This window comes from Pikeienuella piscinae (assembly GCF_011044155.1).
GTDB classification, from domain to species: domain Bacteria; phylum Pseudomonadota; class Alphaproteobacteria; order Rhodobacterales; family Rhodobacteraceae; genus Pikeienuella; species Pikeienuella piscinae.
Window position 1 is genome coordinate 2596880 of the sequence record NZ_CP049056.1, and the last position, 57671, is coordinate 2654550.

Annotated in this window: 46 protein-coding genes and 1 tRNA gene (2 of these 47 running past the window's edge); 30 read left to right on the forward strand and 17 right to left on the reverse strand. The window is 63.9% G+C overall.

Going from position 1 to position 57671, the window contains the following annotated elements; translation table 11 throughout:
- The 6 genes from G5B40_RS12340 to G5B40_RS12370 all read right to left on the reverse strand — a co-directional run.
- On the reverse strand, positions 1-406 hold the beginning of the coding sequence (locus tag G5B40_RS12340; RefSeq protein ID WP_165099070.1) for a class I SAM-dependent methyltransferase. It extends 689 nt beyond the left edge of the window; the window shows 406 of its 1095 coding nt (coding positions 1-406); it begins with the start codon at positions 404-406; the stop codon falls past the left edge of the window.
- 65 nt (positions 407-471) lie between these two features.
- Complete coding sequence (locus tag G5B40_RS12345; protein WP_246209492.1) at positions 472-1659, reverse strand: class I SAM-dependent methyltransferase; 1188 nt, start codon at positions 1657-1659, stop codon at positions 472-474.
- 1 nt (position 1660) lies between these two features.
- On the reverse strand, positions 1661-3982 hold the full coding sequence (locus tag G5B40_RS21010) for an NAD-dependent epimerase/dehydratase family protein (RefSeq protein WP_211907324.1): 2322 nt from the start codon (positions 3980-3982) through the stop codon (positions 1661-1663).
- A gap of 5 nt (positions 3983-3987) precedes the next feature.
- Positions 3988-4761 (reverse strand): glucose-1-phosphate cytidylyltransferase, encoded by a 774-nt coding sequence (rfbF, locus tag G5B40_RS12360; protein WP_165099072.1) that lies wholly within the window; start codon positions 4759-4761, stop codon positions 3988-3990.
- Positions 4762-4852: 91 nt separating this feature from the next.
- A complete protein-coding gene (locus G5B40_RS12365) occupies positions 4853-5968 on the reverse strand; it encodes a glycosyltransferase family 4 protein (protein WP_165099075.1) in 1116 nt (371 codons plus the stop codon).
- A 21-nt stretch (positions 5969-5989) separates the two neighbouring features.
- Positions 5990-8335 (reverse strand): GumC family protein, encoded by a 2346-nt coding sequence (locus G5B40_RS12370; protein ID WP_246209850.1) that lies wholly within the window; start codon positions 8333-8335, stop codon positions 5990-5992.
- 507 nt (positions 8336-8842) lie between these two features.
- On the opposite strand from G5B40_RS12370, the gene G5B40_RS21410 reads away from it, so the two are divergent.
- Genes G5B40_RS21410 through G5B40_RS12400 form a run of 6 tightly spaced genes read left to right on the forward strand, consistent with a single transcriptional unit; the run spans position 8843 to position 19077 of the window.
- On the forward strand, positions 8843-11557 hold the full coding sequence (locus G5B40_RS21410; protein WP_179961576.1) for a nitrate/nitrite transporter: 2715 nt from the start codon (positions 8843-8845) through the stop codon (positions 11555-11557).
- 16 nt (positions 11558-11573) lie between these two features.
- Complete coding sequence (locus G5B40_RS12380) at positions 11574-15320, forward strand: nitrate reductase subunit alpha (RefSeq protein ID WP_165099081.1); 3747 nt, start codon at positions 11574-11576, stop codon at positions 15318-15320.
- Positions 15317-16849 (forward strand): nitrate reductase subunit beta, encoded by a 1533-nt coding sequence (gene narH, locus G5B40_RS12385; RefSeq protein WP_165099083.1) that lies wholly within the window; start codon positions 15317-15319, stop codon positions 16847-16849. The genes G5B40_RS12380 and narH overlap by 4 nt, the downstream gene beginning before the upstream one ends.
- Entirely contained in the window at positions 16846-17550 is a 705-nt protein-coding gene (gene narJ, locus G5B40_RS12390; protein ID WP_165099085.1) for a nitrate reductase molybdenum cofactor assembly chaperone, read from the forward strand. Before narH ends, narJ begins: the two co-directional genes overlap by 4 nt.
- A gap of 16 nt (positions 17551-17566) precedes the next feature.
- On the forward strand, positions 17567-18256 hold the full coding sequence (gene narI, locus G5B40_RS12395) for a respiratory nitrate reductase subunit gamma (RefSeq protein ID WP_165099088.1): 690 nt from the start codon (positions 17567-17569) through the stop codon (positions 18254-18256).
- Complete coding sequence (locus G5B40_RS12400; protein WP_246209493.1) at positions 18253-19077, forward strand: peptidylprolyl isomerase; 825 nt, start codon at positions 18253-18255, stop codon at positions 19075-19077. The genes narI and G5B40_RS12400 overlap by 4 nt, the downstream gene beginning before the upstream one ends.
- 98 nt (positions 19078-19175) lie before the next feature.
- Here the strand turns inward: G5B40_RS12400 and G5B40_RS12405 are convergent, their stop codons facing one another.
- Positions 19176-19835: a 2-hydroxychromene-2-carboxylate isomerase gene (locus tag G5B40_RS12405; RefSeq protein ID WP_165099091.1), complete on the reverse strand. Its 660-nt coding sequence runs from the start codon at positions 19833-19835 to the stop codon at positions 19176-19178.
- 279 nt (positions 19836-20114) lie between these two features.
- Here G5B40_RS12405 and G5B40_RS12410 point away from each other — a divergent pair, with 279 nt between their 5' ends.
- The 13 genes from G5B40_RS12410 (at position 20115) to G5B40_RS12470 (ending at position 33361) form a co-directional block, all read left to right on the forward strand.
- The gene (locus G5B40_RS12410) at positions 20115-20453 is read left to right on the forward strand and encodes a hypothetical protein (protein ID WP_165099093.1); all 339 of its coding nucleotides are present in this window, start codon (positions 20115-20117) and stop codon (positions 20451-20453) included.
- Between the two features lie 4 nt (positions 20454-20457).
- Complete coding sequence (locus G5B40_RS12415) at positions 20458-20877, forward strand: DUF2231 domain-containing protein (RefSeq protein WP_165099095.1); 420 nt, start codon at positions 20458-20460, stop codon at positions 20875-20877.
- A gap of 79 nt (positions 20878-20956) precedes the next feature.
- A complete protein-coding gene (folE, locus tag G5B40_RS12420; RefSeq protein ID WP_246209494.1) occupies positions 20957-21676 on the forward strand; it encodes a GTP cyclohydrolase I in 720 nt (239 codons plus the stop codon).
- Between the two features lie 1129 nt (positions 21677-22805).
- On the forward strand, positions 22806-23507 hold the full coding sequence (locus G5B40_RS12425) for a GntR family transcriptional regulator (RefSeq protein WP_165099099.1): 702 nt from the start codon (positions 22806-22808) through the stop codon (positions 23505-23507).
- 68 nt (positions 23508-23575) lie between these two features.
- Positions 23576-24589: an Ldh family oxidoreductase gene (locus tag G5B40_RS12430; protein ID WP_165099103.1), complete on the forward strand. Its 1014-nt coding sequence runs from the start codon at positions 23576-23578 to the stop codon at positions 24587-24589.
- A gap of 13 nt (positions 24590-24602) precedes the next feature.
- Complete coding sequence (locus tag G5B40_RS12435; RefSeq protein ID WP_165099105.1) at positions 24603-24884, forward strand: UxaA family hydrolase; 282 nt, start codon at positions 24603-24605, stop codon at positions 24882-24884.
- Positions 24885-24894: 10 nt separating this feature from the next.
- Positions 24895-26046 carry a UxaA family hydrolase gene (locus tag G5B40_RS12440; protein WP_211907325.1) on the forward strand — a complete coding sequence of 384 codons (1152 nt, stop codon included), beginning with the start codon at positions 24895-24897 and terminating at the stop codon, positions 26044-26046.
- An 82-nt stretch (positions 26047-26128) separates the two neighbouring features.
- The gene (locus G5B40_RS12445; protein WP_165099109.1) at positions 26129-27160 is read left to right on the forward strand and encodes a TAXI family TRAP transporter solute-binding subunit; all 1032 of its coding nucleotides are present in this window, start codon (positions 26129-26131) and stop codon (positions 27158-27160) included.
- Positions 27161-27213: 53 nt separating this feature from the next.
- Positions 27214-29103, forward strand: a complete 1890-nt coding sequence (locus tag G5B40_RS12450) for a TRAP transporter permease (protein WP_165099112.1) — start codon at positions 27214-27216, stop codon at positions 29101-29103.
- Positions 29104-29224: 121 nt separating this feature from the next.
- Positions 29225-30379, forward strand: coding sequence for a UxaA family hydrolase (locus G5B40_RS12455; RefSeq protein ID WP_165099115.1), 1155 nt, complete (start codon positions 29225-29227; stop codon positions 30377-30379).
- 44 nt (positions 30380-30423) lie between these two features.
- Positions 30424-31374 carry a Bug family tripartite tricarboxylate transporter substrate binding protein gene (locus G5B40_RS12460; protein WP_165099118.1) on the forward strand — a complete coding sequence of 317 codons (951 nt, stop codon included), beginning with the start codon at positions 30424-30426 and terminating at the stop codon, positions 31372-31374.
- Positions 31375-31395: 21 nt separating this feature from the next.
- A complete protein-coding gene (locus tag G5B40_RS12465) occupies positions 31396-32910 on the forward strand; it encodes a tripartite tricarboxylate transporter permease (RefSeq protein WP_165099121.1) in 1515 nt (504 codons plus the stop codon).
- A gap of 4 nt (positions 32911-32914) precedes the next feature.
- Complete coding sequence (locus G5B40_RS12470; RefSeq protein ID WP_165099124.1) at positions 32915-33361, forward strand: tripartite tricarboxylate transporter TctB family protein; 447 nt, start codon at positions 32915-32917, stop codon at positions 33359-33361.
- 618 nt (positions 33362-33979) lie between these two features.
- On the opposite strand, the gene G5B40_RS12475 is transcribed toward G5B40_RS12470, so the two are convergent.
- Positions 33980-34054: transfer RNA gene (locus tag G5B40_RS12475), tRNA-Asn, on the reverse strand.
- A 214-nt stretch (positions 34055-34268) separates the two neighbouring features.
- On the opposite strand from G5B40_RS12475, the gene G5B40_RS12480 reads away from it, so the two are divergent.
- The 6 genes from G5B40_RS12480 to G5B40_RS12505 all read left to right on the forward strand — a co-directional run bounded on the left by G5B40_RS12480 (position 34269) and on the right by G5B40_RS12505 (position 40437).
- Positions 34269-35816, forward strand: coding sequence for an ABC transporter ATP-binding protein (locus G5B40_RS12480; RefSeq protein ID WP_165103580.1), 1548 nt, complete (start codon positions 34269-34271; stop codon positions 35814-35816).
- Entirely contained in the window at positions 35809-36870 is a 1062-nt protein-coding gene (locus G5B40_RS12485) for an ABC transporter permease (RefSeq protein WP_165099126.1), read from the forward strand. Before G5B40_RS12480 ends, G5B40_RS12485 begins: the two co-directional genes overlap by 8 nt.
- Complete coding sequence (locus G5B40_RS12490; protein WP_165099128.1) at positions 36870-37802, forward strand: ABC transporter permease; 933 nt, start codon at positions 36870-36872, stop codon at positions 37800-37802. Before G5B40_RS12485 ends, G5B40_RS12490 begins: the two co-directional genes overlap by 1 nt.
- A 57-nt stretch (positions 37803-37859) precedes the next feature.
- Positions 37860-38942, forward strand: coding sequence for a BMP family ABC transporter substrate-binding protein (locus G5B40_RS12495; protein ID WP_165099131.1), 1083 nt, complete (start codon positions 37860-37862; stop codon positions 38940-38942).
- Positions 38943-39049: 107 nt separating this feature from the next.
- Entirely contained in the window at positions 39050-39901 is an 852-nt protein-coding gene (gene sseA / locus G5B40_RS12500) for a 3-mercaptopyruvate sulfurtransferase (RefSeq protein ID WP_165099134.1), read from the forward strand.
- Positions 39898-40437, forward strand: coding sequence for a GNAT family N-acetyltransferase (locus tag G5B40_RS12505; protein WP_165099136.1), 540 nt, complete (start codon positions 39898-39900; stop codon positions 40435-40437). The genes sseA and G5B40_RS12505 overlap by 4 nt, the downstream gene beginning before the upstream one ends.
- 351 nt (positions 40438-40788) lie before the next feature.
- Here G5B40_RS12505 and G5B40_RS12510 read toward each other — a convergent pair whose 3' ends face one another.
- Positions 40789-41712, reverse strand: a complete 924-nt coding sequence (locus tag G5B40_RS12510) for a PRC-barrel domain-containing protein (RefSeq protein WP_165099139.1) — start codon at positions 41710-41712, stop codon at positions 40789-40791.
- A gap of 287 nt (positions 41713-41999) precedes the next feature.
- Here G5B40_RS12510 and G5B40_RS12515 point away from each other — a divergent pair, with 287 nt between their 5' ends.
- Complete coding sequence (locus G5B40_RS12515; RefSeq protein WP_165099141.1) at positions 42000-43169, forward strand: benzoate/H(+) symporter BenE family transporter; 1170 nt, start codon at positions 42000-42002, stop codon at positions 43167-43169.
- Positions 43166-43633 (forward strand): GNAT family N-acetyltransferase, encoded by a 468-nt coding sequence (locus tag G5B40_RS12520; RefSeq protein ID WP_165099143.1) that lies wholly within the window; start codon positions 43166-43168, stop codon positions 43631-43633. The genes G5B40_RS12515 and G5B40_RS12520 overlap by 4 nt, the downstream gene beginning before the upstream one ends.
- Positions 43634-43636: 3 nt before the next feature.
- Here G5B40_RS12520 and G5B40_RS12525 read toward each other — a convergent pair whose 3' ends face one another.
- From G5B40_RS12525 to G5B40_RS12560, 8 genes are all read right to left on the reverse strand, one after another.
- Positions 43637-45295 carry an electron transfer flavoprotein-ubiquinone oxidoreductase gene (locus G5B40_RS12525; protein WP_165099145.1) on the reverse strand — a complete coding sequence of 553 codons (1659 nt, stop codon included), beginning with the start codon at positions 45293-45295 and terminating at the stop codon, positions 43637-43639.
- Between the two features lie 107 nt (positions 45296-45402).
- A complete protein-coding gene (locus tag G5B40_RS12530) occupies positions 45403-47562 on the reverse strand; it encodes a glycosyltransferase family 2 protein (protein WP_165099147.1) in 2160 nt (719 codons plus the stop codon).
- Positions 47563-47607: 45 nt separating this feature from the next.
- Positions 47608-49818, reverse strand: a complete 2211-nt coding sequence (locus tag G5B40_RS12535; RefSeq protein WP_165099149.1) for a 3-hydroxyacyl-CoA dehydrogenase NAD-binding domain-containing protein — start codon at positions 49816-49818, stop codon at positions 47608-47610.
- A gap of 10 nt (positions 49819-49828) precedes the next feature.
- Entirely contained in the window at positions 49829-51040 is a 1212-nt protein-coding gene (locus G5B40_RS12540; RefSeq protein WP_165099151.1) for an acetyl-CoA C-acetyltransferase, read from the reverse strand.
- 28 nt (positions 51041-51068) lie between these two features.
- The gene (locus tag G5B40_RS12545) at positions 51069-51692 is read right to left on the reverse strand and encodes a glutathione S-transferase family protein (protein WP_165099153.1); all 624 of its coding nucleotides are present in this window, start codon (positions 51690-51692) and stop codon (positions 51069-51071) included.
- Between the two features lie 96 nt (positions 51693-51788).
- Positions 51789-52913 (reverse strand): acyl-CoA dehydrogenase family protein, encoded by a 1125-nt coding sequence (locus G5B40_RS12550; protein ID WP_165103582.1) that lies wholly within the window; start codon positions 52911-52913, stop codon positions 51789-51791.
- A gap of 125 nt (positions 52914-53038) precedes the next feature.
- The gene (locus tag G5B40_RS12555) at positions 53039-54829 is read right to left on the reverse strand and encodes an acyl-CoA dehydrogenase C-terminal domain-containing protein (RefSeq protein WP_165099155.1); all 1791 of its coding nucleotides are present in this window, start codon (positions 54827-54829) and stop codon (positions 53039-53041) included.
- Between the two features lie 60 nt (positions 54830-54889).
- The gene (locus G5B40_RS12560; protein WP_165099157.1) at positions 54890-55288 is read right to left on the reverse strand and encodes a MerR family transcriptional regulator; all 399 of its coding nucleotides are present in this window, start codon (positions 55286-55288) and stop codon (positions 54890-54892) included.
- 150 nt (positions 55289-55438) lie between these two features.
- On the opposite strand from G5B40_RS12560, the gene G5B40_RS12565 reads away from it, so the two are divergent.
- The 3 genes in view from G5B40_RS12565 to G5B40_RS12575 are tightly spaced (each overlapping or abutting the next) and all read left to right on the forward strand, a layout consistent with a single transcriptional unit that may run on beyond the window.
- Entirely contained in the window at positions 55439-55882 is a 444-nt protein-coding gene (locus tag G5B40_RS12565; protein WP_165099159.1) for a PaaI family thioesterase, read from the forward strand.
- Positions 55879-56376 carry a PaaI family thioesterase gene (locus G5B40_RS12570; RefSeq protein ID WP_165099161.1) on the forward strand — a complete coding sequence of 166 codons (498 nt, stop codon included), beginning with the start codon at positions 55879-55881 and terminating at the stop codon, positions 56374-56376. Before G5B40_RS12565 ends, G5B40_RS12570 begins: the two co-directional genes overlap by 4 nt.
- On the forward strand, positions 56366-57671 hold the 5' portion of the coding sequence (locus G5B40_RS12575; protein WP_165099163.1) for an MATE family efflux transporter. It continues 20 nt past the right edge of the window; the window shows 1306 of its 1326 coding nt (coding positions 1-1306); the start codon lies at positions 56366-56368; the stop codon falls past the right edge of the window. The genes G5B40_RS12570 and G5B40_RS12575 overlap by 11 nt, the downstream gene beginning before the upstream one ends.

Below are 57671 nucleotides of genomic sequence, written 5' to 3' on the forward strand. Positions count from 1 at the left end.
GGCGAAGTTGCCTCGAATCGAAATACTCTGGTACGATCTCGACGCCGGGGCGCGCCGCGAAAGGGCTCTCGCGCCCTTCCATCGACGGGTCGAAGCCGGTCGCCGTAGCCACGCCGCCCTGCATCAGCAGATCGAGCATATGGCCATCCCCGCAGCCGATCTCGATCACATGTTTCCCCACCAGATCGTAGCTGTCGATCAGATGGCGGGACAGATCCTTTGCAAAGGCCTGAAACGTTGTCGAATGGTGCAGTGCGTTCTCGTATCCGGTGGCGTAAACGACGCGCTCAGGCTCGAACGCCCGGTTCCAGATAAAGGCGCAAGTTTCACATCTGACCAGATCAATATCACCGACAGGCGCTGCGCGCGCGCTCTCACGGTCGGGCCAGAGCTGATTACAGATCACCGGCATATCCGCGATCGAAAGGACATCCTTCGGCGATCCGCATCCGCATATCGGGCATCTCTCCATCAGACCGCCACCAATTCGGGCGTCAGCCCCATTTCTTCCAGGCGCGCGCCGATCTCGTTCAGATAAATCCGGTTCATCACGATGACGATGTCCGGCGGACTATCCCGCAATTCTTCCGGCGCGCAGACCCTGTGTCCGGTTCCGGGCAGAAATTTCCCCTGCTTGAAGGGATTGATGTCGATCACGCGCGACACCTCCTCATTCAGGCCATTGGTCGTCAGGAACGACACACCCTTGGAGCCGCCGCCCCAGATGGCGACGGATTTACCCGCCGCATGCCTCTTGGTGACAAATTCCGTCCAGCGAGCGCGGATAGCGGAAACCCGTTCAGGAAAAGCCGCCGCCAGGCGCCGAATGTCATCGAGATCGCGCTCGTTCTCGAGCGGCGCCACGCCCGGCGCGGCCTTGGCGTACTGGATGATGTATTGTCCGTCATAGGCCAGGTACAGTTTCGTCACGTCCATGCCGGCCGCGCGAAACAGGCGCGCATGACTACCCAGAGTGAAATACGAGCAATGCTCGTAGTAGATGTCCCAGAATGCGCCTTCATCCAGCACCCGGCGAACATCCGGGGTTTCGAAAAACAACCCCACACCCTCATTTTGCCCGATAGCGCGTGCGATATCAGCCATGAACGTTTTCACGTCCGGAATATGCTCCAGCGTGTGACGGCAAACCACGAAATCCGGGCTGAAGGGCACGGTGGCGGGGTCGAAATATTCCCGCTGGAACGCAATGTCGTGGCCGCTCTCGACCGCCAGCCGTTCTGGAATGAAGCCGGGGTCGACGCCAAGCCCGATCGTGCCGGTCTGTTCGGCCAACTCCTTCAGAAATTCACCCTTGCCGCAGCCGATCTCCAGCGTGCGCTTGCCTTCAAGCCGGCAGAGCGACGCGATCTCGGCCGCAAGGTCCTTGGCGAACTGGTTGAACGTGCCCGAAAAATGTTGGCTTTCTTCTGTGGTCGAGGCGTAGTCGACAAGCTCCCGAACAAAAACCGTGTTGAAGATGAAACCGCAAGCGTCGCAAAAGCAAAGAACAAGCGGAGCCGTGCGAAACCCGCGGGCTTCCGCTGCGGTATCCAGCAAAACGCAGCTTTGGACGGGGATCGCGTCGAGCCGGTAGATTTCACTCAGGGCCATGCCTCCGCAGGCGGGGCAGGCGTCGCGCGGTATCGGCTTGTCCGCCACTTCACCGGCTCACGATCTCAAGGTCGGGAATCGGCACGATGAAACGCCCCCCGGAGGCGAGGTAGTCCTGTTGTTGGCGGACAATCTCATCGCGGAAGTTCCACGGCAGAATGAGCACGTAATCGGGCCGGTCGCTTTCGAGCTTCGAGGGTTCGTGAATGCGAAGTCTGACGCCGGGCATGTACTTGCCCTGCTTATGCGTGTTGCGATCGACGACATACTCGATGGCCCGCGTGTTCAGATCAAGAAAGTTGAGCATGATCGTGCCCTTGGCCGCAGCGCCATAGGCCGCGATCCGCTTGCCGTCAGCCTTGAGCCTGCCGATCAGTTCCCTCGCTTTCAGCCGAAACTCGCGAACCTTCGCGCCAAAATCGGCGTAGTAGCTTTCGCTATCCAGGTTGAGCGCCCGCTCTTCAGCCAGAAGCTCGCCAACGGCGTCGCTGGGCGACGCGTCCTTTCCGAAGAAGAGTCGCAGCGATCCGCCATGGATCGGCAGACGGCGCGCGTCGTTCAGATGCAGGCCATGCCGTTCGAACAGACGTTTCGCGCTGGTGACCGAAAAGTAGCAGAGATGCTCGTGATAGATGGTGTCGAACTCGACCTGTTCGATCAGATCGCGAACATAGGGGAACTCGACCACGACAACGCCGTCATCCTTCAGAAGCGTCGCCAGTCCGGCGACCAGATCGTTCTGATCCGCGACATGCGCGACGACATTGTTTGCGATGATGACGTCGGCCTGAACCCCGTCCTCGCGCAGTTTTTCGGCCACGCGGCGGCCGAAGAAATCGACGACGGTGGGAATGCCCTTTTCAATCGCCGCGTTGGCCGGCTGTTTCGCGGGATCGACGCCCAGAACACCGACGCCGCGCTCCTTGAAGTTCCGCAACATATAGCCGTCATTCGAGGCGATCTCGATCACGAGACTGTCCGGGCCCAGGCCCCGGGTCTCGATCAACTCCATCGCGTTTTCGCGGCTGTGCTTCAGAAGATCCTCCGAGAAGGACGAAAAATAGAGGTAGTCGTCTCCGAACATCTCTTCAGGTGGCCGGGTTTCGAGAAGCTGAACCAGGCTGCATCCCGGGCAATACGCCAGGCGGAGCGGCGCGAGTTTCTCGTCGGATTCCAGTCGGGATTCCTCCAGCAGTCCGTCCGAACGCGGCATCAGCCCGAGATCAAGGATCGGCCGCAACCCCGCATGCCCGCATGAAGTGCAAGAGACCTTGCCCGCATCATCAGCAAACTCGGCCGGGATGGTCTCCGCGCCGCAACCGGAATTGTCGGCGCCGCCTGTCGCCGTATGGATCAGCCGTTCGTCGATGATCCCGTCGTCGATCAGTTTCTTGATGTGCCCGATCCGCTGGTAGCGAGGGCCCTCGAATTCTTCCAGCGTCAGGTTCGCCCGCCTGTAGCTATCGAAGAGCGACTGCGCCCCCTTGCGCGCATCCCATGTCGGCTTGAAATGCGGCATGACGCGTTGGATCTTGTCGCAGTTCACCCGATAGGATCGCTTGTCGGGACCGGCGTCGTCGGCGAAGGTGACCTTGCAGCCCGGAACGACCTCCGCCACGATCTCGGCCAGTTCGCGGATCTGATAATTGTGCTCCGTCAGGCCGACATTGAACGCCTCGTTCCGAATGGCGGCGACCGGGGCTTCCAGCGTCGCCAGCATCGCCCTCGAGATGTCTTCGATATGCGTGATCGGCCGCCATGGCGTGCCATCCGACTTCATGTGGATATTGCCCGTGGTGACGGCCCAGGCCACGAGGTTGTTCAGCACGAGGTCGAACCTGATCCGCGGGCTGACCCCGTAGGCGGTCGCCGAACGCAGGAACGTCGGGGTGAAGCTGTCATCGGCGAGTTCGGCCAGCGCCTGTTCCGACCGGACCTTGCTTTCGCCATAGGGCGTCACCGGATTGAAGGCCCCGTTTTCGTCAATGAAGTCAGCGCCCGATGCGCCGTAATTCGAACAGGATGACGAGAAGACGAAACGCAGGACGCCCGCGGCTTTCGCAGCCCTCGCCACAGCCATCGTTCCATCGAAGTTGATGTCATAGGTCGTCGCGGGGCGGAAATCCCCGAGCGGATCGTTCGAGAGCGCCGCCAGATGGATGACCGCGTCGAAGCCGAGAAAGTCGCCCGGCGTCACATCGCGAATGTCCTTGACCAGCGTGGGGACAGAGGGAACCTCCCCGCCCTGAGCGAAAGTGCAGCGCCGATAAAGGTCGCTGTCGAGCCCCGCGACATCGTGGCCCGCGGATTTCAGCATCGGCGTCAGGACCGTCCCGATATAACCCTGATTTCCGGTGACAAGCACGCGCATTGAATCTACTCCCAGACCGCCCAGGGGCGGCCCCCCGAATCCCAGAGTTTCTGCAGGTTGTGCTTGTCGCGCAGGGTGTCCATCGCCGCCCAGAAACCCTCGTGACGATAGGCCATCAACTGACCGTCCCGGGCGAGATTCTCAAGCGGGGCGTGCTCGAACATCATCATGTCGCCCTCGATATAATCGAAGACCTGCGGCTCCAGCACAAAAAACGCACCGTTGATCCAGCCCTCGGTCGTCTGTGGTTTTTCCTCGAACGCGACAACCTTGTCGTCCTGGAACCGCATATGGCCGTAACGGGCTGGCGGACGGACGGCGGTGATGGTGGCCAGTTTTCCATGACTCTTGTGGAAGGCGATCAATTTCCTGATGTCGATGTCCGAGACTCCATCGCCCCAGGTCAACATGAAGGTCGAATCGCCCAGATAAGGCTTCAAACGCTTGACCCGCCCGCCCGTCAGGGTTTCGTCGCCGGTCTCGATCAGGTCGACCTTCCAGGGCGCATGGTCCTTTTCATGCCGGCGCACGGGTTCGACGTTCTCCATGTCGACCGTCAGGTTTCCCGAGAGCGTCCCATACTCGACGAAATAGCGTTTGATGTAATCGCCCTTGTATCCCAGAGCGACTGCAAATTCGTTAAATCCATAATACGAATAGATATTCATTATATGCCAAAGAATCGGCTTCCCGCCAATTTCAACCATTGGCTTAGGTCTAATTGTCGTTTCTTCCGCAAGGCGAGTACCCTTGCCGCCAGCCAGGATTGCGGTTTTCATAAACGGTTTTCCTTCAATAGACACCTGTTGTTGGTTATATTCACTGTATGACCTTGAGTCGTATTTAGCATCATCTCCACCTCATCAATCGTCAAGGGATCGAAGCGCAGCGCTTGTAGAACGCGTGATACGCGTCACGCATCGCGCCAAGGGAAAAGCGCCGCATCGCCTGATCCCGGGCTTCGTCGCCCATCGTTTTGCGCAGCGCGGCGTCGTCAATCAGCCGCCGGACCGCCCGGGCCATGCCAAACGGCTCGTCCGGGCGCACGACGATGCCGGACACCCCGTCTTCAACGATCTCGGCCGGCCCCTTGCCGTCGAAGACGATCGCGGGCAGGCCCGCGGCCATCCCTTCGGCGACGGCGAGGCCGAAAGCCTCATCCAGCGCGGCGTGCAGATAAATGTCCGATGCGCCGAGAAGAGCGGCGACCTCGTCGCTCAGCCCGAGCAACATGACCCGCCCGTCCAATCTCAGCTCCGCAGCGGCAGCTTCGAGCCTGCGCCGCTGACTGCCCTCGCCCACGATGACGAGCATGACATCCGGACACGCCTTCGCAACTTCGGCGAATTCCACGATCATCGTCTCGTGACGCTTGCGCGCGACAAGCGCGCCGACCGAAATCAGAACGATCCAGTCGTCATCCCACCCGAAACGTCTTCGTAGCGCTAGAACCCGAGACTTCGAGAGCGGCGTGTAGCAGGACAGATCGATCCCGTTTCGGATCAGGGAAATGCGCTCTTCGGGAATGTTCCACCTCACACGCAGATAGGCCCGGGAGGTTTCGCTGATCGCAACCCAGCGATTGATCCACCAGCTTCGGAGCGTCAGAAGGTTTCTCGCCGCCCTCAGCTTGCTACGCACGCCATGGGGGGCGGGCCCTATCGCGGTTCCGAAATGCTGCGTGCGAACCACCGAGTAACCGATAAGCCGAGCGACTATGCAGACCGCGACGGCCTTTCTGCTGTGCACATGCAGGATGTTGTATCCATCGGACTTCATGCGGAAGAGCGCGCTGATGGCCGCCGCCCGCGAACCGGCTTCAACGATGACGCCCTGGTCGACCATGCGCCGGAAGCGCGCGTCAATTTCGCGCGTATCCATGCAAACGCCCCTGCATTCCAGACGCCCGTCCGTCATGAGATCGTGGATCACCTGCGTCACCCCGACGCCCGGGCGGACGTTGTCGAGCAGGTGGCAAATCTTCAACGCGATTCCCGCCCGGATCGCCTAGCTGAAATATCCAGCATAGCTTTGCTTGTAGATGAATTCGTTATCCGAGTATTTCTTCGCTTTCGACTGCGACACCAGCGTGAAGACGCAGCCCGCGAGATGAGCGTCCATGGACTGAAGTTCGCGCAGCCCTTCTCTCACGGCGTTCTTGCTCGTGCCGTTCCAGCGCACCAGATAGATGATCGTGTCAGCCATGGACGCAAGCAGGCGGGCGTCGGTGACGGCCAGCGCCGGGGGCGTGTCCAGGATGACCAGGTCGTACTTGTCCCGAAGAATTCCCATAACTTCCTTGAACCGTTGCGACGAAAGTATGTCGGCCGGGCTTTCGTGAAACGACTCCTGTTCACTCAGGGCGAGGACGTGAAGGCCGGATTTCGGCTCTATCGCCAGAGCCTCCTCCAGCGCGCATTCACGGCGCATATACGCGGCCAGGCCCGCGCGGCGCTCCGATCCGCTCACGCTTGGAAACTTGGAATAGATGCGCGCATTCCTCTCGTCGCGCAGATCGCAACTGACAAGAATCGTGCTTCGGCCGGTTCTCTGGCTCGCCAGACTGATCAGGAACGATGTGGCGCTCTTACTTTCGCCGGGCACAGACGAGGTGAACATCACCACCTTCGGCTGCCGCGCGGGATCGCTGTAGAGGATGCCCGTCCGGAGATTGCGTATGCTCTCGGCCAGGAGGCTCTTGGGCTGCGACAGGAACTCCTGTGCGAGTTTCGGCAGATTGCGGCGTTTTCCGACCATCGGGATCGACGCGAGAATGGGCAGCCGGGTGATCTCCGCCAGTTCGCGCGGATCACGGACGGAATTATCGAGACGCTCTCTCAGCAGCAAAACCAGGGCGCCCAGAAACAAGCCCGCGCCACCGGACGCGAGCAACAACCGCGTGCTCGCCTCCCGATCCGGACTCGACGGCGGGTCGGCCCGCGAAAGGATCCGCGCGTCCGCGGACTGCATGTTGGCTTGTTCGGTGATCTCCTTCTGTCTGGCGACGAAAGTCTGCAGGAGCGTTTGATTGGCCTGAACTTCGCGCTCGAGGCGGGAGGTTGAGAGTTCGTCGGCCGTCCTCTCGATCGACATCACCTCCAACTCGCGAATCATTTCCTCGAGTTGAGCCTCACGTTTCTTGAGCGAGGTGACTTCAAAGTCGAGCGCGGCCACGATGTATTCAGCTTCTTCGCGAATACTTGCATTGATCTGCTTTCGAAGAGCGATATTGCGGGCCCTTGATGGCGAGATGTTATCGCCGCTGATGGCGCGGTCCTGCGCGATCTCATCTCGAATCTCGATGTCATGTATCCGAAAACCGGTGATGAGATCCGAGTCTCGAAACTCGGTCACGCTCCAGAGATCGTCGCCCGCTTCCAGGGCGGCCGCGGCGCGCTCGTACCGCGCCTGGGAATCGGCCAGCCGGAGCCGGATGTCGGCCAACGCCTGATTCGATGCGCTCAGCTGAATGGTCAGCATCTCGGAACTCTGAGCATGCCGCGCAGCCAGATCGAGCCGCGCGGCTTCCAGCGCCTCTTCGGAACGGGCGACTCTGCGCCTCTGATCCTCGATGCTCCGATTGACCATCTCGATCACCGCGACGACATCCTGGTTCTTCGTCATCTGCTGAAACGAGATGTATTCATCGCTTATCGTGTTGGCGACCAGCGCGGCCTGCTGCGGGTCAGGCGCTCCGTAGACGACTTCGATCACTCGCGATCCGCCGATGTGGCTGATCTGGAGATTCGCGCGCAGTTTGCTGATCGCGGCCCGAACTGCGTTGGACTTCCGGTCTTCGTCGGAAAGTGAGTCTGTCTCCGAGGGGCTCTCCCTCAGGCCCAGCCGCACCACGAGACCGTCAATCAGCTCTGCGCTGGCCGGCAGACCCCATTGGGCCAGCAGATCGTCCGTGTAGCGGGACAGGGAGAATTCGTCGGCGGGCGCGCTGTCGTCATCGGGGGCCGGGGCCTCCAACTCCGCCGACTCGACTTCGGCCAGCCCAAGACGCTCCACCACTTTCCCGAGCAGCGTCGTGGAGTTGAGAATCTCGATCTGGTTGCCGAGTCCCCTTCCGGCGTCCGGCTCAGCCAGAACATTCGAAATGGCGACGATCTGAAGACGTTCGGGTTCGAACAGGATGCTGGTCTTCGCCAGATAGACCGGCTCCTGCCTGCTCACATGATAGGCGCCGACACCCAAGCCGAAGATGATGAAAAGCAGTATCAATAGCCTGCCGCGCCAGATAATCAGCGCGATCTTCCTTAAATCCAGAATGCTTTCCGTAGTGTTCTCATAGGGGAGTTCATACGCATCCACATCAAACCGCCCCTCCTGATTTGCCGCACGATTCATCGGCACCACCTGTCTCGAGTGCACATTCAGTTCCTCGATACCTATACTTCTCCCACAACAAGGCGCGGGCAGACCGAAAGAGTCTTTAGCCTCTCCTATGAGGAACCATATCAGGGCACAAAACCGCCCGGTTGTCGATAATACCTCGCCCGAGACGATGCGCCGAAATGCACACTCGCCGCCCGCCAACGGAAGCGGGCGCGCGTCGCTTCACGCGGCGTTCCGGGAATTTACGCGCGTCTCAACGTCGCGCTGGAGGCGATCCACCCCCTCGCGATCGGTCTGACCGCGCCGTCCCGGAGAGCGAACGCGCGGATGGCGCGGACTTCCAACGCCGTCTCTCAAGCTTCTTGACATCCTGTCGGCGCTGCACTCTGGTGAAAAGTGCAAGCGGTTGCTTCCGCAAGCATCTGGAAGGTTGGCGCGCTTAATGCGGGTACTTTCTCCTTCGTATTTGCGGATCCGCGAACGTTCGCGTCGACGCAGCAATGCGGGAGGAGACGCCAGGTGAATGCGGCGACGGATATCGGTTCCGGAAAGGAATGGCGCGCTCTCTCGCTCAGCACGGTTGCATTCACGACCTGTTTCGCAGTCTGGACGATCTTCGCGATCATCGGGATCGAGATCAAAGCGGAACTTGGCCTCAGCGAGACCGAGTTCGGCCTGCTCGTCGCGACGCCGGTTCTTACAGGGTCGCTGACGCGGCTGATTCTCGGAATCTGGACCGAGCAATTCGGCGGCCGGCTTGTCTTCACCGTCCAGATGCTGGTGACGGCGGCCGCGACGTGGGGACTGACGCAGGCGGACAGCTTCGCCACCTACATCCTCGCGGCGCTCGGAGTCGGGGTCGCGGGCGGGTCGTTCGCGGTCGGGGTCACCTTCGTCTCACACTGGTTCCCGAAGGCGCGTCAGGGCATGGCGCTGGGGGTTTTCGGGGCCGGCAATGTCGGCTCGGCGCTCACCACCTTTGTCGCGCCGCTGGTCATGGTCGCCTGGGGGTGGGAGGCGGTGGCGCAGATCTGGGCGGCGGCGCTGGCGCTGGTGGCGGTGGTTTTCTGGCTCTTCGCGCGCGACGACCCGGAATCGATCGCCCGGCGCCGCGCCGGACGCCGGCCGTCTTTTGCTGACCAGATCGCGCCGCTCAGGAATCTGCAGGTCTGGCGCTTTTCGCTCTATTACTTCTTCGTCTTCGGGGCGTTCGTGGCGCTGGCGCTCTGGCTGCCGAACTACCTCGTCGAAGTCTACGACGCGGATATCCGCACCGCGGGCATGGCGGCGGCGATGTTCTCACTCGCGGCGAGTCTGTTTCGCGCCTATGGCGGGCAACTCTCGGACCGCAAAGGCGCACGCACCGTGCTCTACTGGACCTTCGGGTTCTCGATGATCGTGCTCCTGATGCTGTCCTATCCGCCGACCGACTACGTGATTCATGGCGTCAGGGGGCCGATCGCATTCTCGACGCAGATGGATTTCGGGCCGTTCGTCTTTGCGATTTTCGTTCTCGGCTTCTTCATGAGCCTCGGAAAAGCGGCGGTCTTCAAACATATTCCGGTCTATTACCCCAAACATGTCGGGTCGGTCGGCGGCCTCGTCGGCATGATCGGCGGCCTTGGCGGATTCGTTCTGCCGATCGCATTCGGGGCGCTTCTCGACCTGACCGGCATCTACACCTCGTGCTTCGCGTTCCTCTTTCTTATCGTCGGCATGGCGCTCGTCTGGATGCATCTGTCGATCAGGGAGATGGAGAAGTCCGCGCGCGGCGTGCCGCTCGACGAATTGCCCGAACTGCCGGAAATGCAGGGCTTCCCCGCGATCGCCAAGCCGGAGCGGGTGCTGGAAACCTGGAATCCGGAAGACGCCGAGTTCTGGGAGACCACGGGCCGACGGATCGCGACGCGCAACCTCTGGATTTCGATTGTCTGCCTGCTGTTCGCGTTTTCGGTCTGGATGGTCTGGTCGGTGGTGGTCGCGAAGCTGCCGCTGATCGGCTTCGATTTCACCGCGGCGCAGCTCTTCTGGCTCGCGGCGCTGCCCGGGCTTTCAGGGGCGACCTTCCGGATCTTCTACTCGTTCATGGTGCCGATCTTCGGCGGCCGGCTCTGGACCACGATCTCGACCGCCTCGCTGATGTTGCCGGCCTTCGGCATCGGCTACGCTGTGCAGAATCCGGAGACGCCCTATTTCATATTCCTTGTGCTGGCGCTGCTCTGCGGTTTCGGCGGCGGCAACTTCGCGTCGTCGATGGCCAATATCGGCTTCTTTTTCCCGAAGAAGGAAAAGGGCGCGGCGCTGGGCAAGAACGCCGGCCTCGGCAATCTTGGCGTTTCGGTGATGCAGTTCCTGATCCCGGTAGTGATCACCGTTGGCGTCTTCGGCGCGCTCGGCGGCCCGCCGCAGCAGGTCTCGGAGAGCGAACAACTGTGGCTGCAAAACGCCGGGTTCGTCTGGGTGCCGTTCATTGCAGTCGCGACCATCGCGGCTTGGGTCGGCATGAACGACATCGCCGACGCAAAGGCCTCCTTCTCGGAGCAGGCGATCATCTTCCAGCGCAAGCACAATTGGATCATGTGCCTGCTCTACACCGGAACGTTCGGCAGCTTCATCGGATTCTCGGCTGGGTTCCCGCTGCTGGCGAACACCGCCTTCCCGGAGGTGAACTCGTTGCGGTTCGTGTTCCTCGGGCCGCTGGTCGGCGCGCTCAGTCGCGCATGGACGGGATGGATCGCCGACAAGTACGGCGGCGCCCGCGTCACCCTCTGGGTTTTCATTGGCATGATCGTGGCGGCCCTCGGCGTTCTGTTCTTCCTCTCCGTGGGGTCGTTCATCGGCTTCTTCGCCATGTTCATGGCGCTCTTCTTCTTCACCGGGGTCGGGAATTCATCGACATTCCAGATGATCCCGAACATCGTTGGCGACTATGTTCCGCGACTGATGCCGGAACTCGACGCCGATGCGCGGCGTCGGCAAATCGAGCGTGAAAGCGCCGCGATCACCGCGTTCACCTCGGCGATCGCCGCTTACGGCGCGTTCTTCATCCCCAAGGCCTATGGCTCTTCGATCGCGGCCACCGGCAGCGCGAACCTGGCGCTCTGGGGGTTCGTCATTTTCTATGTGATCTGCTTGGCCGTCACCTGGTTCTGGTACGAACGACGCGGCGGTTTACTTCACGATATGGAGCGTCGCCGCTCCGGAAAGCCTATCGGGGACGCCCAGCCAGCCTGACGTAAGGAGCCAGCCCATGAGCCACCTTCTCGACCGTTTGAATTTCCTGCAAAAACGTCAGACTTTCGCCGGCGGCCATGGAGAGACCACCGCTGACAATCGGGCATGGGAGGAAGTCTACCGAAATCGCTGGCGTCACGACAAGATCGTGCGCTCCACCCACGGGGTCAACTGCACGGGCTCATGTTCGTGGAAGATCTACGTCAAGTCCGGCATCGTCACCTGGGAGACGCAACAGACCGACTATCCGCGGACCCGGCCCGATTTGCCGAACCATGAACCGCGGGGATGTTCGCGTGGCGCCTCTTACAGCTGGTATCTATATTCCGCCAACCGGGTGAAAACCCCGCTCGTGCGCTCCCGTCTACTCAAGCTCTGGCGCAAGATGCGCGAGAGCAAGAGCCCTACCGCGGCCTGGGCGGCGATCCAGGCGGACCCGGTGCTGCGGAAATCCTATACGGAGGTGCGCGGCAAGGGCGGATTCGTCCGCGCCTCATGGGACGAAGCGTCCGAGATCGTGGCTGCGGCCAACGCCTATACGACAAAGAAGTACGGGCCGGACCGGGTGTTCGGCTTCTCGCCAATTCCGGCGATGTCGATGATCTCCTACGCCGCCGGCGCGCGCTATCTGTCGCTTCTGGGCGGCACCTGCATGTCGTTCTATGACTGGTATTGCGATCTGCCGCCGTCCAGCCCGCAGACCTGGGGCGAGCAGACCGACGTTCCGGAAAGCGCGGACTGGTACAACGCCAGCTTTCTGATGCTCTGGGGCTCCAATGTTCCGCAAACCCGCACGCCCGACGCGCATTTCTACACCGAGGCGCGCTATCGCGGCGCGAAGTCCTGCGTGGTCAGCCCGGATTACTCGGAGGCCTCCAAATTTTCCGATATCTGGCTGTCGCCGCGCGCCGGCACCGACAGCGCGCTGGCGATGGCGATGGGCCATGTCATATTGCGCGAGTTCCACATTGATCGGCAGCCGGAATATTTCGCCGATTACGCGCGCAAATACACCGACTTTCCGATGTTGGTGCGGCTCGACGCGAAGGACGGCCGCTACGTGCCAGGGCGAATGCTGCGGGCCGGCGATTTCGACGACGCGCTCGGGCAGAAGAACAACCCCGACTGGAAGACCGTCGCCTGGGACGAAAAGAAAGGCGAGATCGTGGTCCCGAACGGCTCGATCGGCTTTCGCTGGGGCGAGGACGGCAAGTGGAACCTTGAGGAGAAGGCGGGCCGCGCGAACACGCGGCTGCGTCTGAGCCAGGTCGCCGAAGAGAACCGCGACGACGTGGTCGGCGTCGATTTCCCCTATTTCGGCGGCGCGGCGCGCGGCCCGTTTGTGAAAACCGAGCATCCCGAAATACTCACCCGCAACGTGCCGGTGCGGCGCATCCAGACCACCGAGGGCGAAGCGCTTGTGGCGACCGTTTTCGATCTCTTCTGCGCCAATTACGGCGTTGACCGGGGGCTCGGCGGCGAGTGGGTCGCCGCCGACTACGAAGCCGACATTCCCTACACCCCGGCCTGGGCGGAGAAGATCACCGGTGTGAAGGCCAACGCCATCGTCACCGTGGCCCGCGAGTTCGCGCTGAACGCCGAAAAGACGAATGGCAAGTCGATGGTCATCCTCGGGGCCGGGATCAATCACTGGTACCACATGGATATGGCCTATCGCGGCATCATCAACATGCTGGTGATGTGCGGTTGCGTCGGCCAGTCCGGCGGTGGCTGGAGCCACTATGTGGGCCAGGAGAAACTGCGCCCACAGACCGGTTGGACAGCGCTCACCTTCGCGCTCGACTGGGCGCGACCGCCACGCCAGATGAACGGGACCTCGGCCTGGTACGCGCATAGCGACCAGTGGCGCTACGAAACCGTGAAGGTGAGCGAGATCCTCAGCCCCACCGCGCCGGAAGGCGATTGGGACGCAAGCATGATCGACCTCAACATCCGCGCCGAGCGGATGGGGTGGCTCCCCTCCGCGCCGCAGCTGAAGACCAACCCGCTGGAGGTGGGGCGCGCCGCGAAGGAGGCCGGCGCGGACGTGAAGGACTACGTGGCTGAACGGTTGAAGTCTGGCGAATTGCAGATGTCCTGCGAGGACCCGGACGCGCCGGAGAACTGGCCGCGCAATCTCTTCGTCTGGCGCTCCAATATTCTCGGCTCCAGCGGCAAGGGGCACGAGTATTTCCTCAAGCATCTGCTCGGCGCCGTTCACGGGGTGATCGGCAAGGAGCTCGGCGACGAGGGCAAGGTCCGCTCGAAAGAGGCCGTCTGGCGCGACAAAGCGCCGGAGGGGAAACTCGATCTCCTCGTGACGCTCGATTTCCGCATGTCCACCACCGCAGTTTATTCCGACATCGTGCTGCCCGCGGCGAGTTGGTACGAGAAGGACGATCTCAACACTTCCGACATGCACCCGTTCATCCACCCGCTGCAGGCGGCGGTGGACCCGGCCTATGAGTCGCGCTCGGACTGGGAGATCTTCAAGACCATCGCGAAGAAGTTCAGCGAGATTGCGCCGGAGATCCTAGGGGTCGAGGACGACGTGGTGCAATTGCCGCTACAGCATGACAGCGCCGGCGAGATCACACAGGGCCATGTCCGCGACTGGAAGAAAGGCGAATGTGAATTGATCCCGGGCGAGACAGCGCCGAATTACATCGCCGTCGAGCGCGATTACCCGAATCTCTACAAGCGCTTCACCTCGCTCGGGCCGCTTATGGAGAAGATCGGCAATGGCGGAAAGGGCATCGCCTGGGACACCAAGACCGAAGTGAAGCATCTGATCGACCTCAACGATCCGGTGCTCGAGGAAGGGCCCACCGCGGGACTTGCGAAGATCGACACCGGCATCGACGCGGCGGAAGTGGTGCTGATGCTGGCGCCCGAAACCAACGGCGAGGTCGCGGTGAAGGCGTGGAAGGCGCTCGGCAAGATCACCGGGCGCGACCACATCCATCTGGCGGAGGCGAAGGAGGATGAGAAGATCCGCTTCCGTGACATCGCGGCTCAGCCGCGCAAGATCATCTCCTCGCCAACCTGGTCTGGCATCGAAAGCGAGGAGGTCTGCTACAACGCCGGCTACACCAACGTCCACGAACTGATCCCGTGGCGCACGCTCAGCGGCCGCCAGCAGCTATACCAGGATCATCTCTGGATGCGCGCCTTCGGCGAGGCGCTCTGCGTCTACCGTCCGCCAGTTGACCTCAAGACCATCACCGGTGAGATCAACGAAGCGGAGCGCGATGGAACGCCGCATGTGGTGCTGAACTTCATCACCCCCCATCAGAAATGGGGCATCCATTCGACCTATACCGACAACCTTCTGATGCTCACCATGAGCCGCGGCGGACCGATCGTCTGGCTGTCGGAAGATGACGCCAAGACGGCCGGCATCGTCGATAACGACTGGATCGAGGCCTACAACATGAACGGCGCGCTGGTGGCGCGGGCGGTGGTCTCGCAGCGCATCAAGCCCGGCACGGTGTTCATGTATCACGCGCAGGAGAAGATCGTGAACGTGCCCGGCTCGCAGCGCACCGGGCGGCGAGGCGGGATTCACAATTCCGTCACCCGCACCGTGATGAAGCCCACGCACATGATCGGCGGCTACGCCCAGCTCAGTTACGGCTTCAACTATTACGGCACGGTGGGCTCGAACCGCGACGAATTCGTGGTGGTGCGAAAGATGACCGAAGTGGACTGGCTGGACCAGCCAGCGGCGCCCGAAACCCGGCAAGTGGAGGCCGCAGAATGAAGATCCGCGCGCAAATCGGCAAGGTTCTGAATCTCGACAAGTGCATCGGTTGCCACACCTGTTCGATCACCTGCAAGAACGTCTGGACCAGCCGCGACGGCGTCGAATACGCTTGGTTCAACAATGTCGAAACCAAACCCGGCATCGGCTATCCCAAGGACTGGGAGAACCAGAAACGCTGGAACGGCGGCTGGGTGAGAAACAAGAGCGGCCATATCCATCCCAAGCAGGGCGCCAAGTGGCGCATCCTCGCGAACATCTTCGGCAACCCCGACCTTCCGGAAATCGACGACTTCTACGAGCCCTTCACCTTCGATTACGAGCATCTGCAGTCAGCGCCGGAGATGGAGCATTTCCCGACCGCGCGCCCACGCTCGCTGATCTCCGGCGAGCGGATGGAGAAGATAGAATGGGGCCCGAACTGGGAGGAGATCCTCGGCGGCGAATTCGAGAAGCGTTCGAAGGACTACAACTTCGAGGGCGTACAAAAGGAAATTTACGGCCAGTTCGAAAACACGTTCATGATGTATCTGCCGCGGCTGTGCGAGCATTGCCTCAACCCGAGCTGCCTGGCGTCCTGCCCCTCCGGCGCGATCTACAAGCGTGAGGAGGACGGCATCGTCCTGATCGACCAGGAAAAATGCCGCGGCTGGCGGATGTGCGTCTCGGGCTGTCCCTACAAGAAGATCTACTACAATTGGGAAACCGGCAAATCCGAGAAATGCACCTTCTGCTACCCCCGGATCGAGAGCGGCCAGCCGACAGTGTGCTCGGAAACCTGCGTAGGGCGGATCCGCTATCTCGGCGTGATGCTCTACGATGCGGACGCGATCGAGAGCGCCGCGGCGACCGAGAATGAGCAGGATCTCTATCAGGCCCAACTCGACATATTTCTCGACCCGCACGATCCGGAAGTCGAGGCGCAGGCGCTGGCCGACGGCGTGCCGCGAGACTGGTTGGAGGCCGCGAAACGCTCGCCCGTCTACAAGATGGCGATGGACTGGAAGATCGCCTTTCCGCTGCATCCGGAATACCGCACGCTGCCGATGGTCTGGTATGTTCCGCCTCTCTCGCCGATCCAGAACGCGGCCGAGGCTGGCGCGATCGGCCATGATGGCGAGATGCCCGACGTCCGGTCGCTGCGAATTCCGGTGCGTTACCTCTCCAACCTGCTGACGGCGGGCAAGGATGAGCCGATCGTCACCGCCCTGGAACGGATGCTCGCCATGCGCGGCTACATGCGCTCGAAAACCGTGGACGGCGTGATCGACGAGGCGATCGCGGAGCGCGTCGGCCTGACGCCGGCGCTGATCGAGGACATGTACAAGATCATGGCCATCGCCGATTACGAAGACCGTTTCGTGATCCCCACCGCCCATCGTGAACTGGCCGAAGAGGACATCATGGGTCTCAGGGGCGGTTGCGGCTTCACCGACGGAAATGGCTGCTCAACCGGAAGCTCCGGCCGCTCGATGTTCGGCGGGAAGAAGAAGCGCGGCCTGACCATCCCCGAGGCGATGAACTCATGACCGTCACCTTGAGAGCCCTGTCTGCGTTGCTCACCTATCCCAGTCCCGAGCTTCAGGCCGCCGCGCCCGATATCGCCCGCGCGCTCTGCGATGAAGGACTGCTGGGGGCGGAGGCGATTGCTGGACTGGAGCCGCTTCTCGCGCAGTTCGCGGCCGACGACATCTTCGATGTTCAGGAGCGGTTCGTGCTGCTCTTCGATCGCTCGCGATCTCTCTCCTTGAACCTCTTCGAGCATGTTCACGGCGAAAGCCGCGATCGCGGCGGCGCGATGGTCGATCTGCTCGAAACCTATCGCGCCGGCGGGTTCGAGCCGGTCGGGCCGGAGTTGCCGGACCACCTGCCGATGCTGCTCGAGTTCCTTTCCACGCGGCCGCTGGCGGAAGCGCGGGAGATGCTGGCGGACGCGGCGCATATCTTCGTCGCGGTGGCTGAGCGGCTTGAAAAGCGAAAAAGTCCCTATGCGCCGGTCTTTCGCGCGCTGGAGACGCTCGCCGCCAGCCCGGCCGAGGCGGAGCTTCTGGCGGAAATCTCCGCTCAACCTGATGACGACCCCGAAGATCTCGCCGCGCTCGACGCGATCTGGGAGGAGGCGGCGGTGACGTTCGGGCCGGACCCGAACGCGGGCTGCCCGACGGGCCGCGACCTGTTGGCCCGAATGGGGCCTGCGCCACAGCCGGAATGGACCGGCGAAAAAGGCTGAGCCGGAGGAGGCCCAGATGAACTTCCTGTTGTTCCAGATCTACCCCTATATCGCGCTGACCGTGCTCGCCCTCGGCTCCATCATCCGGTATGAGCGCGACCCGTTCACATGGAAGTCCAGCTCCAGCCAGCTGCTGCGCCGAGGGCGATTCATCCTCGGCTCGGTGCTCTTTCATGTCGGCGTCCTGACAATTTTCGTCGGCCATCTCGGCGGGCTCCTGACGCCGCTCTGGTTCTTCGAGCTTGTCGGAATTTCACACACCTTCAAGCAGTGGCTCGCCATCATCGTCGGGGGCGCCGGCGCGATCATGGCGCTGGCCGGCGGCGCAATCCTTCTTCACCGCAGACTGACCGACCCGCGCGTACGCGCGCATTCGAGCTTTGCGGACACATGGATCCTGATCCTGCTCATGGCGCAGCTCGTGCTCGGCTTTCTCACGATCTTCGTGTCTTTGCAGCATCTTGACGGCGACGAGATGGTCAAGTTCATGACTTGGGCGCAGGGCATCTTCACTCTCAGGGCCGATTCCTGGACCCATGTCGCGAACGCCAACATCCTTTTCAAACTGCATATCTTCCTCGGGCTGACGATCTTCCTCCTGTTCCCGTTCACCCGGCTCGTGCACATGCTCTCCGCGCCGGTGCGCTATCTCTGGCGCCCCGGCTACCAGATCGTGCGCGGGCGCCGGCGCCCCGCGGCCGAATGATGCAGGCGCGCGCGCTCCAACCCGAGGTCTCGGTCAACGGCGAGGTGATCCCCTCCTCGCTGATCGCTGCGGAGGCGCAGAACCACCCGGCCCCACCCGGCAAACCGGGCCTCGCCTGGCGGGCGGCCGCGCGGGCGCTGGCGGTGCGGGCGCTTCTGCTGCAGGCGGCGCGCCGGCTGGAGTTGGATCCCGAACAGCAGGAATTGGGACCCGGCCGGCGGGAGACCAGGGACGAGGCGCTCGTGCGTGCGGTGATCGAGACGCATGTCCGGGCTGAGCCTCCCGATGATGACGCGTGCCGCGCCTTCTACGCCGCCCACGAGCAACGCTTTCGCGCGCCGAACCTCTATGAAGCGGCGCACATCCTCCTGCCCGCACCGCCTGACGACCCCGCTGCGCGCGCAAAGGCCCGCGAATTCGCCGAAGCGCTGCTGAAGGAGATCATGGTCGACGCGCGCGCCTTCGATCGGCTGGCGAGGGAAAACTCGGCCTGCGAATCGCGGGGGAACGGCGGCCGCCTCGGGCAGATCACCGCCGGAGACACCGTGCCCGAGTTCGAAGCGGCGCTCGAAGCGCTTGAGGAAGGAGCGATAAGCCCGGCCCCGGTGGAGACGCGCTACGGCTTTCACATCATCCGGCTCGACGCCCGTGCGGAGGGTGAGATTCTCCCTTTCGACAATGTGCGCCAACGTATTCGCGAGATGCTCGAACGCGCCGCCTGGGCGCGGGGCGCCAGGGCGCTCGTGACCCGCCTGCTCGAAGAATCGACAATAGAGGGCGTCAGTTTCTCCGCCGCGGACGCCGCCCCGCCGGACCTCTAGCACGGGACGCGCTCTGATCGTTCGCCCGTAACGGGGTGAAGCGCGCGCACCCGGCGCGATCTCTTGGGAATACGGTCAGCCTCCGGCGATATCGCCGCTCATGTCGGCGAAGCCTCGGAGCCATCGATCGCGCGTCGGAGAAACTCCAGCCTGTCCTGACCGAAAAAGAGCTCGTCTTTCCAGATATAGGTCGGCGAGCCGAAGACGCCGCGCCTCGCGGCTTCGCGCGTGTTGGCCTGCATCTCTTCCTGAATGTCGGCGCGCATCGCCTCCTCGCAGAGGAGGACGCCCGCGACGCCGAGCTCAAGTCCGTCAACGATCTCCGCGATGATCTTGACGGCGGCGATATCGCGATCGTCGCGCCAGAGCGCCTCGAGGATCGCGTGGCTGAGCCGGCCGGCGTCCAGGCCACGGCGCTGCGCCGCGATGACGGCGCCTGAGGGAAGCTCGCGCGGGCCGTAGTGATGGGACGGATCGACATTGATCCCGATGCCGAGATGCTTTCCCCAGCGGCGGTATTCGAGCTGCGTGTAGCTTTCGCGGATCGGGTCCTTCTCCATGACACGGGCGCCGGCGTGGGGACGGTCCGTCGTCCGCGCGCCGTCGAAAGCGTAACGCCCCTCGACCAGCGCCAGCAGATCCATGGGATGATGAGAAACCGTGACGCCATGCTCCGCCGCCAGCGCATTGAGCCGCGCCGCGCCGAGATAAGCGAACGAGGAACGGATGGAGTAGAAATACTCGATTACGTGAGACACGTCGGCTGAACTCTCCTCTTTGCGACCATGCATAACCGCAGCAACGGGTCGCCGCCAGCGGTCGCGAACACTGCGGATTCGGCCCCCGCGCGGGCCTCGCGACGCCGATGGCGCCGTGCTCAAACACCAAGGGCGCGATCTCGCAGATTTTTTTGGGAACGTAACGCCCCTTCGCCGCATCCAACGGTCGGACGGAACAATGTTGGGCGAGGCGGGGATGGGCGGAAACGCTCTTCGCGGCCTTCGCCGATCATGCAGCCCAACCGAAAGGAAACCGAAATGATCGTCTACGCCGTCATCGTCTTTGCAATCGCCGCCCTCGGGGGGCTCTACCTCGCCGGGCATGCGCTCCGCGAAAAGTTCGCGCCCTGGGCGGTGTCGCTTCTCCACGCCGGCCTCGGTGCGCTGGGGCTCATCCTGCTGATCGCGGCGCTGATCGAGGGGGCGGCCTCGCAAACCGTCCTGATCGGTTTCGTGATCCTGCTGGCGGCGGCGCTAGGCGGGTTCTTTCTCGCGTCGTTTCATCTGCGCAAGCGTCTGGCGCCGAAGGCCGTCGTCGTGGTCCATGCCGGCGTCGCCGTGGTCGGGTTCCTGACCGTTCTGTCCCAGGTGATCTGACTCCATGCGTCATCCTCTGCATCCCGCATTCGTCCATTTTCCGGTCGCCTGCTGGTCGCTTGCAGTCGTCGCCGATTTCACGAGCCTGTGGCTGGGAGAGGCCGCCTGGCGCTGGTCGGGTGGGCTGCTCGCTGTCGGCTGCGCGTTCGCGATGCTCGCCATGCTGGCCGGCATGGCCGAGCTGCCGCGGGTGCCCGAGGGGGCCCCGATGAGTGACGCCTGGGCGCATATGGGCGCCATGATGGCCGCCTTCGCGTTCTTCGCGGCGCGGCTGGTCCTGCGGCTCGACCATCTGCAACCGCTTGCGCCAGATACGGTTTCGCTCTTGCTCGATGCTGGCGGGTTCATCGCGCTGACCGTCGGCGGGTGGTTCGGCGGGCGGCTGGTATACGGCCACGGGGTCGGGCGGAACCGGCCCGAATGAAAATTCTTCATCAACACCAGTTGCGTCGGCCAGCCGTCGACCACGCAGCGCATGCCGCGCGCCGACGAGGAGTATGATCGTGCTGAACAGAATCCCCTCCCTCACCTATACTGCGGACGACGCGCCCGTATCGAGCCGGATCCGCGCGCGACTCAGGAGAGCCGGACAGCCATTCCGGGCCAATGACAACATCGCCGCCTTCGTTGAGGACGGTGAGCTGGACGAATTGCGCCTGGAGGTCGAGAAACGGATGGAAGAGGTGCTCGGCGCGCTGGTGATCGACACCGAAAACGACCACAACACCGCCGGCACGGCGCGCCGGGTGGCGAAGATGTTTCTCGACGAGGTGTTCGCCGGGCGGTATCGCGATGCGCCGCCGGTGACCAGCTTTCCGAACGTCTCACAGCTCAACGAATTGATGATCGTCGGCCCGATCACCGTGCGCAGCGCCTGCTCGCACCATTTGTGCCCGATCATGGGAAAAATATGGATCGGGGTCCTGCCGAACACCGACGCGGACCTGATCGGACTGTCGAAGTACGCCCGGCTCTGCGACTGGATCATGAGCCGGCCGCAGATCCAGGAAGAGGCGGCGATCATGCTGGCAGATGAACTGGAGCGCCGTATCCGGCCCGACGGGCTGGCGATCGTGATGGAGGCGGATCACTTCTGCATGCACTGGCGCGGGGTCAAGGACGAGAAGCCGGTGATGACCACCTCGATCATGCGCGGCGCCTTCCTCGAGAACGACGCGCTGCGGCGTGAGTTTCTCGAGCTGCGGAACCGGGACCGCCAATGACTCTGGGAACCGGCTGGTGCAAAAGGCCCCGCTGACCCGCCTGCGCACATGACGACCGCAATCCGGCCAGCAACCGAGCGGCGCCGGGGCCGCCCTCGGGCGCCACCGGCGCCGTGCCCAGACGCGGGTCATTTCTTTGGTCGCTTTGATCGCTGGATTTCTTCCAGTTCTGGCGCCGGCGCCGGGAACTGGAAACCTTTACCTCATTGTTTGAATTCTCCGCCTTATTGAGCTGCGAAGCCTCTCCAATCCGTAGTGTGCTCTTGGTTGTGTCTCTCGTTGTGACAGCCCGCAACTCGGTCGCCCCGAGTTCGTAAACGTGATCGGAGCCTTGTCGCCAATCGTGCCGAGTGGCCGTTTCTCGCTATAGTATCGACGCTAAGGTCCCGGCATTTTGGTCACATTCGCGAGCGTCATGAACCAGTTGGCGCGCCGGCACTCGGCATGAATGCAACCGTCGAAGGCCAGGACGAACGCATTGTCTGTCGGTTCTGCCGGCCGTGAAAGGTCGGGTGTAGCCCCGCGCCGATACGACCGGAAACCCATGTAGCGGGAGATGAACTCGCTGCCCTGGTCGATAGAGATTGTTTTGGGGTGCGATGCCGCTTGGCGCGAGATCGCCCGCCTGCTGGTCATCACTGACCGTGTCTAGATCCCTGCTCTAACTGCAGGACTTGCCCGACGATACCCAGATAGACCGAACTGGCGTTTCGGTTCGATCATGGCGGCAAACGGATGTTCGTCGTCAGCACACCCCCGTACCGGTCGACGCGGTGTGAGTCGGTGTGAGCCCAGAACGCGGCGAAGGCGGCGCTCAGATACTTTCATCCGACCGCGCGCTCGATCGGTGCATGCGCGACAAAGGGAGAGGATCAGAAGTTTCCCGAGGACGCCTTCCTCAGAATCAACTCGTCCAGCGTCAGGTTCGAAACCGCGCGCCTAAGCCGCTCGTTCTTCTTCCGCAGCCGTTTCAGGGGAGCAGATCACGCGGAACACGCACACGAGCGGGAGAAAGTCGTTTTCTCGGTTCGTGACGCCGGAGTTCGATTCACACCAGGCGTTTTGTCGACAAGATTGTTGACAAAATGACGAGAGGCCTGGAGGGTGAACTCGACACATGGGAATGGACATGGAATCTGAACAACCGCGACAATCGAAGCCATCAAGCGGCGCACCCGAAACGGGTTCGGGGTCCGATGTTCAACGGATTGTTGAGCAGCTTCGGTCGCGGATCTCAGAGCATGAGATCGCGCCGGGGTCGAAGCTCAAGGAGCAGGATATTGCTCGTGAGTTCGGCGTTTCACGCACCAAGGTGCGCGAGGCTCTCGCCGCTCTGGAGATTCGCGGCTTCGTCGCTCGCACGCCGAATAGAGGCGCTGTCGCACGGCGGCTGGAGCTGAGCCAGGTATTCGAGATCTACGATGTGAGAGAGGTTCTTGAAGGGCTCGCTGTCCGAAGAGCCGTGGAGAACGGGCGCCGCGAAATCTGGGCGGAGCTCCTTGCAGAGGCTGACGGCGCGTTCGAGGAGCGCGTGCTCGCCGGCGAGCTTCACCTGTATGAAAAGCTATTCCAGCGTTTCCGCAAGGAGGTTATCGACGCGGCGGCCAATCCGGTTCTGACCGATATGCTCGACAGCGTTCGCGACCAAACCAATGTCACGCTGCGCCGCGTCGTCATGCTCCCCGGACGCGCCGAACAAGGACTGCGCAACCTTCGCCTCGCCCTCGAAGCAATGAAAGCCGGAGACGCCGCGGGCGCGGAGCGCCTCAGGCGCAACGGCATCAGGGAGGCGATCGCAGCCCTGAAACACTACCAGAGATTTGTACTATGACTACGCTGGCCGCAAAATCTCCGCCCCCGAGAGCGCGCCGCGACGAACTCGAACGCTGGACCGCGGCGATGTTGGACGCGGCCGGGGTCCCGGAAGGAGACGCCAACCTGGCCGCGCGGACCCTCGTCAGATGCGACACGCGCGGTTTTCGGACCCACGGCCTCGCAAGACTATGCGATTATCTCAAGAAGATCGCCGCCGGAGAGATCGCGCGTGAGACACCGTCTCCGGAGCCGCCGGATGGTCCGGTTTTCACTTACGAGGCTGGCGGGGCGCTTGGGCAGGTCGCGGGGCCGAGAGCGGTTGACCAAGCTCTTGCTCTGGCCGCTACGTACCCCGTCGTCACCTGTCAGATTCAGAATTCGGCGCACCTTGGTGCGCTCGGGGTCAACCTGCTCGGCGCCGCGGATAAGGGCTGCGTCGCGCTCATGTTTCAAGCGACGCCCCCGGTCATCGGCGCGCCGGGCGCAAAGAGGCCGATGATCGGCAACAACCCTTTTGCGATGGTTGCGCCGCGCCTTGGCCAGCCGCCCTTCGTCGTCGATATGGCGTGTTGCGTGGCGGCGCGCGGCAACATTCTGCTCGCGACTCGAAACGACGAGCCGATCCCGGAGGGCTGGGCGCTTGATGGCGAAGGCGAGCCGACGACCGACGCGGAGGCGGCCCTGCTCGGTTCGCTTCTTCCGGCCGGAGGGCACAAAGGACTCGGGCTCGCCATGATGGTCGAGATTCTCGCGGGCAGTCTCGCCGGCGCGACCTTTCGGGATAGCCTCAATCCCGGCGGCGGGATCGCCAGCGGTGGCGGGCGTCTCAATGCGTTGGTTCTTGTTTTCAACCCGGACCTGTTGCAGGGCCGGGCGGCCTATGACGAGCACGTCGCCGCCTGGACCACGCATTATCTCGCGGCGGGCGGTCCGTCGGCGCGCATTCCCGGCGAACGCGCCCAGGAGGCGGAGCAGGCCGCGGAGCGCCACGGCGTGCCGCTTCCGGTCGCCATCATCGAAGAGCTGAAAGCCGCCGGAGCCGCCGCGCGCATCCCTTTCCCCGCGATCGAGCGCGGGCATCTGCCGGACCAGCAATAGACGAGGAAACAAAATGACACGTGCGATCGTGCTTCATCCGAACGACAATGTCGCCACCCTGATCGACGAGGCCGCCAAAGGCGTCTCCGCAGAGTTGCGGGGCGAGCGCACGGGCGCCGTAGAGCTTCGGGCAGACATACCCTATGGCCACAAATGTGCGGTCATCGCGCTGTCCTCGGGGGACGACATCCTCAAATACGGTCAGGTCATAGGCAGGGCGACAGCCGACATTGCGATCGGCGACCACGTTCACACGCATAACGTCGAGGCGCTTCGCGCCCGCGGCGACCGTTAAGGCGCGCATGATGTCTTTCCTTGGATATGAGCGGCCTGACGGCCAGGTCGGACTTCGCAATCATGTCGGCGTCATCTCGGTGATGGACAACTGCAACCCCGTCACGCGCGCGGTCGCGAACGCGGTGGAAGGCGCGCTGCCGGTGACCACGCTTTTCGTGCGCGGGCAGCTTGGGCGCGACCTGGACATCGCCTATGACACGCTCGCGGGACTTGCGCGCAATCCGAACATAGCTGCGATCGTTCTGATCGGACTCGAACCCGTGACGACGGAAGAGGTGGCGTCGCGCATCCGATCCTGCGGCAAACCTTTGGAGATTGTGAATATCCAACTCGTCGGCGGCACCATCGAAGCAACGGCGCTTGGGGTCCGGCATGCGGCGCGGCTGATGCGCGAAGCGAGCCGCCAGAAGCGGACGAACCAGCCGCTCACGAAACTGACGATCGGCGTGGAATGCGGCGGCTCCGACACCACCTCCGGCCTCGCCTCCAACCCTTCGATAGGCTTCGCCGCCGATCAGGTGGTCGCCGGCGGCGGCAAGGTGGTGATCTCGGAGACGTCCGAATTCTTCGGCGCCGAGCACCTCTTCGCCGAGCGGGCCGAAACCGAAGCGGTCGGACAACAGTTTCTCGACGCCGTGCTTGGATTCGAAGAGGAAGTGATGGCCCGTGGGCTCGACCTCCGAGGCGCCAACCCGTCGAAGGACAATATCCGCGGTGGGTTGACGACAATCGAGGAAAAGGCCCTCGGCGCGATGTCCAAGGCTGGAACCTCTCCGCTCGTCGGCGTGCTCAAATACGGCGAAGCGCCGATGAAGGCAGGACTCCATTTCATGGCGACTCCAGCGCCTGCGGTGGAGTCGTTGACCGGGCTCGCCGCCGGCGGATGCCAGCTCATCCTCTTCTCCACGGGCGTCGGCAATCCGATCGGCAGCGTGGTCGCGACCACGCTGAAGGTGTCGGGCAATCGCAACACGGTCGCTACGTTCAGCGACAACATCGATTTCGACGTATCGGACGTCATCGAAAACGGATCGCCGATCCGCGAGGCAGGCGGGCGGCTCTTCGACTTCACGTTGGAGGTCGCCTCCGGCGCCCTCACCAGTTCCGAAGTGCTGGATGTGCGCGAAACCGCAATCAGTCGTTTTGAGCCTTCGATGTGAACTCGCCCCTCCCGTCGCGCCCGCCGGGGGGGCGACGACGGGAGCATAAAAGCACCCGGCGGAAAAAAGGGAGACCTACACCATGAAAGCAATGATCACGCCACGAGCAGGACGCCGCGCGCTCGCGCTTTCCGCGCTCATCGCAGTCGGACTTTCGGGCGGCGCAAGCGCCCAGACGAAAGAGATCGGATTTCGCTGCGCGCCGTTCGGCTCGATCATGTACACGGTCGGTAACGCGATTCAGGACCTGACTCAGAAACGCCATGCGACGCTCCGCGTGACAAACGCGGAAGGGCCGGGATCAACAGCCATCACAGTGAATCTGATGTCCGGTGGCGAGTGGGTAAATACGATTGGCTGCACGAGCCTGCTCGACTACACCTACGCGGAACAGGGCGTCGAGCCATTCTTCAGCGAAGCGCATCCCGAGATCCGCACCGACGTGAAGGTGCTGTTCAACGGCTTCTACGGCGCGATCGGGGTGCTGACGACGGATCCCGCCATAGAGTCCGCGACGGACCTTGATGGACGCTCGCTGGCGCTCGGTCGCCGCGCCCAGGCGCATTGGGGCGGACTGCCTGCGCTGTTTCTCGAAAAAGGCATGCCGGAGGTCGACCCCGACATGGAGTTCATGGGAACCGCCCCATCGCACGAAGCACTGGTGGAGAACCGGACCGAAGCCATCATCTCGCAGATCGTCATGTCGCCGGACGGTGCGAAGGCTTTCAAACCGGGCGTGGTGAGCCAGCTTTTCGCCTCGGGCCGTGACATCTATCTGGTGGGCTTCCCGAACGAGGCCTTCCAAAAGGCGGAGGAGGGGGGCATGCGCTTCCGGCCGATCGCCGTCTCGGGCGACCAGATCCCCGAGGCAGCGGGCGACCGTAGCGTGAACTGGATCTTCGCGCCCGCCGCAATTTCGGTCCACAAGGACTTCTCTGAGGAGGACGCCTACGAGCTTACAAAGTTCATGATCGAGAACGCGGACGCGCTCCCGGATTACGCCGCGACGCTTAGCGTCGTAGCCTCGGGCGAAGGGCTGCTCGGCGACTGGCAGGCCGATGACCTGCATCCCGGCGCTCTCCGCGCGTATCGGGAGGCGGGTTTGATCGAATAGCGACCCGGAACTTGCGCGGGTCGCTCCCGCGCCTCCCTGCATAGGGAAGAGCCATGAACTGGATCTCCGTCATCGCATCTGGCGTCGCGCTTTTGGCGGCGCTCTACCATCTCGGGTTCGCGTTCGATCGACCGTTCACCGAGGGCGAGCACGCGATCATCCATGTCGGGTTCGCCGCCCTCATCGTGGGCGTCGACCAAGCTCGGCGGCGGCGAGGCGCATTTCGCTTTCTCGCCGTCGCGTGCACCGTGGCCGCGCTCGCGGCGAGCGTCTACTTCGTTCAGATCAGCGAAGAGCTTGAGCTCCGTTTCGGAATTGGGCTGACGATGCCCCAGACCGTCGCAGGGATCGCGATCATCGTCGCGGTCATTATCCTGTGCTGGATGGAATGGGGGCTCATAATCGCCTCCCTCGCTGTGATCGGCCTTTCCTACTTCTTCTTCGGCGACAATATTCCCGGCGCGATGCGCGCCGCGTCGCATCCTTCGTTCGAATATGCGATGACATTCCTGATATCGTCGGGCGGAACCGGTCTCTACGGGCAGGTGACGCCGATCTCCGCCAATATCGTATTTCTGTTCATGGTCTTCGGCGCGTTGCTCGCCTCCACCGGCGTCACACGCCTGTTCATGGAACTCGGCAACTGGCTGGGACGACTCCTGAAAGGCGGCGCAGCCGTGACAAGCGTGGTCTCGAGCGCGCTGCTCGGGACGGTGACGGGCGCGACCGTCGCCAACGTCGCGATCACTGGCGTTTTCACTATCCCGACAATGAAACGTCAGGGATTTCGCGCCGAGGATGCCGCCGCGATGGAGTCCGTCGCGTCGTGCGGCGGCCAGATCCTGCCGCCGGTCATGGGCGCCGGCGCCTTCATCATGGCGGCGTTTCTCGGCGTCAGCTACGTGGACATCGCGTTGCGCGCGCTCGTCCCGGCGCTCCTCTTTTTCGGGTCGGTTCTGCTCGTGATCGCTTTCATCGTTCGGAAGTCCGGCCACATCGAAGAATGCGACCCGCCCGACTTCAGATGTATCCGGGGTGAGATATTCCCCTTTCTCGCCCCTATGACGACGCTGGTCTATTTTCTGATGAACGGGTATTCGGCGACGACCGCTGTCGTATTCGCGATCGCCGCGATTATCGGTTCGACGCTGCTCCGGCCCTCCACCTGGCGTTCGAAATCGGGATTCGTGAACTCGCTGAGAGCAATCTTTGAAGGGTTGGTCTCAGGCGCGCAGCAAGGCGCGGGGCTGGCGATCGTCATCGTGGTCATTTCGCTTGTCGCCCAATCCCTGATCACGACCGCGCTTGGCCCGAAATTCGCCAGCGCGCTTTCCGGACTCGCGGGCGGGTACACGTTCCTGGCGCTCCTGCTGATCATGCTGGCGTCGCTCATTCTGGGCTGCGGGCTGCCTACCGTCGCCGCCTACACGATGGTGGCGATCATGATGATCCCCGCCCTCAGCACGCTCGGGGTGGATGCGTTCGCCGCCCACATGTTCGTCTACTATTTCGCCGTTTACGCCGCGGTGACGCCACCCGTCGCGACTGCGGTGATCGTCGCGTCGAGGATCGCGGAAACGAGCTTCTGGGGCGCCGCATGGGCGTCGATGAGGCTGATGGCGGGGCCGATCATCCTGCCGTTTCTCTTCATCTATCATGGCGACATCCTCACGTTCCCGCTGAATTCGGGCGCGCTGCTGCCGATCTTCGCCTGGCTTGTCGCGACCGTCAGCCTCCAGATCGTCACCGTCCGCCATTTCGTCGGCCCCGCGTCGGCGCTCGACATCGCGGCGGCGGGGGCGTCGGTGGCTTTCGCCTTCGCCTGGATCGTGGCGGGCGCCATGCCGCTGCTCGCCGTCGCTGTCCTCCTGCTAGCATTCGTCACGACCTTGCAGTTGAGACGCCGGTCGCGGGCCGCCGCGCCACGCTCCGGCGCCGCATGACGACCCGTGCGGGGCCCCCCGCACCCAACCCGAGAACCGCGCAATCAAAGGAGAGCGCCATGATCAGACCGACCGCAGCGCCCAGAACCGGACTCCCACTTCGCCTTGGGAGGGTCGCGCGATGACTGAGTTTCTTGGCTATCGGCGCGATGATGGATCAGTCGGGATCCGGAACCATGTGGTGGTTCTCTCGGCGATGGACACCGCGAATCCCACCGCGCAGCGCATCGCGTCAAGCGTCCGCGGCGCCGTGCCGATTACGATCTCCTTCGGGCGCGGACAGATCGGCTTTGACTACGAGATGACCGTACGGGCGCTGGCTGGTCTGGGCGCGAATCCGAACGTCGCGGCGGTCCTCGTGGTGAGCCTTGAGCCGACGTCGGCCGAACGGGTGGCCGCCCCCATCGCGGCGACCGGCAAGCCCGTGGAGATCATCACGCTGATGGGCGAAGGCGGTTCGATCAACGCGACGGCCCGCGGCGTGCGCTGGGTCGCGGAACAGACGTTCGCCGCGTCCCGGAAGCGGCGCGAGCCTTGCCCGGTTTCCTCTCTGATCGTCGGGGTGGAGTGCGGAGGGTCCGACACCACATCCGGCCTCGCTTCAAACCCGGCCGTCGGCGCGATGGCGGATCTCCTGGTTGACGCCGGCGGATCCGTCATCCTGTCCGAGACGTCGGAATGGATGGGCGGCGAGCATCTCCTCGCCGAGCGCACCGCGGATTCCGATGTCGCGAAACGGATCATCGAGGCTGTCGAGCGGGTGGAGCAAGACGCGCATGAGCGCGGGGTCGACATCCGGGGGCAGCAACCGACCGCCGACAATATTCGCGGTGGATTGACGACGATCGAAGAGAAATCGCTTGGCGCCATCCTCAAGGGCGGTACGCGTCCAGTGGCGGATTTCCTGGAGTATTGCGAGCGGCCCCGGAAGCCGGGGTTGAACCTGATGGACACCGCCGCGCCCGCCGCCGAGTCCATCACCGCGCTTTCCGCTGGCGGCTGCCAGATGATCCTGTTCTCGACGGGTCAGTGCAACCAACTCGGCGCTCCTCTCTCGCCCACGCTCAAAGTCAGCGGCAACGCGACGACGCTTTCGCGGATGACCGATCATATCGACATCGATGTCGGCAATCTGCTGAGTGGCGAAACGAGCCTGCAGGAAACCGGTGCGCGCGTCATGCGCGCCGCCATGGAGGTCGCGAGCGGAGGGCTCACCCGCGCCGAGATCTTCAGCGAGGAAGTCACCACTATCAGCCGGTTCGAACGCTCGCTTTGACGCGCGAACTTGCTCGGCCAGATTTGAAACGGGAGAAACATGACATGAAACTGCACGCCATAGCCGCTGCGTTGCTCTTTGGTGCGACCCTCGCCGCGCCCGCCGTTGCTGATGATAGCTTTCCAAACCGGCCGATCACGATGGTCGTACCCTTCGGCCCCGGGGGCGGCAGCGATCTCATCGCCCGCACCGTGGACAAATTCTCCGCCGACGAGTTCGGCGCCAACTTCACCTTCGAATACCGGCCGGGGGCTGGCGGCCATATCGGCGCCAACATGGTCGCCAACGCCGAACCGGACGGCTACACCATCGGCACCTATAACGTGCCGCATATCGCGCTCGGGCCGGTCACCGGCGTAGCGCAATACGCCCTCGAAGACTTCACCTTCCTCGGTCAGGTGGCCGGCGACCCCGTCGCGATCGCGACGGCGCTCGGAAGCGGATACGAAACGTTCGCCGACTTCATCGCAGCCGCGAAAGCCAACCCTCGGAAACTGACACTCGGCACCGCGGATCAATTCGGCGGCACCCATCTCCTCGCGTTGCAGATCGCGGACGCCAGCGGGATCGACATCACCGTCGTACCCTTCCCCGGCGGCTCGCAACTCGTCGCGGCGGTGCTTGGCGGCCATGTAGACGCGGGCGTCGCGGGCCTGCCGCCCTTTCTCGGCTCGAAAGATGAAACGCAGTTCCTCGCTCTCGCCGGCGCCGAGCGCGACGACGTATTGCCGGATGTGCCGACCCTTAAGGAACAGGGTGTCGATCTCGTCATGCGCACCGGTCGAATCTTTATCGCGCCAACGGGACTCGATGATGATGTCGCGGCGCGACTGCGCACCGGGTTCAAGGCGATTTACGACAATCCCAATCTTCAGGCGGAGTTGAAGAAGGTCGGGCAGTCCCCAAACTGGATGTCCGGAGACGAACTGGAGGAGTCGCTCCTCAGTTACGAGAACGCCGCGGCCAGATTGTTCAAAGAAGCGCAGACGAAGTGATCGCGTAGCGAGGGAAGTGCAATGGACAGTCTCGCCCATCTCTCGGACGGTTTCGTCGCGACCCTCGCGCCCCGGATCGTTCTGGTGATGCTCGCCGCCATTGTCGGCGGCATCGTCATCGGAACGCTCCCTGGCCTGACTTCGGTGATGGCGATCTCGTTGATGCTGCCGATCGCCTACAGCCTGGACCCCGTCACGGGGCTCGCCATGCTCGGGGCGATCTACTCCGCGGCGATCTACGGCGGCGCCAATTCGGCGATTCTGCTCAACACGCCTGGCACGCCCTCCTCGCTCGCGACCACGTTCGACGGCTATCCGATGACGCTGCAGGGCCGCGCGGATGACGCGCTCTACGCTTCGCTGATCGCCTCGGTGATCGGCGGCTTGGTTGGAACCATAATCCTGATCGCAAGCTTCGGTCCTCTCGCCCAGATCTCGCTCGCGTTCGGTCCTCCGGAATATTTCTGGCTCGCGATTCTCGGGCTTCTCACCATCGCGGCGATGTCCTCCGGCAACATGGTGAAAGGCATCTTCTCCGGGGCGCTCGGCATGTTGCTGGCGACGATCGGACTCGATCCGTCCATCGGCCTGCCTCGTTTCACCTTCGGCTATTCGCCGCTGATCGAGGGGATCGGAATGGTGCCCGCACTGCTTGGCATTTTCTCTTTCTCACAAGCTCTCAAACTGCTCGAGGATCGCGCCTCGTACATCGTGGAATACAAGCCCCGGCGGCGCGTGATCCGTTCCCTCGTTCCGGTCTTCGTAAGACGATGGTGGCTGATCTTGCGGTCATCGCTCATCGGCACCGGCGTCGGCGTCCTGCCCGGCGCCGGGGGCGTCATCGCATCCCTGATCGCCTACAATGAGGCGCGGCGCTGGGATCGCGATCCCTCGCGCTACGGCAAGGGCGCGATCGAAGGGCTGATCGCCTCCGAAAGCGCCAACAACGCTCAGGTCTCGGGCTCGCTCGTTCCGATGATGGGCCTCGGGATCCCGGGCAGCGCCAATGCGGCCATCATCCTCGGCGCACTTCTGGCCTTCGGCATCCAACCCGGCGTCGGCCTCCTTCGTGACAGCGGCGATGTCGCCTATGCGTTCATGGCTTCGTTGATCGTCGCCAACATCCTCATGCTCTTTGTTGGCGCCGTGATGATCCGGGCGACCGTGCGGGTGTTGCTCGTGCCGTCGTCCTTCATCTCGCCAACAATCATCGTGTTCTGCGTCATCGGCGCTTACGCGGCCTCCTACGGCATCTATTCCGTCGTCGTGATGGCCGGCGCCGGCTTCCTGGCCTACCTCCTCTCGAAGGCGGACATTCCGCTTGGCCCGATGGGGCTCGGACTGGTGCTCGGCCCGGTCGCCGAACAGGGCCTTGGCCTCTCGCTGATGATCGGGCGCTCGGCGGACAACCTGCTCGACGTCTTCGTGTTCCGCCCGATCTCCATCGTGTTGATTCTGCTCTGCGCCGCGACGGTGGCGACCGCATTCATCCTCGAGCGCCGCGAGAAAATGAAAACGGCCATGGGAGCGGGGTGAGATCATGCGTGTGACATACGCCTCGGGCGTCTATCTGATCGCGATCGCGGCGGTCGGCGTATTCTGGGCCCAGACTGCGAACCTCATGTACCCTGCAGATGTGTTCCCGAGGATGATTCTGGCTGTGATCGGCCTCACCGCCGTAATCGCTCTAGTTCGGGAGATCCGCGAGCCGACCGAGACGAAGGTTCTGAATCGCGGCTTCATCTTCGCGCTCTGCGTTTCGGCGTCCGTGGCCGTCTATATCGCCGCGGTCCCGACGATCGGCTTCTATACGGCCAGCGCCGTCTATCTCGCGCTTCTCTACCCGATAACCATGCGAATAAAGGACGGTCAGACGCTCACGCTACGCTCGGTCGGGGCGGCCATCCTCACGACCGCAGGCGTGGTTACGGCTCTCTACGTGGTCTTTTCGGCAATGCTGAAGGTCAACGTGCCGACATTGCTTTAGGCGACGAATCCGATGGCCGTACGAATCTCCGCAGGCCGTGGACCAAACCGCTGACGCCGATCATAGGGCTTGTCTGTGCAGACGCTTAGACTCTCTGCGGATGCGCTTGATCGGTAAGCGTCCGGCGTCGCTGCACTGCCGCGCATAGAGGGTGATCGGTAGTGTCCACCACGGGATATCCTTGTCGCCAGCAAAACCGATGAGGGTCATAACCGCTTGCCGCAATGGGGCGGGATCAGTGCTCCTCAAGGCGAGGTATTCCTCCGAATTGCCCAAGCGTGAACGATCTACGTCGAGCCGTCCTGAGCAGCGTATGGAGGTAAGTCCCATGTTCGATCTGGTCTTGCCTCCAGATGCCGTTCAGCCTCTCTGTAAGCCTCTCTGAGAGCTGCTTCGCCTCGGTCGCATCAGAGATGACAGCCGAACACGGATGAACGCTCCACAAGCTTCTATTGCGCGCTCTGGAACTCTGCGATTGTAGTAGTAAGTGCCGCTGCGAAAGATCATCTGCCGGACCGGCGAGCGCCGTCAATTCGCGTTTGTGTGACCGATCACGTGCATGAGCATCAAGCTCCATCAGATTTTCTCCAATGGTCGCAGGTGCTTTCAAGCGTCTCATGGCTCCGGCGGTAGGATTCGAACCTACGACCAGCGGATTAACAGTCCGATGCTCTACCACTGAGCTACGCCGGACCAGAGACGTGGCAGGGCCTTTAGCAAAGGGATGAGGCGAGGTCCAGCGCCTATTCGCGGAACGGGGTCGGTCGGGATCGGGGCGCGCCGCCGCCCCATCCTGCGCCGCCAACCGGCTCTTGCGACTTGACGCGAGCGGCCCGAACGCGCGCTATGGCGCGAGGGGAACGAAAGAATCGGAGCGCGCTTGGCTGAACGGGCGGGAGAGGGGGGCATGGAGGCGGCGGTGCTGTTCCAGGCGCGGGGGCTGAACAAGTCATTCCCCGGCGTGAAGGCGAATGACGACATCGCCTTCACTGTTCGCGAGGGAGAGATCCACGCTCTCCTCGGCGAGAACGGCGCAGGCAAATCGACCCTGGTGAAGATGATCTACGGCGTTCAGCGCCCCGACGAAGGGGAAATGCGCATGCGCGGCGCGCCCTATGCGCCGGACAACCCTGGCGATGCGCGGGCGGCTGGCGTTGGCATGGTCTTCCAGCATTTCTCGCTGTTCGAGGCCATGAGCGTGGCGGAGAACGTCGCGCTCGGCATGAACGACGCGCCACCGGCGCGAAAGCTCAACGCCCGCATCCGCGAAGTGAGCGCGGCCTACGGCCTGCCGCTCGATCCCACGCGCCTTGTTGGCGAGCTATCCGTTGGCGAGCGTCAGCGGATCGAGATCGTTCGCTCACTCTTGCAGAATCCCCGACTCCTGATCATGGACGAACCGACCTCGGTGCTGACCCCGCAGGAGGTCGAGCGGCTTTTCGCAACGTTGCGCAAGCTCGCCGCGGAGGGGGTCGCGATCCTCTATATCAGCCACAAGCTCGACGAGATCCGCGCGCTCTGTCATGGCGCGACGATCCTCAGGAGCGGAAAAGTGACGGGGGAGTGCGACCCGCGCGCGGAGACGACGCGAAGCCTGGCGGAAATGATGATCGGGCGCAGCCTCGCTACTCCTCGGCCCGTGGACTGGAAGCCGGGGAAGGCGCGGCTTTCGGTCGATAAGCTGAGCGTGAAGAGCGCGGAGCCCTTCGGCGTCGATCTCACGAAGCTTTCATTCGTGCTGCGCGCCGGCGACATACTCGGCGTCGGCGGCGTGGCCGGCAACGGCCAGGACGAGCTTCTCGGCGCGCTTTCCGGCGAAACGCGGACAAATCCGGCGACGATCCGTCTCGCTGACGCGCCGATCGGCCATCTCGGCCCGAGCGAGCGGCGGCTGGCCGGACTCTGCGTCGCGCCGGAGGAGCGGCTCGGCCACGCCGCCGCGCCCGACATGTCGCTGACCGAAAACGCGGTGCTGACGGCGCGCAGCCGCGCCAGGCTCGTCGGCGGATCCGGTCTCGTCAGACAGGGCGCCGCGGCCCGTTTCGCGCGCAACGTGGTGGAGACATATGACGTCAGGACGGCGGGTGTCGAACACGCCGCGAAATCGCTCTCCGGCGGCAACCTGCAGAAATTCGTCGTCGGCCGGGAGATCGCGCAACGACCGGACGTTTTTGTCGTCTCGCAGCCGACCTGGGGCGTCGACGCCGGCGCCGCCGAAGTGATCCACGACGCGATCCGCACGTTGGCGAAAGGCGGCGCCGCGGTCATGGTGATCAGCCAGGACCTGGATGAGTTGATGGAGGTCTCGACCCTGCTTTCGGTGATCGCCGAGGGGCGGCTCTCGTTCCCGGTGCCGGTCGCGGACATCACGGTCGAGCAGATCGGCGTGATGATGGGTGGCGGCGGGATCGTTCGTGCGGATCAGACGGAATCGCCAGTGGCCGGTCATGCTTGAGCTGCAACCCCGCAAGGAGGCTTCGCGGGCCATGGTCTGGCTCACGCCGATTCTCGCGGTGGCGCTGACCATGCTGGCCGGGCTTGCGCTTTTCGTCGCGCTCGGCAAGGACCCGGTCGAGGCCGTCAGGCTGATCTTCATCCAGCCGCTCCTCGACCCCTACAGCCGCACGGAGCTTCTGGTGAAGGGAACGCCGCTGGTGCTGATCGCCACCGGCCTCAGCATCGGGTTTCGCGCCGGGGTCTGGAATATCGGCGCCGAGGGACAGTTCATCATCGGCGCGCTCACGGGCGGCGTAGTGGGACTGGCGCTCTACGAAACGCCAGGCCTCTGGCTTCTGCCGCTGATGGCGATGGCCGGCGCGGCCGGCGGCGCGGCCTGGGCGATGATCCCGGCGTTTCTGAAGATCAGGTTCAACGCGAACGAGATTCTCGTCTCGCTGATGCTTGTCTATGTCGCGGAGTTGCTGCTCTCAGCTCTGGTTTCTGGTCCCTTGCGCGACCCCGACGGGTTCAACTTTCCGGAAAGCCGGATGTTCCATGACAGCGCGACGCTGCCGATCATCATCGCCGGCACCCGCGCGCATGTCGGCGCGCTGGTCGCGCTCGGCGTCGTCGTCGCCGCCTATGTGCTGATGGACCGGCATATCTTCGGTTTCCAGGTAAAGCTTTACGGCCAGGCCCCGCGCGCCGCCCGCTTCGCCGGGTTCCGCGACGGAAGGCTGATCGCAGGCTGTCTCGGTCTTTCCGGCGCGCTCGCCGGACTGGCGGGCATGTTCGAGGCGACCGGGCCGGTCGGCCAACTGGTTCCCGGCCTCCCGGCGGGGTACGGGTTCACCGCGATTATTGTCGCCTTTCTCGGCCGGCTTCATCCCTTGGGCGTCTTGTTCGCTGGGGCGGTGATGGCGCTGACCTATATCGGCGGTGAATCGGCGCAGATCGCGATGAACCTGCCCGCGGCGGCGATCAGCGTCTTTCAGGGCATGCTGCTTTTCTTCCTGCTCGGGATGGACGTTCTGGTGAATTTCCGGATCCGGTGGAGGCGGACGGCGTAATGGATGTCTCGGTGCTCAACCCGGTTCAGATCATGGCGAGCCTGATCATCGCCGCGACGCCGCTCCTCTTCGCGGCCCTTGGCGAACTCGTTGTCGAGAAGTCCGGCGTGCTCAATCTCGGGGTCGAGGGGATGATGATCGTCGGTGCGATCGGCGGTTTCGCCACCGCGCACGCCACTGGCTCGCTCATGCTCGCCGTCGTCGCCGGGGCCGCTTCGGGCGCTGTGCTGGCCTTTCTCTTCGCGGTGCTTACGCAATATCTGATGTCGAACCAGGTGGCGACCGGTTTGGCGCTCACGCTTTTCGGGCTCGGCATCGCTTCGCTTCTCGGACAGGGATACGCAGGCCAGACGCTGGACGTCTCGACCCGACTCGACATTCCGGGGCTCACGGACCTGCCCGTGGTCGGCCGGCTGATCTTCGGCCATGATCCGCTGGTCTATCTCTCGGTTGCGATGACCGCCGGCGTCTGGTGGTTCCTGAACCGGACGCGGCCCGGCCTGAACCTGCGCGCGATCGGCGAGAACCATGACGCCGCCCACGCCATTGGTTACGGGGTGCGTCGGACCCGCGTCGCGGCGATTCTGTTCGGCGGCGCCATGGCGGGAATCGGCGGCGCCTATCTCGCCGTCGTGCAAACTCCGCTCTGGGTGGAGGGCATGACCGCTGGGCGCGGCTGGATCGCGCTCGCCATCGTCGTCTTCGCCGCCTGGAAACCCTGGCGCGCGCTTCTCGGGGCCTATCTATTCGGCGGGGTGACCATCGTTCAGCTCAACCTGCAGGCGCTGGGCGTCGCGATCGAGAGTCAGTACTTGTCGATGACGCCATATCTCGTCACGATCGTGGTGCTGGTTGTGATATCCGCCGACCGGGCGCGAGCGCGATCGAACGCGCCCGCCTGTCTCGGCAAACCGTTTTTCGCATCGGCCTGATCGAGGGAAAGCAAACGCGGGTTCGGGCCGCCATTTGGGATCAGACAGGAGAGAGAGATGAACCTGATCAGAGTATGTGTCGGCGCTGCGGCGGCGATGGGGCTGGCGCTCGGCGCGCTGGCGACGAGTGCTGCGGAGGATCCGCTGAAAGTGGGGTTCGTCTATGTCGGGCCGACGGGCGATTTCGGCTGGACCCATGAGCACGACCTCGCGCGCCAGAAAATCGACGAGCATTTCGGCGACAAGGTCGAGACGACCTATGTCGAAAGCGTGTCTGAGGGACCCGACGCGGAACGCGTCATTCGCCAGATGGCGCAGTCGGGCCATGACCTGATCTTCACCACGTCCTTCGGTTACATGAACCCGACCGTGAAGGTCGCCAAACTGTTCCCGGACGTGAAGTTCGAGCACGCGACCGGCTTCAAGCGCGAAACGAACCTCTCGACCTATTCCGCCCGGTTCTACGAGGGGCGGCATGTCATCGGCCTGATCGCCGGCAAGATGACCAAGACCAACACCATCGGCTATATCGCCTCCTTCCCGATCCCGGAGGTCGTCCGCGGCATCAACGCGGCCTATCTGGCGGCGAAATCGGTGAATCCCAACGTAAAGTTCAAGATTGTCTGGGCCTCGACCTGGTTCGACCCGGGGAAAGAGGCGGACGCCGCCAATGCGCTGATCGAGCAGGGCGCGGACGTCATCATGCAGCACACCGATTCCGCCGCGCCAATGACGATCGCCGAGGAAAAGGGCGTCAAGGCGTTCGGGCAAGCCTCAAACATGATCAAGTTCGGGCCAACCGCCCAACTGACCTCGATCATAGACAACTGGGCGCCGTATTACATTGAACGCGTGCAGGCGGTGATGGACGGGACCTGGGAATCGACCGACACTTGGGGCGGCATCAAGGACGGCATGGTCGTCCTCGCTCCCTATAACGATAACCTGCCCAAGGATGTCGTCGCTCTCGCGGAGTACGCGCGGCTCGGCATTCAGCTTGGCAAGATTCATCCCTTCGCCGGGCCGATCAACAAGCAGGACGGTTCCGAATGGCTCGCCGCGGGCGAAACGGCCACCGATGAAGATCTGCTCGGCATGAACTTCTATGTCGAGGGGATCGAAGGCGCATTGCCGAACTGAGTCCGGCGAGAAGCTGAAGGCCGGCCCGGGCGGCACGCGCCCGGGCCTTTCCTGTTGAACGCCGTCGCGGCGACCCCTAAACCCGAAAAACCGCAAGGGAGAACCGGATGCTTGAAAGCGACTCGCAGCTTCTTGTCAGCACCACGTGGCTGGCCACGCATCTGAACGCGCCCGACGTCAAGGTCATCGACGCGACCTGGCGTCTGCCGGGGACGGGGGGCGATCCGCGAAGCGATTACGAAGCGGCCCATATACCCGAAGCGCGCTTCTTCGACATCGACGAGATTTCGGATCAATCCTCGCCACTGCCGCACATGCTGCCGCCGATGGAGAAATTCGTCTCCCGCGTCCGGGCGATGGGGATCGGCGACGGCCATCGGGTGGTGGTCTACGATCAGGACGGGCTATTCTCCGCTGCGCGGGTCTGGTGGATGTTTCGCGTCTTCGGCCACCGCGATGTCGCGGTGCTGGATGGCGGGCTGAAGAAATGGCTGGCCGAGGGCCGCCCGGTTGAGGATATCGCGCCGATGCCGCGCGAACGCCATTTCACCGGCCGCAAGGACGCCTCGCTGGTGCGCGACGTTACGCAGGTCGCGGCGGCGCTGAAGCTGGACGAAGAGCAACTGGTCGACGCCCGAGCGCCCGAGCGCTTTCGGGGCGAGGCGCCGGAGCCGCGCCCCGGACTCCGCGCCGGGCACATGCCGGGGGCGAAAAACCTTCACTACGCGACGCTGTTCAATCCGGACGGGACGATGAGGCCGGTCGAGGAGATCCGTACGCTGTTCGAAGGCGCCGGAGTCGATTTGAACCGGCCGATCATCACGACCTGCGGGTCCGGCGTCACCGCAGCGATCCTGTCGCTGGCGCTCGCGCGGATTGGCCATCGCAAGGTCGCGCTTTACGACGGATCGTGGTCGGAATGGGGGGCTTATCCCGACCTCGAGGTCGAAACCGGATGAGCGCCGAAGCCGGGAAATGGCTTGACTACACAGTCACCTATCTCGAAATGACGACGCGCCCGGAAGGTCCGCGCCCACCGGCGCCGAACCTGCCTGGCCTCGCTCTGATTCAGGCCGAGGATCCGCCGCCGCGCTGGTTCCTGCATCTATACGACAGCGTCGGCGCCGACTACGAGTGGACTGACTGGCGCCGCCGCTCGGAAGAGGAGCTGCGGGCGTTAATCGCCGGGCCGGACGCGTTGATCTACACCGCAATGGTGAAGGGCTGGACGGCCGGATTCTTCATGCTCGACTGGCGCGAGAAGGGAACCTGCGACCTCGCCTATTTCGGGCTGGCGCCGGAAGCGCAGGGCCTCGGCCTCGGGCGCTGGCTCCTGGGTGAGGCGATCCGCGCGGGCTGGGCGCGGCCGGGCGTGAATCGGATGGTGGTCGAGACCTGCACGCTCGACAGTCCGCGCGCGCTGCCGCTTTATCAGCGCATGGGGTTCGCGCCCGTGCGCCGCGTGGAAAAACGCCGACGCGCCGCACGGGGCTGAGTCCCCGGCCCCGATTGGTCGCCCGGCCTATTTCCGACGTGGCGTAACCGCCTTCCGGGCAAGGGCCGCATGGCCACCCTCATCGGTGAGGTCGCCCACTCGGAATGCTTCACACCTTCTTTCTTCGGCCGACGCCAGAATCGCAGATATGCGGAGGGCGTCAGCAGGGACGAAATATGCGCCTGTTCCCGGTGAGCGCAGTTGATCGTATCGCCGGGAAACATCGCATATCATCCGGGGCGCGAACGCGCCATCCGGGTCAATCCTCTACAGACCGCTGCGCCTGAAAAGCGAGCGCATCAAAAGGGCCCCGCGAGGGGCCCTTCGCTGTTCATCTCATCAGACGACTGGTCAGCTCTTATAGTCAGGCATCGCTTCGAGCGATTCGCGGGTCTGGTCCACGACAACGCGCACCTCGTCGCCATCTTCGTTCTGCATCACCTTCAGTTTGCTGAAAGGCAGCGAGACCGGTTTCTCACCCATCCCGAGAAAACCACCGACATCGACAAGAACGGATGAGACTTTGCCATCCTGCGCGAGGAGCAGCTTGTCGATCTCCCCAATCGCCTCATCGTTAGAACTGTAGACGGTCGCTCCATCCAGGTCTTCGGTGGTCAGCTTGGTGAAATCGGCTTCCACCCATTGCTGGCTGTCGCCCGCGACCATCCCGTTCGCGGCGGGCTCGGCAGCTTCGGTTCCGACTGCGGGCGCCGCCGCGTGATCGGTCACGGTCGCGGCGTCGGAGTCCATCTCGGCGGCGCCTGCATCGCCGAGCCGTGTGTAACCAGCCTCCGACTCATCGAATTCCGGCATCGCTTCGAGTTCTTCCCGCGAAATTTCAGACACGATGAACACTTCGTCCGGATCGTCGGAGTCCTGGACGATGCTGACCTGATCCAGGCCAACCGCAACGGTGTGCTCGCCCATGCCGAGGAACCCACCGACATCGACCAGCACCGAGTGAATGGCGCCGTCCTTGGACATGATGACGTCGCTGATTTCGCCGATATGTTCCCAATCGGCGGACGCGTCGGCCACGCCAGCGTCACCCTCGATCACACCCACGTAAACCGGGCGATCGATGAAGTCGCTCGCCAGGATCTTGTCGCCGCCGACGACGGGGGCCGACGACTGGCTGTAATCCGTCTTCGGCGCGGCCGTCTCGGTCGCAGCAGCAGCCGGGGCCGCCTGTTCGGATTTCGTTGCGCTCTCTTGCGCGAGAACCGGCGCGGCGAGAAGGCTGACGAGAGCGGTTGTCGCTAGGATCCGTTTCATTTCCTGTTCCTTTTCGGTTTATGGCGCCGAAGCGCTATCGCATACGGTGTAGAAAACGCCGCGTATGCTTCGCCGTTCCAGATGTTCGTGTTGTTTATTTTTTGCTTGATCTAGGAACCATGCGCTGCTCCGCGCGTTTTCGTGGGCCTTTCTATCTTGTTTCTTATCGTCGCCGTTTGAACTGTTGAGGCGATTCCGAGTTCCCGCACCCTGATGATGACGCGAGGAGGTTTTCCAGGCGTCGGAAGGGGATGGCGTGAGCCGCCTTACTCGTTGATATTGCGCAGATGTTCCGAGACCTTTCCGCCTCCTCCGTCTTCATGGGCCTGCTCGCGGCGTTTGTCGGCTTCGCCTCATCCTTCGCCGTCGTGCTGCAAGGTTTGCGCGCGGCCGGAGCAACCGAGGCGGAGGCGGCGTCGGGGCTGATGGCGATCGCGATCGCGAAAGGGATCGCCGCGATCGCGCTCTCGGGGAAAACCCGCATTCCGATCGCCATCGCCTGGTCGACGCCCGGCGCGGCGTTGCTCGCGACCTCCGGCGCGCTGCCCGGCGGGTTCGCGGAGGCGGTCGGCGCGTTCCTGGTCTCGGGCCTTCTGCTGGCGGCGACAGGGCTTTTCCGCCCGCTCGCCCGTGTAATCGAGCGTATCCCCGCCTCGCTCGCCTCGGCGCTTCTGGCGGGGGTGCTGCTGACGCTTTGCCTCGCCCCCTTTCGCGCCATCGCCTTCAACCCCCTCTGGGGCCTCGTCATCCTGATTGGCTGGGTCGTCGGCGGGCGGATCGGACGTGTCTGGTCGGCGCCCGGGGCGCTGGCGGGCTTCATCCTCGTCGTCATCTTCGGGGTGCGGCCCGAGATGAGCGCTTTCGCGGCGCTGACCACGGCGGCGATCCAGCCGCCGATCTTCGTCCAGCCGATCTTCACCGTCGCCGGGCTGGTGGGAATCGCCCTGCCGCTCTACGTGGTCACCATGGCCGGACAGAATCTGCCCGGCGCCGGCGTCCTGAAGGCGCATGGCTATCCCACGCATGCCGGATTGGTTCTCTCCGTCTCCGGCTTCGCCTCCATGCTCGCTGCGCCATTCGGCGGTCATGCCTGCAATTACGCCGCCATCACCGCCGCGATGTGCATGGGAGAGGAGGCGCACCCCGACCCCGCACGGCGCTACTGGGCTTCGATCACGGCGGGGGGCTGCTACGTGCTGCTGGGTGTTTTCGCCGGTCTTACAGCCGGATTCGTCGCGCTGGCCCCGACAGTGCTGATCGAGTCGGTGGCCGGGCTCGCGCTCCTCGGCGCATTCGCCGCCGCCGCCTACGCCGCCTTCGCGCGGGTCGAAGACCGGGAAGCTTCGGCCGTGACCTTGCTCGCGACCGCCTCCGGGCTCAGCATGTTCGGCGTTTCCGGCGCTTTCTGGGGATTGCTTGGCGGCGGCGCGATCCACTGGCTGAGGAAAACGAAATGACGATCTTTCGCGCGCCCGAAGCCCGCGACGCCGCCGCGCTGGTCGGGATGGCCGATGCGCTGTGTCTGCATCAGGGCGATCCGACGGGCAATTTCACCATTGAGAAGGCGCTCAGGGACGTGATCGCACCCGACGCGCCGCTCTCATGCCTAGTGGCCGAAAAGGCCGGCGCGCTCGAAGGGTTCGTCTTCTGGCATTTCGCCTATGAGACCTGTTACGCGGCGCGCGGCGGCCATGTCACCGATCTCTACGTCAGCGAAAACCAGCGCGGAAGCGGCATCGCCGAAGGGCTGCTGCGCGCCGCAGCACGCAGCGTGAAGGCTGCGGGGGGCGAGTATCTCTGGCTCACCAACCACAAGACAAACACCCGCGCCCGCGCCTTCTACGCCAAACATATGGAGGCGACGGACCATGTAATTGTTCAGTTCGCCGCATGGGAGCGTTTCGCGGCGCTGGCGCGCTAAGGCTTACATATTCGGATAATTCGGCCCGTCGCCGCCCTGCGGCGTGCGCCATTCGATGTTCTGACTCGGGTCCTTGATGTCGCAGGTCTTGCAGTGAACGCAGTTCTGCGCGTTGATCTGAAAGCGCGGCCCGGCGCCATCTTCGCCTTCGATCACCTCATAGACCCCGGCCGGGCAATAGCGCTGCGCCGGTTCCGCGAATTTCGGCAGGTTGACGCCGATAGGTATGCTTGGATCGAGCAGATGCAGATGGCTTGGCTGGTTCTCTTCGTGATTCGTGCCGGAGAAGCTGACATTGGTGAGCCGGTCGAAGCTCAACTTGCCATCCGGACGGGGATAGTCGATCGGCTTGTGCTTCGCCGCCGCCTCGGTCGCCGCAGCGTCGGACTTGCCGTGACGGAGCGTGCCGAAAAGCGTGAGCCCGGTGAGGTTCGCAAACCACATGTCGGCGCCGCCGCCGACCAGTGAAGCAGCGAGGCCGTATTTCGACCAGAGCGGTTTGACGTTCCTGACCCGTTTCAGGTCTTTCGCGATCGGGCCGGAGCGCACATCGGCGTCATATTCCGTCAATTCGTCCGACGCGCGCCCTTCGCCGATGGCCGCAAACGCCGCTTCCGCCGCCGCCTTCCCCGAGAGCATGGCGTTGTGATTGCCCTTGATGCGGGGGACGTTGACCATGCCTGCGGCGCAACCGAGGAGCGCGCCGCCCGGGAACGTCAGCTTCGGCAACGACTGCCAGCCGCCCTCGGTGATCGCCCGCGCGCCATAGGCGACGCGCTTTCCGCCCTCCAGGGTCTCGGCGACCATCGGGTGATGCTTGAAGCGCTGGAACTCCATGTAGGGATAGAGATAGGGGTTCCGGTAATTCAGGTGGACGACGAAGCCGACCAGAACCTGATTGTTGTCGATGTGATAGATGAAGGAGCCGCCGCCCGCATTGCCGCCGAGTGGCCAACCCATCGTGTGCGTGACGCGGCCTGGGTGGTGATGTTCCGGCTTCACCTCCCAAATCTCCTTCATGCCGAGGCCGTATTTCTGCGGCTCGCGACCTTCGGCCAGCCCGAATTTCGCGATCGCCTGTTTCGAGAGCGAGCCTCTGACGCCCTCCGCCAGCAGCACGTATTTGCCATGCAGCTCCATCCCGGGCTCGTAGCCCGGGCCCTTGGTTCCGTCCTTCTCGACGCCGAACTCGCCAGCGACGACGCCTTTCAACGCGCCGTTTTCGTCATAGACCAGTTCGGAACAGGCCATACCCGGAAAGATCTCGACGCCGAGTTCCTCGGCATGTTCCGCCATCCAGCGGCAGACATTGCCCATGGAGACGATGTAGTTGCCGTGGTTGTTCATCAACGGCGGCATCGGGAAATTCGGAACCCGGACCTGGCCCGCCTCGCCGAGGATATAGAAGCGATCCTCGGTCACCGGCACGTCGAGAGGCGCCCCCCGCTCCTTCCAGTCTGGGATCAACGCGTCGATCCCCGATGGATCCAGGACGGCGCCGGAAAGAATATGCGCGCCGACCTCGGAACCCTTTTCCAGCACCACGACGGAGATATCATCGCCGCCAAGCTGCTTCAGGCGGATCGCGGCGGACAAGCCGGCCGGGCCGGCGCCGACGATAACGACGTCGTATTCCATCGATTCGCGGCTGCTCTCGCTCATGGCTACGCCTCTTTTTTCTGTATCTCGGCGGGTCTGGCTCTCGCGTTCCATTTATGTTGCGGCGCGGGGCGGGGTCAATCTTGACGCCGCCGCGCCGCCCACACAACTCATCGAAACCGGTCTATCACGCCGCGTCCAAGCCGGTAGAGCCGACGCGACAACGGCGGCTCGGTGGGCGTGAAACCGCCGGTCGGCGCATTGGCGGTCGCGCGGAGCGCAGCCTCGAGATAACCGGGATGAAAAGCTTCCGGCGCCGGCGCCGCCTCCACATCGCGGCGCCAACCCTCGATGGGCGGCGCGACACCTATGCTCCGCAGCAATGGCGCCGAGCGTTCCTCGAACCGCTCGATCAGGCGAAGCCGCGCCTCCGCCGGGATCGCCATGAGGCCGCGGATCGCGGGAAGCGCGGCAGTCGCGGCCAGAAATTCCGCAAAGGCGTCCGCCTGCGCTCTCTTATCCAACCGCGCCAGGGCGATCATCCGCCCGGCGATGGCCTGCTCCGCGCGCGGCGAAGGATAGATTACGCCTTCTGGCGGATCGGGCGGCGGCGGAACGCCGAGCGCCGCGTAGAACCGCTCCAGAAGGCTCGCCCCCTCCACCGTCTCATAGCCGATCAACTCCAGGGCGCCGTTCGCGAACTTGCGCCAGTCGGCGGTCAGGCAGGTCAGGTCGGCCATCTGCGGGCCAAGTTCGGCGGCGAACTCTTCGGCCGTGCGCCGGGCCCAGCCCGTGGCGAGAAAGACGTGCTCGCGCCAATATCGTTCGACATATTCATCAGGGCGGCGAAAGACGGCGATCACCTGTCGACGCGGCAGGAAGCCGAACCCGGCCGCCGCCCGCCGCATGAGAAAGGCGCGGTCGGCGGCGCCATGAAATGGCAGGCTCAGATTCTCGGCGCTGATGAGAACGCGCGAACAGCCAGAGGCGACGCATTCCGCCCTCAGCCGCTCGAAGATGGCGCCGTCGCCGCTCCGGATGGCGCCGAAGAAGCCGACATGGCCGGGGGTCGCCGCCCCGCGCCGGTTGTCGGCGACCGCTTTCAGGAATCCGGTCTCCGGCACGAGCAGGCCAAGCGCCTTCAACCGCTCGCTGTCGCGCTCCAGCACCCGTTGCAGATAGGTCGATCCGGTCTTGTGAAGGCCGATATGGAGGATTAGCTCCATATCCATCGTCGGCCCGGTCGCCGCGATCGCAGGCTTCAGCACCTGCGCGCGCCGCCAATCGTATAGCGCGTCCCAGCGCCCCGCGGCGACCATGTCATATGCGCTCATGAGCTTCGCCCGGCTGACCGGGCCGTGATTGCGCGTCGACTTGTCGAGCGGCGAGATCTTCATCGTCGGAAGATCGGCGAAAACCTTGCGGCGCAGCTTCAGACCTGAAATTGCCGCCGTCAGCCGGGCACGGGCGCCGTCCAGCGCAGGGCTCTGTCGCGGATCATGGTCGAGCGCGCGCACCTCCCAGATCACCCGGCAGATAGAATGGTGCAATTCGCGCTGCAAGGCCATCGACCGGTCGCCTTCGGCGCCGGCGTATGCGCGGGCGCGCGCGACGCATTTCGTCAGTAGGTCGAGCTGCATCGCCACATCCTCGATCTCCCGCTCGCCGGTGGTGATCGAGCCGAGCCTGCGACGCCAGATGCGCGCCGGGATGTCGGAAAAGGCGATCTTCTTCGCCGAAAACACGGCTTCGAGGACGAAAAGCCTGTCTTCGAACCGGCGCTGCGCCTCGTCGAACCGAACACCGCGCCCGACCAGGAAGTCGCGCCGATAGATCGAGGACCAGGAAGAGACGATATATTGCGCCTCAGGCGCTTCCTCGAACGTCGCGCCCGAATTTCGCCGTCCAAAAAGCAATTCGTCCCGTCGAAGCGGAATCGGATGCAATCTGTCGACCGGGAGAAGCAGCGTTGGCGCATGCGTGAGATCAGCGCCCGAGCGCGCGGCGAAGGCGAGATTCTTCGCCAGCGCGCCGGCGATGAACACATCGTCCGCGTCGATGAATGTGACGAATTCCTTCTCCGCCGCGTCGATCCCGGTGTTGCGCGCGGCGGCGAGACCGCGGTTCTCCGCATGTGCGATGACGCGGATCGGATGTCGGGCCGCGATTCCCGATAGGAACGCCGCGCTCGACGGTCCCGGATTGTCGTTCACCACGATCACTTCGAGATCGTCGATCGGCTGAGCGACGGCGGATGTCACCGCCGCCTCCAGATAGACCTCGTCGCGATAGAAAGGGATGACGACGGAAAGGGAACGCGCCGCCGTCATTGGCGCGCCCCCGCGCCGCACGTCGAATCCCTCCGGAGCGCCATGTCAGGCCGCCTTCGTCGCCTCGTGCCGTCCGTAGAAACTCTCCCCGGCCTCGGCGACGTCGCGCAGCAGCTTCGGCGCAGTGAAACGCGGCCCGTGCTTCTGCGCCAGCCGGTCGCAGATTCGAACGACCTCGTCTGCGCCGAGCATGTCGATCCAAGAAAACGGCCCGCCCGACCACGGCGCGAAACCCCAGCCGAGGATCGCGCCGACATCGCCTTCGCGAATGTCCTCCAGCACGCCTTCCTCCAGCGCCTTCACAGCTTCGAGCACCTGCGCCAGCATCAGCCGGTGCTGCACTTCGGTGACGTCGGGTTGCTCCTTGGCCAGCGGGAAATGCTCCTGCAAACCACGCCAGAGGCCCGTGCGCTTGCCGTTCTCGTCATATTCGAAATAGCCGGCCTTGGATTTCCGGCCCAAGCGACCGGCGTCGAAGAGAACCTGCACCACGTCGTCGCCGGGATTCTCCGGGTAATCGTCGCCCAACGCCGCCTTCGTCGCCCGCATGATCTTCTCCGCGAGATCGATCGAGGTCTCGTCCCCAAGCTGCAGCGGGCCGAGCGGAAAGCCGAGCTGCTTCGCCGCGTTCTCGATCAGCACCGGTTCTATTCCCTCGGCGACCATCCGCGCCGCCTCGCCGCCATAGGGAATGATGCAGCGGTTGGCATAGAAGAATCGCGCGTCGTTGACGACGATCGGGGTTTTCCGAAGCTGGCGAACGAAATCGAGCGCTTTCGCGACCGCTTCGTCTCCGGTCTTCTCGCCCTTGATAATCTCGACGAGCATCATGCGGTGAACCGGGCTGAAGAAATGGATGCCGATGAACCGCTCGGGGTCACGGCTGGCCTTCGCCAGTTCCGAGATCGGCAGGGTCGAAGTGTTGGTGGCGAAGATCGCTTCTTCCGGCAATTCCGCCTCCGCCTGTTTCGTCACCTCGCCCTTGACGCCCGGATCCTCGAACACCGCCTCGACGACCAGATCGGCGCCCTTCAGCGCGGCGTAATCCGGCGTGGCCGTAAGGCGCGAAAGCACGGCGTCCTTCGCCTCCGCGGTCAGGCGTTTTTTCTTGACGTCGTCGTCCAGAAGCCCGGTGATCGTCGCGAGGCCCTTGTCGGCCGCCGCCTGATCGCGGTCCATCAGCACGACCTCGATGCCGGCGCGGGCGGAGACATAGGCGATGCCGGCGCCCATCATTCCGGCGCCGAGCACGCCGAGTTTCTTGACTCTCATGTCGGGCACGTCCTTCGGGCGAACCGCGCCCTTCTCCAGCGCCTCCTTGTTCAGAAAGAGCGAGCGGATCATCGCCGCTGAGGTAGGGTTGAGCATGATGCTGGTCATCCACCGCGCCTCGATCCGGATCGCGGTGTCGAAATCAACCTGCGCGCCCTCGTAGATCGCGCTCATCAGCGCCTTCGCGGCGGGATAGACGCCCTGCGTGCGCCCGTGGATCATCGCGATCCCGCCGGCCATGGTCTGGAACCCCTGCGGCGTGTAGGGCGCGCCGCCGGGCATCTTGTAACCCTTCGCGTCCCAGGGCTTCACCAGGTCGGCCTCGGACGCTTTCGACACCCAGGCTTTCGCCGCCTCCATCAGCGCCTCGGGCGGGACGATTTCATCCACCACTCCAGCGGCTTTCACCGCCTTGGGCGCCATCATCTTGCCCTCGAAAAGGAACGGTGAAGCGCCCATCACGCCGAGCATCCGCGCAAGCCGCGTCGTGCCGCCGGCGCCGGGGAAGATGCCGACGAGAATCTCGGGAAGGCCGATCTTCGCCTTCGGATTGTCGGCGACGATCCGGCGATGGCAGGCGAGGCCGAGCTCCAGCCCGATCCCCGCCGCCGTGCCCGGCGACGCCCAGACCACCGGCTTGCCACCCTTCTTCGTCTTGAAGTCCATTCCCGCGAGTTCGATCTTCCGCAGGAGCCGATGCATCCGCATCACCCCTTCGAATACCGCCTCGGCCGGCGCACGGCCCGCAGCTTCCGCGGCTTTCCGGGCTTTGCCGAGGATGTTGAGGTCCATCCCACCGGCGAAATCCTTCTTCGCCGATGTCAGCACGATTCCCTTGACCGCATCGTCGCCAAGCGCCTTGTCGAAAGCGGCGTCAAGCTCCGCGATCCCGCCCTCGGTCATCACGTTCATCGAGGCGCCGGGCAGGTCCCAGGAGATGACCGCCACGCCGTCGGCGTCCACTTCGTAGTTGAAAATGGTCATGTCTCTCTCCTCACACCCGCTCGAGAATCGTCGCAGCGCCCATGCCGCCAGCGACGCAGAGCGTGGCGAGCGCGGTTTCCCTGTCGGTCCTCTCCATCTCGTCAAGCGCGGCGCCGATGATCATCGCGCCGGTGGCGCCCAACGGATGGCCCATCGCGATGGCGCCGCCATTCGGGTTCACCGCCGCATGATCGACGCCAAAATGCTGCATGAAGAGAAGGACCACCGCGGCGAAGGCCTCGTTCACCTCGAAGGTTCCAATATCGCCGATCTTCATCCCCGCATCACGGAGGATCTTCTCCGTCACCGGCACCGGGCCGGTGAGCATGATCGCGGGTTCGGAGCCGATCTTTGCGGTGGCGCGGATGCGCGCGCGCGGCTTCAGGCCAAGCTTCTCGCCCGCCGCTTTCGTGCCCACCAGAACCGCCGTCGCGCCGTCGACGATGCCGGATGAGTTGCCGGCGTGGTGGACATGATTCACCTTCTCCACCTCCGGGTAGCGCAGCATCATCACCTTGTCGAAACCGGGCATCGTCTCGCCCATATCCTTGAAGGAGGGTTTCAACGCGCCGAGCGACTGCATGTCGGCGCCGGGGCGGATCGTCTCGTCATGGTCGAGGATCGTCAGTCCGTTCTGATCCTTCACCGCGAAGACGGATTTCGCGAACCGGCCTTCGTCCCACGCCTTGGCGGCGCGTTTCTGGCTTTCGACCGCGTAGGCGTCCACATCGTCGCGGCTGAACCCGTATTTCGTCGCGATCAGGTCGGCGGAGACGCCCTGCGGCGCGAAATAGGCGTTCATCGCCAGATAGGGATCGACAGCCAGCGCGCCGCCATCCGAGCCCATCGGCACCCGGCTCATCATCTCGACGCCGCCGGCGACGTAGAGATCGCCGGCCCCGCCCCTGATCTGGTTGGCGGCGAGGTTCACCGCCTCCATGCCCGAGGCGCAGAAACGGTTGATATGCAGGCCCGGCACCGATCGCTCCCAACCCGCGTAAAGCACGGCGGAGCGCGCAAGGCAGGCGCCCTGTTCGCCGACGCCTGTGACGCAGCCTAGGATCACGTCCTCGACAAGGCTTTCGTCCAGATTGGTCCGCGCCTTCAACTCGTTCAGCGCGTTGGCGGCCATCCGGACGGAGGTGACTTCGTGGAGCGCGCCGTCGGGTTTGCCCTTGCCGCGCGGGCTGCGGACAGCGTCGAAGATGTAAGCGTCGGTCATGGGGTCTCCTTCGGAGAGGTCGGCTGCGCTAGGCGCGCGGCATCAGGTCGTAAGGGTGTTTCCAGCCCGGCAGCGCCTCAATCCGGCCGAGCCAGGCGTCGAGATGCGGCCAGTCCTCGCGGGAGAAGCCGAATGGTTCGGTGTAGAAGAGATACCCGCAGCAGGAGAAATCGGCGTTGGTCGGCCCGTCGCCGACCAGCCAGTCGCGTTTCGCCAGCGTCGCGTCGAGCGTGGCGTAGGCGGCCTTCAGCCGGCCCTGCATGAAGGCGATCACCTCCGCCGGGCGTTTCTCCTCGGGGAGGAAATTCATCAGAAAGCGGGTCATGCCGGCGGCGGAGGACATCTTGTGATTGTCCCACAGCACCCAGCGCAGAATCTCACGCCGCTCGTCCGGGGTGGCGCCGCCGAACTTGCCGGATTTCTCCGAGATGTAATCCTGAATGACGCCGGACTGCGTGAGTTTCACCTTGCCGTCGAGCAGAACCGGCGCCTCGCCCATGTCGTTGATCTCGGCCCGGTATTCGGTCGTCCGCGTCGCGCCCTTGAAGAAATCGACGAAGACCGGCGTCCAATCCAGCCCGGAAAGCGCGAGGGGCAGCGCCGCCTTGTAGGAGTTTCCGCTTTCGCCGAAGCAGTAGAGTTTCATCGTCATTGCGTCTTTCCCCGTTTCCTGTTCAGCGCCGTGGCCTGACATGGGGCCCCGCCGGTTCGTTCGATGCCCCGGAACAGGTCCGGGACCTCGGCCCATTCAAAGCCTGCGCGAGATCAGGTCCTTCATGATCTCGTTGGTGCCGCCATAGATGCGTTGGACGCGGGCGTCGGTCCACATCTCTGCGACGTCATATTCCATCATGAAGCCGTAGCCGCCATGCAACTGGACGCATTCGTCGAGGATGCGGTTCTGGAGATCGGTGGTCCAGTACTTGACCATCGCCGCCGTCTCCACGCTCAATTCGCCCTTCAGATGCGCCTCGATGCATTTGTCGAGGAAGGCGCGGGCCACCACTGTCTCGGTCTTGCATTCGGCCAGCTTGAACTTCGTGTTCTGGAACTCGATGATCGGCTTGCCGAAGGCATCGCGCTCCTTGCAATAGGCGATGGTCTTGCGGACCGCGCCTTCCATGGCGCCGACCGCGCCGCAGGCGATCAGCAGCCGTTCCTGCGGCAATTGCTGCATCATCTGGTAGAAGCCGATATTCTCCTCGCCGCCGAGCAGGTTCTCCGGCGGGATCGGCACGTTATCGAAGAACAGCTCGGACGTGTCGGCGGCCTTCAACCCGACCTTGTCGAGATTGCGTCCACGCGTGAAGCCCTCCGCGCCATCGGTCTCCACCGCCACCAGCGAAGTGCCTTTCGCGCCCTCGTTCGGGTCGGTCTTGGCGGCGACAAGAATAAGATTGGCGTGCTGACCGCAGGTAATGAAGGTCTTCTGCCCGGAGAGTCGATAGGCGTTGCCGTCCTTGACCGCCTTCGTCCTGATCCGCTGCACGTCGGAACCGCCAGAAGGCTCGGTCATCGCCAGCGCGCCGACAATCTCTCCGGTCGCCATTTTCGGCAGCCAGCGCTTCTTCTGCTCCTCGGTGCCACAGTTGAGAATGTAGTGCGCGACGATTCCGGAATGGATCGACTGGCCCCACGAAGCGAGATTCACATGGCCCTGAATCAGCGAGAGCACCGCCTCATGGCCAAAATCACCGCCGGCGCCGCCATATTCCTCGGGGATCGAGGCGCAGAGGAGTCCGGCCTCGCCGGCCTCGTTCCAGATTTCGCGCTCCATGATGCCGGCCTTGCGCCAGCCTTCGGCGCGGGGAACCCAGCGCTCCTCCAAGAACCGCGTCGCCGCGTCCAGGAACATCACGTGCTCTTCGTTCATCCAGTCGGACTTGAGATTTTCAAACTGCAAGGCGTCTCTCCCTAGACGTTCGGAGCGCCCATGGCGGGCGCCGCCTGTTTCAAGCCCCCCGGTGAAGAGAAGCGTTTCGACGTGGGGCGCAAGCCCTAGAACGCCTCCGCCGGCAGGTCCATCACCGGCGCGGCGCCAGTCTGGATCCGCGCAAGCCGCAGCGCCGTCTCCGGCAGCGCGCGGGCCATGTAATAGCGCCCGGTGCGCAATTTCGCCTCATAAAACGCAGCGTTCCCCTCGCCGCTCTCGAGCCCGGCCCGCGCCGCGACCGCCATGCGCGCCCAGGCCCAGCCGAGAAGCACATGGCCGAAAAGATGCATGAAGTCGGTGGAGCCGGCGAGCGCGTTGTTCGGGTTCTTCACGCCCTCGGCCATGAAATACATCGCGGCCGCCTGAAGATCTTTCGAGGCGGACTTCAGCGGCGAGAGGAAATTCCTGGCCAGCATCTCGTCGTCCTCATGCGCCTTGATGAAGCCGCGGATCTCCTCGAAGAAAGCCATCAGCGTCTTGCCGCCGTTGAGCGCCAGCTTGCGGCCGACGAGGTCGAGCGCCTGAATGCCGTTCGCGCCCTCGTAGATCATCGCGATGCGGGCGTCGCGGACGAACTGCTCCATGCCCCACTCGCGAATATAGCCGTGGCCGCCAAATACCTGTTGCGCCTCGACCGTCATCTCGAAGCCCTTGTCGGTGCAAAAGCCCTTCAGCACCGGCGTCAGAAGGCCCAGCATCGCGTCGGCTTCCTCGCGCTTCTCGGCGTCGGGGTGGCGATGCGAGACGTCGTTGATCTCGGCGGCGATCAGAAGCGCCGCGCGCGCCCCCTCCACGAAGCTCTTTTGGTCGAGCAGCATCCGGCGCACATCGGGATGCACGATCAGCGGATCGGCGGACTTCTCCGGCGCCGCCGGCCCGGTCACGGCGCGGCCCTGAAGCCGGTCCTTCGCATAGGCCGCAGCGGCCTGATAGGCGGCGGCGGCCTGGAAAAGACCCTGCCCCGCCACATCGAGCCGGGCGTGGTTCATCATCACGAACATCGCCGGCAGCCCGCGATTGGCCTCGCCCAGCAGGAACCCGGTCGCGCCGTCGTAATTCATCACGCAGGTCGGATTGCCGTGAATGCCCATCTTCTCTTCGAGGGCGCCGCAAACGACGCCGTTGCGCTCGCCCGGCGTTCCGTCTTCCTTCGGAAGAAACTTTGGACAGATGAACAGCGAGATGCCCTTCACACCCTCGGGCGCTCCGGTAATCCGCGCGAGAACGAGGTGGACGATGTTGTCCGCCATGTCGTGCTCGCCGGAAGAGATGAAGATCTTCTGCCCCGTGATCCGGTAGGAGCCGTCATCCCGTGGTTCCGCCTTCGTGCGCAGCATGCCGAGATCGGTGCCGCAATGCGGCTCCGTCAGGTTCATCGTGCCGGTCCACTCACAGGTGGCCATTTTCGAGAGATAGGTCTGCTTCTGCTCGTCCGTCCCATGCGTGTGAATGGCGCGATAGGCGCCAAGCGTGAGGCCGGAGAACATCATGAACGCCATGTTTGCGGCGGAATGGGATTCCCCCGCCGCCGCGTGCAGGATGCCGGGCAGGCCCTGTCCGCCGAAATCCGGGTCGCAGGCGAGCGAGGTCCAGCCGCCGTCGCGAAGAAGATCGAACGCCGCCCGGAAGCCCTCGGGCGTACGGACGACGCCATTCTCCAGTTCGCAGCCGCCGTCGCCGACCGCGTTCAGCGGCGCCAGCACTTCGGCGCCAAGCTTGCCGGCCTCCTCCAGCACCGGTCCGGTAAGGTCGGGCGTCAACTCGTCATAGCCTTCCAGCGCCTCGTTTTCCTGAACCTTCAGGACTTCGTGCAGGATAAAAAGCTGATCTTCGGTCGGTGGCGTATAGGTCGGCATGAATCTGGCGCTCCGTTCGGGATTCGGGAAAGAAGGCGGCCGGCGCAGTCGTCGCCGCGGCTATTCCGCGGCGCGGGCGGCGTTGCGGCGGGAAAGCTCGGCCTCGGTGTCGTCGATCAGGCCCTGAAGTTCCCGCATCGCGTCCTCAAGTTCGTCGCGCTGCGCACGTAGCGCGTCCATCTGAGTGCGGGCGTTGCTGACCCAGGTTGTCATCTGCGTGACGCCGCCATCGCCGAGATCGTAGAGGTTCAGCCACTGCCGAATCGATTCGAGCGAGAAGCCGAAGCGCTTGCCACGGAGAATCAGTTTCAGCCGGGCGCGGTCGCGCTGGGTGAAGATGCGGCGCTGGCCTTCGCGGATCGGCGTCAGAAGCTCGCGCTGTTCGTAAAAGCGCAGTGTGCGGGGCGTGACGTCGAATTCGGCGCAGAGCTCACCGATTGTATAAGTCTGCTCGCTCATGAGATCGGCTCCGTTCCTTGCTATGCCCTCTACATATATGTATGACGTTAACGTAAGCGTCAAGTGTCGACGGAGTGAATATCGGCTCGCCGTCGCGTCGACAGCCGCAATCGGCGCGGCTAGCATCCCGGCCGATCGAGGAATTCGCAAATGAACACTCCGAAGAATGACGAACCGGGCCCGACCCGTTACCCGCTCGACGCGTTTCCACACGCGCGCGCGCTCGGCCTCCGGCTTGAACCGCAGAAGGACGGCGGGCTGCATGTCCGCGTGCCCTATGACGAGCGCCTGATCGGCGACCCGGCCACCGGGGTGATCCATGGCGGCGTGGTGACGACGTTGCTGGACACCGGATGCGGGATCGCGGCGATGTTGAAGATGGGGGGCAAGGCGGGCGTCGCGACGCTCGACCTCCGGATCGACTACATGCGCCCATCGAAACCGGGAAAGGCGATTCTCGGGGCCTGCGAATGCTACCGGCTGACCCGCTCCGTCGCGTTCTGTCGCGGCGTCGCCTATGATTCCGATCCCGACGACCCGGTGGCGACGGCGGCCGGCGCCTTCATGATCACGCCGCTCGGAGGTCGGGAATGACCGGCGCCGCGACACAGGAAGAAAAGGCCCGCCGCGACGCCGCGCTGGAGCGGCTGACGCTGACCTCGCCCTATCACCGCTTCATCGGCGTCAGCTTCGTGCGCATGGGGGACGAGTTGACCGCCCGGCTGGCCTATTCGGAGCATCTGATCGGCAATCCGCTGATCCCGGCGCTCCACGGCGGCGTCACCGGCGCGCTGCTGGAGATCACGGCGATCATGCAACTGGCCTGGGACGAACTCTGGCGGGGCATGGAGGCCGGCGGCGCCGAAGCGGCGGCGATCCATGCGGGACGCTTGCCGAAACTCCCGAAAACCATTGATCTCACCATCGACTATCTCCGCTCCGGCCGACCGCGCGACGCCTACGCCCGCGCCACCGTGCAGAAGGCGGGGCGCCGGGTGGCGAATGTGCGCGTCGAGGCCTGGCAGGATTCGCGCGACCGGCCGATCGCGGCTGCGCACGGACATTTCCTGATGCAGAATGCCGGCTGAAGCTGGCGTCGTCCTCGATCGGAGACGCGTGCTCAGGATCGCGCTGCCGATCGTCTTCGCCAACGCCACCGTGCCGCTGCTGGGCGTTGTCGACACCGGCGTCGTCGGACAACTCGGCGCCGCGGCGCCGATCGGCGCCGTCGGCCTCGGCGCGATCATCATCACCTTCATCTACTGGATTTTCGGATTTCTCCGGATGGGCACCGCCGGCCTGACCGCACAGGCGCTCGGCGCCGGTGACGCGCGGGAGGCGACGGCGCTGCTGGTGCGCGGCCTCCTCATCGCCGGCGCATCCGGCGCGCTGATCATCCTTCTCCACAAACCGCTTTTCGCGCTCGGCTTCCGCATCGCGCCGGGGTCGGCCGAGGTGGAGGCACTAGCGGGCGGGTACCTCGCGATCCGCGCATTCGGCGCGCCCGCGGCGATCGCCGCCTTCGCCATCACCGGCTGGTTGATCGCGGCCGAGCGGACGCGCGCTGTTCTCGCGCTTCAACTCTGGGTCAACGGACTGAACATCGCGCTCGATTTCGTCTTCGTTCTCGGCCTCGACTGGGGCGTCCAGGGTGTCGCGGCGGCGACGATCATCGCCGAGTGGTCGGGCGCCTGTTTCGGGCTCTGGCTCTGTCGGAGGGCGTTCGCCGGAACTGCATGGCGCGCCCCGGCGCTGATCTTTCAGGCTGACCGGCTGCGCAGGATGGCCGCAGTCAACAGCGATATCATGATCCGCTCGATCCTGCTCGAGATCGGAATCGCGGTGTTCGTCTTCCGCTCCGCCGCGCTCGGCGATGTCGCGTTGGCGGCGAACCAGGTGTTGCTCCAGTTCATTCTCATCACCTCGCACGCGCTCGACGGGTTCGCCTTCGCGGCGGAAGCGCTGGTCGGGCGGGCGATGGGGGCGCGCAACGCCGCCGCGCTCCGGCGCGCGGCGATTCTTTCCTCGCAGCTGGCCGGCCTGCTGGTGGTGGCGCTGGCCGCCGCTTTCGTGTTCGCTGGTCCCTGGATCATCGCGATGATGACCACGGCGACGGAGGTGCGCGCGACGGCGGAATCGCTCTTGCCGTGGCTGATCCTCGCCCCGCTCGTCGGGATGCCGGCATTCATGCTCGACGGCGTGTTCATCGGCGCGACCCGGACCCGCGACATGCGGAACGCGATGATCGTCTCGCTGGCGCTCTATCTGACGCTCATATTCACACTCGCGTCGGTCTTCGGGGCGTCCGGGCTCTGGGCGGCGCTGCTCTTCTTCTTCGCCGCGCGCGGGGTCACGCTCGGCCTGCGCTATCCTGCGCTGGAGG

Excerpts from the sequence above, each read along its gene's own strand:
- G5B40_RS21010 (WP_211907324.1), bottom strand. The coding sequence starts at position 3,982 with ATGCGCGTGCTTGTCACCGGAAATCAGGGTTATATCGGGACGGTCCTG.
- rfbF (WP_165099072.1), bottom strand. The coding sequence starts at position 4,761 with ATGAAAACCGCAATCCTGGCTGGCGGCAAGGGTACTCGCCTTGCGGAA.
- G5B40_RS12370 (WP_246209850.1), bottom strand. The coding sequence starts at position 8,335 with ATGAATCGTGCGGCAAATCAGGAGGGGCGGTTTGATGTGGATGCGTAT.
- G5B40_RS12380 (WP_165099081.1), top strand. The coding sequence starts at position 11,574 with ATGAGCCACCTTCTCGACCGTTTGAATTTCCTGCAAAAACGTCAGACT.
- narH (WP_165099083.1), top strand. The coding sequence starts at position 15,317 with ATGAAGATCCGCGCGCAAATCGGCAAGGTTCTGAATCTCGACAAGTGC.
- narJ (WP_165099085.1), top strand. The coding sequence starts at position 16,846 with ATGACCGTCACCTTGAGAGCCCTGTCTGCGTTGCTCACCTATCCCAGT.
- narI (WP_165099088.1), top strand. The coding sequence starts at position 17,567 with ATGAACTTCCTGTTGTTCCAGATCTACCCCTATATCGCGCTGACCGTG.
- G5B40_RS12400 (WP_246209493.1), top strand. The coding sequence starts at position 18,253 with ATGATGCAGGCGCGCGCGCTCCAACCCGAGGTCTCGGTCAACGGCGAG.
- G5B40_RS12410 (WP_165099093.1), top strand. The coding sequence starts at position 20,115 with ATGATCGTCTACGCCGTCATCGTCTTTGCAATCGCCGCCCTCGGGGGG.
- G5B40_RS12415 (WP_165099095.1), top strand. The coding sequence starts at position 20,458 with ATGCGTCATCCTCTGCATCCCGCATTCGTCCATTTTCCGGTCGCCTGC.
- G5B40_RS12425 (WP_165099099.1), top strand. The coding sequence starts at position 22,806 with ATGGAATCTGAACAACCGCGACAATCGAAGCCATCAAGCGGCGCACCC.
- G5B40_RS12430 (WP_165099103.1), top strand. The coding sequence starts at position 23,576 with ATGTTGGACGCGGCCGGGGTCCCGGAAGGAGACGCCAACCTGGCCGCG.
- G5B40_RS12435 (WP_165099105.1), top strand. The coding sequence starts at position 24,603 with ATGACACGTGCGATCGTGCTTCATCCGAACGACAATGTCGCCACCCTG.
- G5B40_RS12440 (WP_211907325.1), top strand. The coding sequence starts at position 24,895 with ATGTCTTTCCTTGGATATGAGCGGCCTGACGGCCAGGTCGGACTTCGC.
- G5B40_RS12445 (WP_165099109.1), top strand. The coding sequence starts at position 26,129 with ATGAAAGCAATGATCACGCCACGAGCAGGACGCCGCGCGCTCGCGCTT.
- G5B40_RS12450 (WP_165099112.1), top strand. The coding sequence starts at position 27,214 with ATGAACTGGATCTCCGTCATCGCATCTGGCGTCGCGCTTTTGGCGGCG.
- G5B40_RS12455 (WP_165099115.1), top strand. The coding sequence starts at position 29,225 with ATGACTGAGTTTCTTGGCTATCGGCGCGATGATGGATCAGTCGGGATC.
- G5B40_RS12460 (WP_165099118.1), top strand. The coding sequence starts at position 30,424 with ATGAAACTGCACGCCATAGCCGCTGCGTTGCTCTTTGGTGCGACCCTC.
- G5B40_RS12465 (WP_165099121.1), top strand. The coding sequence starts at position 31,396 with ATGGACAGTCTCGCCCATCTCTCGGACGGTTTCGTCGCGACCCTCGCG.
- G5B40_RS12470 (WP_165099124.1), top strand. The coding sequence starts at position 32,915 with ATGCGTGTGACATACGCCTCGGGCGTCTATCTGATCGCGATCGCGGCG.
- G5B40_RS12480 (WP_165103580.1), top strand. The coding sequence starts at position 34,269 with ATGGAGGCGGCGGTGCTGTTCCAGGCGCGGGGGCTGAACAAGTCATTC.
- G5B40_RS12485 (WP_165099126.1), top strand. The coding sequence starts at position 35,809 with ATGCTTGAGCTGCAACCCCGCAAGGAGGCTTCGCGGGCCATGGTCTGG.
- G5B40_RS12490 (WP_165099128.1), top strand. The coding sequence starts at position 36,870 with ATGGATGTCTCGGTGCTCAACCCGGTTCAGATCATGGCGAGCCTGATC.
- G5B40_RS12495 (WP_165099131.1), top strand. The coding sequence starts at position 37,860 with ATGAACCTGATCAGAGTATGTGTCGGCGCTGCGGCGGCGATGGGGCTG.
- sseA (WP_165099134.1), top strand. The coding sequence starts at position 39,050 with ATGCTTGAAAGCGACTCGCAGCTTCTTGTCAGCACCACGTGGCTGGCC.
- G5B40_RS12505 (WP_165099136.1), top strand. The coding sequence starts at position 39,898 with ATGAGCGCCGAAGCCGGGAAATGGCTTGACTACACAGTCACCTATCTC.
- G5B40_RS12510 (WP_165099139.1), bottom strand. The coding sequence starts at position 41,712 with ATGAAACGGATCCTAGCGACAACCGCTCTCGTCAGCCTTCTCGCCGCG.
- G5B40_RS12515 (WP_165099141.1), top strand. The coding sequence starts at position 42,000 with ATGTTCCGAGACCTTTCCGCCTCCTCCGTCTTCATGGGCCTGCTCGCG.
- G5B40_RS12520 (WP_165099143.1), top strand. The coding sequence starts at position 43,166 with ATGACGATCTTTCGCGCGCCCGAAGCCCGCGACGCCGCCGCGCTGGTC.
- G5B40_RS12525 (WP_165099145.1), bottom strand. The coding sequence starts at position 45,295 with ATGAGCGAGAGCAGCCGCGAATCGATGGAATACGACGTCGTTATCGTC.
- G5B40_RS12530 (WP_165099147.1), bottom strand. The coding sequence starts at position 47,562 with ATGACGGCGGCGCGTTCCCTTTCCGTCGTCATCCCTTTCTATCGCGAC.
- G5B40_RS12535 (WP_165099149.1), bottom strand. The coding sequence starts at position 49,818 with ATGACCATTTTCAACTACGAAGTGGACGCCGACGGCGTGGCGGTCATC.
- G5B40_RS12540 (WP_165099151.1), bottom strand. The coding sequence starts at position 51,040 with ATGACCGACGCTTACATCTTCGACGCTGTCCGCAGCCCGCGCGGCAAG.
- G5B40_RS12545 (WP_165099153.1), bottom strand. The coding sequence starts at position 51,692 with ATGACGATGAAACTCTACTGCTTCGGCGAAAGCGGAAACTCCTACAAG.
- G5B40_RS12550 (WP_165103582.1), bottom strand. The coding sequence starts at position 52,913 with ATGAACGAAGAGCACGTGATGTTCCTGGACGCGGCGACGCGGTTCTTG.
- G5B40_RS12555 (WP_165099155.1), bottom strand. The coding sequence starts at position 54,829 with ATGCCGACCTATACGCCACCGACCGAAGATCAGCTTTTTATCCTGCAC.
- G5B40_RS12560 (WP_165099157.1), bottom strand. The coding sequence starts at position 55,288 with ATGAGCGAGCAGACTTATACAATCGGTGAGCTCTGCGCCGAATTCGAC.
- G5B40_RS12565 (WP_165099159.1), top strand. The coding sequence starts at position 55,439 with ATGAACACTCCGAAGAATGACGAACCGGGCCCGACCCGTTACCCGCTC.
- G5B40_RS12570 (WP_165099161.1), top strand. The coding sequence starts at position 55,879 with ATGACCGGCGCCGCGACACAGGAAGAAAAGGCCCGCCGCGACGCCGCG.